This window comes from Alteromonas abrolhosensis (assembly GCF_001953635.1).
In the GTDB taxonomy this organism is placed as follows: Bacteria; Pseudomonadota; Gammaproteobacteria; order Enterobacterales; family Alteromonadaceae; genus Alteromonas; species Alteromonas abrolhosensis.
The window spans coordinates 1,153,427-1,211,097 of record NZ_MEJH01000003.1 but is presented as its reverse complement, the minus strand read 5'-3'; the positions used below and the strand labels follow the sequence as shown (position 1 = coordinate 1,211,097).

Here is a 57,671-nt window from a genome sequence, read left to right as displayed (position 1 = left end):
TAAATTCCACCCTCCTGGTGATTCACTGGGGTAAACTGCGGTTTGCCTATCAGCGATTGCTACTGCACCTTTGGGAACGCGCTTGCGCGGAGTGCCTAATCGCGCACATTTAAGTGCTTCTGGAATATCGCCCATATAGGCAAAGCCGGGCGAAAACCCTACGGCGTACACTTTATAAGTTACGCTGGTGTGTAGCTCGATAACCTCTTCAATAGATAGCGCAGTTTTTTTGCTTACTATACTAAGATCGCTGGCGTTGGGCGCGCCATACCAAACAGGTATCTCAATCACTTTCCCTTCGCCACTTGGCTTAGTTACGTTAAGGTGGGCGCTTGTACTTTCAGTAACTATACTTCGTAACGCGCGATACACACCGTGGCTGTCAATTAACGCCATATCAAAAATAATTAACAAACTATCGTAGGAAGGTATTGCCTCTCGTAGCCAATGCCACGAATTCGAGGCATCTTCTTCATTAGCTTTTGAACCTTTTGATATTTGACTTTCCCTTTGTCTAATATCTATAGCTGACAGTAATTGGTGACAAGCATCGTTTGCTTCGTCCAGATTTGCGCCGTCAAAATACACCATTATGGCATCTGCACCCGCTGTCACAATTCGCTTAATACGCCCAAAAGCTTGCATTTTCTGTCCTTGATAAAGTAATTATTCTTAGTAAATGTGTTTTTTATGAGGCAAATTTATAGAAATGCTCTGATCCTTTGAGCAATACTTACCGCGCCTAGCGTATCGCCATGTACGCAAAGAGAATCAGCTTCAACTTTCAGCGTATTTCCCGATGCTGTAGTGACCGTTCCAGACTCTATTAGCTGTTCAGCCTGCATTAGTGCCCCCTTTTCATCTAATACTGCACCTTCAATATTGCGTGACTGCAATAAACCGTCATCGTTGTAGCGTCTATCAGAAAAGGCTTCAAAGTAGAGCGGCAACCCAAATTCTTTTGCCTCTTCTTTAATAAGGTCGTTTTTCGCAGTGGCTTGCACCATCAGGGTTAATGGGTCTTGTGAAGATTGCGCATTGATGTCGGCAATACTATGCATAACGCTACGTCTTATACCCGCATCCTTCATCATATCGTTATATAGCGCACCATGTGGCTTAACGTAACTAACGCTAGCCCCATATAATGCGGCCATACCCGACAATGCGCTCACTTGGTATTGAATCATCGCGATGAGTTCATCTGCCACTATAGCCATACTTCTACGACCGAAGCCCTGTAGGTCTGGATACGCCGGATGTGCGCCAATTGCCACACCGTGAGTTTTTGCTAAAAAAACAGCTTGCTTCATTACTAGCGGGTCGCCGGCATGAAAACCACATGCAATGTTTGCCTGATCGATTTCCGCCATGATGGCTGATTCCACTGGCATTGACCACGCGCCAAAACTTTCACCTAAATCGCAATTTAACTTCATAATGGTTTAGCTCTTACGTTCATTCCAGTATCATGTTACCTGTTCTTTTTAAAAAGTCAGTGCTGATGATAAATATTGGAAAAATTAATACATTACGCGTGGTAGCCCAATACCCTTTTGGCTACGCTTTAGCGCCACTTGTCGAAAACGATGACAAGAACGACAGCGTAATAGAAATAGATGATGCTGATGAGCAGCAAACCGTTACCCTTGCGATTGACGAAGTAGAAACGCCGTTAACCGAAGGACAACAAATTGAAGTATTTGTGGCTACGGATCAGCGCGGCGACCTTTATGCCACCATGAAGAAACCTCTTATTCAAGTGGGCGAAACCAAGGTACTTAAAGCGGTGTCTGCCACCAATTTTGGCGCATTCTTCGATTGGGGCTTAGAGAACGATCTTTTAATGCCTAACGACTACCAAGCTCAACCTGTAAATCCGGGTATGTACTACGTAGTTCACACCTTTTTTGACGATAAAACCCAGCGCATTCTGGGGGCCACCAAGCTTCACTACTTCTTAAAGGAAAGCAGCGCCTATCTCAATGAAGGCGATATCGTTGATTGCTTAGTCTACGCCAAAACAGATTTAGGCTTTAAAGTGGTTATCAATGAAAAGAGCTTAGGACTAATTTTCCACAGTGATGCCTTTAAGCCGCTTAAAGTTGGGCAAGCCACTGAAGGGGTAATTAAAACCATTCGTGATGATGGCAAAGTTGACGTTGCCCTTCAGCGTGTGGACAAAGGTGGTCGCGATGCACTTCAACAGGCTATTTTGGATGATTTAGAAGCCCACGGTGGCATTTCTACGCTAACGGATAAGAGTGCGCCAGAAGCCATTTACTCTCATTTTAACGTAAGCAAAGCGGCCTATAAAAAAGCGTTAGGGGCATTGTATAAGCAGAAGAAAATCACGCTTGGCCCTGACGCTGTTCGCCTAAACAAATAAGCATACATGTCGCAGCTGCAATAACGCGCTTATCAAGCCTGTATTGTGGCTTTCTTTATTATTTTTATGACATTAGGACATACGATGAAAGCACGTGTTTCTTGGGATCAGGATTTAACGTTTACCGGTACCACAGACAGCGGTTATAAAACGGTAATGGATGGCAGCGGTAAGGCAGTGTCTCCAATGGAATCGGTACTGTTAGCAGTTGGCGCTTGTTCAAGTATTGACGTGGTAGACATTCTTAAAAAAGGCCGCTTTAACATTGAAGCCTGTAATTGTGAATTGGAAGCTGAACGCGCTGAAGAGCCACCACGCGTATTCACTAAAATACACGCCCATTATACAGTGTCTGGCGAAGGAATAAGCGAAAAAGCCCTTGCCCGTGCAGTTCAGCTTTCTGCCGAAAAATATTGTTCGGTCATGCTTATGCTAACGGGTAACGTTGACATTACCACAAGCTATACTTTGGTTTAATCAACTATAGTGGAATAAACCTCTTATTAGCAATTATCGCTAAGCATTAGTAAAAAAAGCCAACCGTTAAGGTTGGCTTTTTCGTAGAAACGCTTTGTTACACATATAAGCATTTGAAAAATATAAGATTTAACATTAGTTAACATCTTTGGCATGTTAGCTGCTGTAGACGGTCATTATTATATAACGACAATTACGTTAGGGTTATTGACCATGGATACATCAGCGCAAAGCAACACTACTTTCTCTTTGTTCCGCTCTCTCTTACCGGTTTCTCCGGTATCGCTCAAACTACTTGTTGGAAGTGGTATTGTTGCCTTATCGCTTTCAATGGCCGCATGCTCCGATGCCGATGCCATAAACGACAAAGCTGAAACCACAAAAGTAGAAGAAACCGTTTTTGCTATTCCCGTTGAAACTCAAACCATTATCACTGGCGACATTACGTCAACCTATGACACAACAGCTATTTTAGAAGCCCGTGAAGAGGCGTTTGTCGTAGCACGGGCCTCTGGAATCATCGAAGAAATCTTCGTAGAAGAAGGTGATTATGTTGAAAAAGGCCAGGTACTAGCGCAGCTTGATAAGCGCCGCTACGAGCTAAACTTATCAAAAGCACTGGCTGATTTAGCCGGCATTGAGAGTGAACTGGAAAAGGTTAACAAAGTATATTCTAAAAAGCTTATCAGCGATGACACTTACGACAAACTCACGTCGCAATTTGAATCAGCAAAAGCATCTGTACGCTTAGCTGAACTTGATTTGAAAGAAGCCACTATCACAGCCCCAATTGATGGATACATTGCAGAGCGAAACGCCAAAGTAGGTAACTTAACTGAATCGTTCCAACGGGAGAGAATGTTCCATATTGTTCAGCAGCGCAATCTGCAAGGTATTGTGTATTTACCCGAAAACGAGCTGCCTAACGTGGTCATTGGGCAAGGCGCTAAGTTGACAGTTGCGGCCTTAGGCGACAGAACGATTACAGCCAACGTTGAGCGTATCAGCCCGGTTATCGACGCGACCACCGGCACGTTCAAAGTAACGTTAAAAGTACCTAACGAAGATAACAAACTTAAAGCCGGCATGTTTACCGATGTGTCACTTGAGTACGCAACACATGCTAACGCCACGTTGTTGCCTCGTAGAGCACTAGTTACCATCGATAATAATCATAGTGTATTCGTTGTCGACAACGGCAAAGTTAAAAAAGTTGATATTTCCACAGGCTTTGAAAACAACGAAGTCGTTGAAGTTATCAATGGTTTAAAAGGTAATGAAGAAGTGGTTACTGCAGGCCACCAAAATCTGAAAGACAGCGCCCCTGTTGAAGTAGTTAACAGCTAATTCGGCCTAACAAGGAACTCACACAATGCGTATTGTAGATATTGCTGTAAAGCGCCCTGTTGCCGTTAGTATGTTCACTTTTGCGGTATTGCTATTTGGTATGGTGTCGTTAGGCAGACTGTCGGTTAACTTACTGCCTGACTTATCTTACCCTACTCTCACCATTCGCACCGACTACAACGGTGCAGCGCCAGGCGAAGTCGAACAACTGGTTTCAAAACCCATTGAAGAAGCCATCGGTGTGGTAAAAGGCGTACGTAAAGTTACGTCCACATCGCGCGCAGGCCAGTCTGACGTAGTGCTTTCATTTGCATGGGGTACTGACATGGATTTCGCGAGCTTAGAAGTGCGCGAAAAACTCGATGTTTTACAACTTCCCCTTGATATAGAAAAGCCAAGACTTCTTCGTTTTAACCCAAGTTTAGATCCAGTTATTAAACTTGGGCTTACGGCACAAAGCGACACGTCAAGTTTAAGCGTAGCGCAAATGAAGCGACTTCGTTTATATGCCGAACAGCAGGTAAAAAGAGCTTTAGAGTCGGTAGAGGGTGTAGCAGCTGTGCGCGTTGGCGGTGGTTTAGAGAACGAAATTCACATTCTTATCGACCAGCAAAAAGCCAGTCAGCTCTCTATTCCTATTACCCGTATTATTGACCGGGTAAGTGCTGAAAATATTAACGCGGCGGGCGGTCGAATTGATAACGCAGCCCAGGCGTTTTTGGTCAGAACCCTGAATCAGTTTGAAACGCTTAGCGATATAGAAAACCTGTTTATTGGCCGTTTTGAAGGCAAAAACATCCAGCTTAAAGATATTGCAACGGTAGAAAGTGCGTATAAAGACCGTGATGTGGTAACGCGCTTTAACGGCAATGAAGGCATTGAAATTGCCATTTATAAAGAAGGCGATGCTAATGCGGTTAACGTTGCGCAAAAGGTGGCTAGCCGGTTAAATGAGGTCAACAACAACCTGCCTTCTAACTACACGCTTAGCGAAATTTACGATCAAAGTGTGTTCATCAAGCAAGCTATAGATAACGTGAAGTCAGCGGCAGTGATGGGCGGTATTTTAGCCATGTTAGTGCTGTACCTTTTTCTTAAAGACTTCTGGGCTACCGTTATTATCTCGGTTTCTATTCCGGTATCAGTAATTGCCACCTTTAATCTAATGTATGCCAACGATATAAGCTTAAACATGATGAGCTTAGGTGGTATCGCGCTTGCTGTTGGATTATTGGTAGATAACAGCATTGTTGTGCTTGAAAATATCGATCGTCATAAAAAGTTAAAAATGGCTGGAAGTGATAACGCTACAACTAATGAAAAAACGACGGCAGAAGCCACAGACACTGAGGCATCTGCCGCCAGCGAAGGAACAAAAGAAGTCTCTGGCGCAATTGTGGCTTCAACACTGACCACTATGGCCGTGTTTGTGCCGCTAATATTTGTAGAAGGTATTGCAGGTCAGCTGTTTAAAGACCAAGCGTTGACCGTCTCGTTCGCTTTAGCTGCATCGCTTGTTGTCGCGCTTACACTAATTCCTGCGATGGCACACAAGAAGAAAAAGCAACAGCTCGATCACGAAGAGGTGTTCACTACACCAGCGCCTACCCCTCCTACGTCAACGTTTGGCAAAGTTATGTATTACCTTACCCTACCAATCCGTTGGGTATTCAGACTTATCTTTGTATTTTTACCTGCAGCTTTGGTCACCTTGGTGATAGGTGCATGGCATATCGTCAGCAAATTACTGAGCGTTGCCTTTAAACCACTTATTTGGGTATTTAATAAAGCGTTTGACCTTCTCGCTTCCGCCTATGAAAAACTGCTACGTATAAGCCTTCGAGCAAAAGCACTGGTACTAGCCATTGCCTTTGTACTTGCGGCGGGCGCGGTGTTGCTGATACCGAGATTGGGCATGGAACTTATCCCAACCCTATCTCAAGGCGAGTTCTCGGTAGAAGTGACCCTTCCAGCGGGATCGCCACTAGCGCGTACCGACGCTATTATCAGCGAACTTGCTGCGGTTGCAGTAAATAACAATGATGGCGGCGAAACCAAAGTGCTTCGCACGTATGCCATGTCTGGTACAGGAAGCCTTATCAGCGCAGCGCCAAATCAAGGTGGTGATCATTGGGGTCGTTTAAACATTGTCATGCAGCCTACGGCGACAGCTAGCGACATGGACGATGTGAAGCATGCGCTTCGTGATTACCTAGCCTTCAAACCTCAGGTTCAGGCAACGTTTTCAGAGCCAGAGCTATTTAGCTTTGCCTCGCCTATTCAAATTGAAATTGCGGGCTACGACCTTAATCAATTACAGCAGTATGGCGACGCCATTGCGACAAAACTTGCCAGTTACAGTAATTTTGCGGATGTAACTACTAGCATTCGTGACGGAAACCCAGAGCTCAAGATAGCCTTCCATCACGCTAAACTTGCTCGACTTGAGCTTGATGCATCAACCGTTTCTCAGCTTATTGCAGCAAAGGTGGGTGGCCGTGTCGCTACACAGTATAGTGTTGAAGACAGAAAGGTAGATGTGCTGGTAAGAACGCAAGAAAACCAGCGAGACGACATCGCTAGTGTGCGCGCCATTGTTGTTAACCCAGGCTCTGCACAACCTATTCCATTAAGTGCCGTTGCTGACGTGTATATGAGCGTAGGTCCAAGTGAAATTACCCGCGTTGGACAGCAGCGTGTAGCGCTGGTATCTGCGAATTTAGCTAAGGGTAAGCTTGATGAAGCAGTTGCCGTTGCTAATAAAGTCATTGCTGAAACCCAACTTCCTCTATCTTTAAATGCAGAAGTAACCGGACAGAGCGAAGACATGCAAAGCAGCTTCCGTTCGCTACAGTTTGCTTTGGCACTTGCGGTGTTCATGGTGTATTTGGTTATGGCGTCTCAGTTTGAGTCGTTACTGCACCCACTGCTTATTTTATTCGCTGTGCCGCTTGCTGGCGCGGGTTCTGTGTATGGATTGTGGCTTACCAATACGCCGCTAAACGTGGTGGTATTTATCGGTTTAATTATGCTGTGCGGTATTGTAGTGAATAACGCTATTGTATTAGTTGACCGTATAAATCAGTTACGCCGTCAAGGAGTAGAGAAAGATACAGCTATTCTAGATGCTGCTAAAACCCGCCTGCGCCCTATTGTTATGACCACCCTTACTACGGTACTGGGTTTATTGCCTATGGCGTTTGGTTTTGGCGAAGGTGCTGAAATTCGCACGCCAATGGCCATCACCGTTATTTACGGCCTTCTGTTTGCAAGCTTGCTCACCCTCATTTTACTGCCAGTGCTTTACAGCCTGTTCGACGTTAAGAAGAAAGCGCCTGTGAAAGATAATTCTCGTGAAAACGTAGGCTTTGGTGACAAGGAAGCAATGCCAAAAGGAGGTGTACTATGAGTACACCTTCTCACAACGCTAATAACAGTTCTGAAACCCACACTGACAAGCGCCAAACACGTGACCCGAATCAACGCGAGACAGACATAGTTTCACAGCCGCAGCTTTCAAAAATTGCAGGTATAGGCGCCTCGCTTGCACGCTTTGCGCTAAATAAGCCCGTTACCATCGGAATGCTGTTTTTGTCTATGTTGCTGTTCGGCATTGTATCTGGCCGCTTATTGCCTTTAGAGAAATTCCCAGGGATTGATATTCCAGAAATGGTAGTGCAGATCCCCTACCCTGATGCGACTCCAGTTGAAATTGAAACCATGATAACCCGTCCGGTTGAAGAGGCTGTTGCTACCATGTCGGGGATAAAGCGATTAAGGGCACGTTCGTACGACAATATGGCCGAGGTCATTGTGGAGTTCGACTGGGATGAAAACCTTAAAGCCAAAAGTATTGAAGCACGGGAGAAGATTGACGCTATTCGCCATGAACTCCCTGACGATATAGAGCGGATCATGGTGTACAAGTTTAACACCAACGATATGCCTATATTCCAGCTGCGTGTATCGAGCGACCGCGACTTATCGAATGCTTACGACTTGCTTGAGCGTAACCTTAAGCGACCGCTAGAGCGTGTTCCGGGTGTGTCGAAAGTTGAGCTATACGGCACCATGAAGCGTCAAATTACTATTCGCTTAGATCCTAAGAAAATGGCGGCCTACCAAATAGACGGTACACGCTTAGAGCAACAGCTTCAAAACGCAAACTTCTCGCTAACCGCGGGCTACATGTACAATAACGGTGAAAAAGTTCTGGTTAACCCAACTGGCGAATTTACCGATGTGAACGACTTTAAAAACATGTGGGTTACCCGCAGCGTTCGCTTGTCTGATATAGCCAGCGTGACTTACGAGCTTCCTCAACGCAACGAAGGACGTCATTTAGATCGCACCTTCGCGGTAGGCTTTAACGTATTTCGCGAATCGGGCAGCAATCTTGTAGAAGTTTCCGACGCGGTAATGAAGGTTATCGAAAAAGCCAAGGAAGACCCTGAATTTACTGGCATTAGTTTATTTGTAATGGACGACACCGCGAAAAGCGTGACTTCGTCGCTGAGCGATTTGCTAAACGCTGGTCTTTTAGGTGCGTTACTTTCAGTTATTGTGCTGTATTTGTTCTTGCGCCAGCTCACCACTACCTTAATCGTGGTGCTTTCAGTGCCATTCTCGATTTGCATTACCTTAGGTGTAATGTATTTATTGGGCTATACCCTTAATATCTTATCGTTGATGGGCCTTATGCTAGCCGTAGGTATGCTGGTAGACAACGCCGTGGTGATCACTGAAAGCGTATTTCAAGAACGCCAACAAGAAAGTGACATTAAGCGAGCCACCCAGATTGGTGTAAACAAAGTCAGCCTTGCGGTCATTGCTGGAACTGCAACCACGGCAATAGTGTTTTTACCTAATATTATTGGGGTAAAAATAGACGTGACTATTTTCTTAGAGCACGTTGCTGTGGCTATCTGTATATCCCTGTTTGCGTCGCTTTTCATTGCTAAAACACTTATTCCCTTACTGACAACTAAGGTAAAGATCCCTGTTGTAAAAACGCCTAAAACGCCGTCCTACATAAAAGGCTATGGTCGTGCGCTTAACTGGATGTTGAAACACCAGGGCGTAACTTGTGTTATTGCTCTGCTTATTCTCGCGTCGACCTTTGTGCCTATGCAGGTGGTTACGTCCGACGATGAGGGTAACGACAACCAAGAGCGTATTTGGCTTAATTACCATGTGACGCAAAACTTCACCTTGGATGAAGTGGAAAAAACTGTCGATAAAATGGAAGCATATCTTTATGAAAACCAGGAGCGCTTTCACATTAAACAGGTGTATACCTATTTTACTGCCGGCCATGCAGTAAGTGGTATCACGCTTAATGACGAATTACCCGTCAGTGTGGGTAAAATTAAGGAGGATATTCGCGAAAACATGCCTTCATTCGTGCGTGCTCGCCCCTCTTTCCAGTGGGATAGCGGCAACGGTGGTGGCGTAAGAGTAACGCTGTTGGGCGAGTCTTCAGAAACCTTGTTAAATATTTCAGAGCAGATCATCCCTATTCTTTCCACTATAGAAGGGCTGGAAGATGTAAAAGCCGACACGGGATCTACCCGTGATGAGGTTCAAATACGCATAGACAGAGAGAAAGCAAACCGCTTTGGCATACAAGTAAACGATGTGGCAAAACTTATCTCTACGGCACTACGCGGCAGTAATTTACGTACATTCCGCTATGGTGACGCCGGAGAAGTGGCGGTGCAGCTTAAGTTTGGCAGCGATATTCAAGCCTCGCTAAGCGAACTTAAGAACATCAATATTGGGTTTACGCAGGGTCAATCAGTAACGCTGAACATGATTGCAGATTTCTCTGTGGTGCCACAGCTTTCGCAAATTAACCGCAACTATCGTCAAACCGCGCTAGCTATTGGTGCAAATTTAGAGGGTGAAACCACCACCGAACAAGCTCGTGAACGCATAGAAAAAGCATTAGCTAATATCGAATTGCCGACAGGCTACAAGTGGACGCTAGACGGCAGCTTCTCTCGCCAGGATGAAGCCAATGCGGTTATGCAAATGAATATGCTACTAGCGCTTTGCATGATATACGTTGTGATGGCTGCGTTGTTTGAATCGCTAATCCTTCCAACATCTGTAATTACGTCACTACTGTTTTCGTTCACAGGTGTGTTTTGGGCATTCATGGTTACTGGTACATCTATGTCTATCATGGGGATGATTGGCATGCTGATTCTGATGGGTATTGTGGTTAACAACGGCATTGTGTTAGTAGACAGAATTAATCAGCTCATCAATGAAGGTTTGTCGCTGTATGACGCAGTGATTGAAGGATGTATGACACGTATCAGGCCTATTCTGATGACAGTAGCCACTACAGTTCTAGGGCTTATTCCACTTGCGATGGGGAGTACTCGAATTGGCGGCGACGGCCCTCCCTACTCGCCAATGGCCATTGCAATCATTGGTGGGCTGGTGTTCTCAACGCTAACCAGCTTGTTCTTAGTACCACTTGCTTATGTGTTGCTATTAAAGCTTAGGTTTAAAACGCAACGTTTGTTTAAAACCAGTAAAGCGCGTGTAGCCACGTACATTAAAATCGCTAATTAAGGCGCGTTTTAAAGCAAAAAGTAAGACAAAAAGCGGGTCTAGTTTTCACCATTTACGTCAACGTGAATGACGATGAGTGCAAGCTAGCCCGCTTTTTCTGGATTTATCGTTACCGCAGTCAACGCTTTAGCTACGCGACGTTAAGTATTCGTGTACGGCATCAGCGTGACGCTCTACTGAAAACTCAATTAGGCTACTGCCATTGCACGTTAATCCTTCTTCAGACGTTACCATACGCAACACTTCACGTTGGCTGGCACCAATTCGACCTACGTTACGTGAAAGACTAGAGCGAAGTACTCTAACGTCATCATTTATCACAGCTTTACAAAACCCTGCGAATTGGGTTTCGCCTACAAAGCGTATGTCTTTTTGCGGTGCTGCGGCAGTTGCGTTAACGCTAAATGCTACGGTTGCAGTTACAGCTAGAACTTTTACCGCGTTGGCTAGTTTCGATTTAACTGGTTTCATGTTTAATTCCTCAATGTGTAGATAAAGGCTTTAATCAAGTTTGTGGAAAACTCTTAGTTTTTGGTTGAACAAAGCTGAACAATCAACAATTCGCTCAACGCCCTTTATTTATGCATCAAGAATTAAAACTTTTCTGTTGAATGATTGTGTAACGGGGGTAAATACGCAGTAAATCTGTTTGTTACACCGTTGTTATCGGCTTAAACCATTGTTTTATAGAGACTAATCTAAATTATATATTACTAGTGTATCTAGCAACGACACTTGAAAAAAGAAAGAAGTATAAAACTTAAATACAAAAAGGCCCCTTTCGGGGCCTTAAAAATGTAATTTTAACAAAATATATAATGATGAAGCGCATTTAATAAGCAGAAACACTCGCCCTTTCCGTAAATAAATTACAGAAAGCGCAGCCGACTACTCATATTTGCGTTCGCGCTTAGTCTCGATAGCATCAATATAAGCATGCCATGACGCGTAGCCGATAATAGGCATCAACACGATGAAACCAATAAACCCGGTTACGTAACCAATCGCAACGGTGGTAAAGATGATCGCCCCCCAAATAAGCATGGGCACCTTATTAAGCCATACTGCGTTAACGCTGGTTAATACGGCGGTAGCAAGGTCAACTTTACGTTCCATCAAAATAGGCTGGGTAAACGCCGTAATGAAAAGCATAGCCAATGTAAAACCCGCACCAACAATTGTGCCTAGCGCTAAAAATGGTAATAAGCTTTCTAAATCGTTTTCTATGTAAGGCGGATAAAGTGCATGGATTAGCGATGCAACACGCAACCAAAATATCATCATCACCATAAGCAAAATGGCAAAGCCCCACTCGTTAAACGCATTTCGGCGCATTGCGCGTAAAGAGTGGCGTAACGTGGGCTTATGGCCTTTCTCCATTTCCCAGCTCACATCATAAAGGCCAGCAGCCAGAAAAGGCCCTACCAACATGAAACACACAATGGCGGGTAGAATGACCAAGTGCCAACCTGTCATTTCAACCAAATACATAATGAACCACGGAATAACCGCGAAAAGTACGCCATAAAATAAAGTAAGCCCCGGGGCGCGCATGGCGTCTCTTAATGCTAACGACAACCACTTTATAGGGTCGCCAACGTCTAACTCTTTACAGGGAATAACGCGAGCTATACCGCTTTGCGTGATTGCATTCTCTGGTGTTTCTTTGAAATGGTGCGACATATTCTTATCACCTCTGCTTGTTAGCCTGTTTGTTACTAACGCGTTTTTTATACACGCCTTACTACTACGATAGGCGCAGAATCAAAAGTTCACAAGCTATTAACATATTTTTTATACTTAAGTGACATTTAGAATGTATATCTCGCAATGCGCTCAATAAATAACCAGTTAGTAAAAAAAGTCCTGTTTAAAGTATAAATACTGCAAAAAGGCCATCGCATATGACTTTGTATTGCGATAATCTCAGGGTATGTAAATCAACCAGATAGACCATGAAAACTGTATCTCGCTCACATAAATTAGATAACGTTTGTTACGACATTAGAGGCCCAATTGCTGCGCAAGCACGCAAAATGGAAGACGAAGGACACCGTATATTAAAACTGAATATCGGTAACCCCGCCCCATTTGGATTTGAAGCCCCTGACGATATCGTAAAAGACGTTATTCATAACCTGCCTACGTCTCAAGGATATTCAGACTCGACAGGAATTTATGCCGCCCGTGTGGCCGTGATGCAGTATTACCAGCAGCGCAATATTAAAGACATTCGTGTAGACGATGTTTATATTGGCAACGGTGTATCTGAGTTAATCATGATGGCGATGCAAGCTTTACTTAATCATGGCGACGAAGTGCTTATTCCAAGCCCTGACTACCCGCTATGGACAGCAGCAGTTAGCCTCTCGTCAGGTTCACCCGTTCACTATCGCTGCGACGAGCAAGCAGGCTGGTTTCCAGACATTGACGACATAAAAAGTAAAATCACCAGTAAAACTCGCGCGATCGTACTTATTAACCCTAACAACCCTACTGGTGCAGTTTACGACAAAGCCCTGTTGCAAGAAGTAGTTGAAGTTGCCCGCGAGCACGGGCTAGTGGTATTTAGCGACGAGATTTACGACAAAATTCTTTACGATGAAGCAAAGCACACCAGTATTGCTTCACTGGCTGACGATGTGTTTTTTGTTACCTTTGGCGGTTTAAGTAAAAACTACCGTGTGGCGGGCTTTCGCTCTGGCTGGCTTGTAGTAAGCGGCAACAAGCGATTAGCGTCTGACTATATTGAAGGGCTTAATATCCTATCTTCCATGCGAATGTGTGCAAATGTACCTTGTCAAAGCGCTATTCAAACAGCGTTAGGCGGCTATCAAAGCATTGACGACTTGGTGAAAGAAAACGGGCGCCTTCGCATTCAGCGTGACGTAACTACAGATATGCTAAACGGCATTGACGGTATTTCGTGCGTTAAACCTAAAGGTGCCATGTATTGTTTTGCCAAAGTGGATGAGAAGAAATTCAACATTCAAAACGATGAACAAATGGTGCTGGACTTATTAAGTTCTGAAAAAATTCTGCTGGTACACGGTCGTGCGTTTAACCTAACCGAAGGCACCTACTTCCGATTAGTATTTTTACCGCACAGCGATGTATTGGTGCCAGCTCTACATCGTATTGGCAACTTCTTTAGAACGTATAAACAGGGGGCGTAACGTGTCTGATAAAAGTCACTTTTTTGCGCACCTGGCGCGCTTAAAGCTTATTAATCGTTGGCCGCTGATGCACAATGTGCGCACAGAAAATGTGCAGGAGCACAGTTTGCAGGTGGCCATGGTTGCCCATGCGCTTGCTTTAATAAAAAATAAGTTTTTTGGCGGCACACTAAATCCTGATCGTATTGCTACCATGGCAATATTTCACGATGTGTCCGAGGTGCTCACCGGAGACCTGCCTACTCCAGTAAAATACTTCAACCCTGCGATTAAAGAAGAATACAAAAAGATCGAAAAAATTGCAGAGAACAAGCTCATTGAAATGGCGCCTGAAGCGTTTCGTGAAGACTATGCGGCGCTTATTGATCATCACTACCATAGCGAAGAAGAAGCTTTTATTGTAAAAGCAGCAGACGTGCTTTGCGCTTACCTTAAAACGCTTGAAGAATTGGCTGCTGGCAACCAAGAGTTTAAGCTTGCTAAGAAAAGATTAGATAAAACCCTTAAAGAATATCATTCTGATGAGGTGGACTACTTCTTAACACGCTACGTACCAAGCTTTTCTTTAAGCCTTGATGAAATTACGCAAGACGATATGTAAGCAAGGCGGCTAACAGCCCATAAACTACTATACTGACGAATAGAAGTAGCAAACACAGCATGGCAGCGAGGTTTTTTTTGGCAACAAGCGAATGGGAATTAGCATTACACGAGCGTCGTTTACCCCGTAGTGAAACAAGAGACGGCGATCACCGCAATCCGTATCAACGTGATAAAGCGCGCGTTCTTCATAGCGCCGCCTTTCGTAGATTACAGGCAAAAACGCAAGTGCTCGGTGTGGGGCTGAGCGACTTCTATCGCACTCGACTAACCCACTCTCTAGAAGCCGCCCAAATTGGCACCGGTATTACTGCCCAACTTTGGGTGAAATTTCCAGATATTGCCTCGACGTTAGCGCTTGATCCTACGTTAATCGAAACCCTCTGCTTGGCTCACGATATTGGTCATCCCCCATTCGGCCATGGTGGTGAAATTGCGCTTAATTACATGATGCACCAATACGGCGGGTTTGAAGGAAACGGACAAACTTTTAGGATCATCACTCAGCTAGAGCCCTATACCGCCGAACACGGCATGAATTTATGCAGAAGAAGCGTGTTAGGCTTGGTTAAATATCCGAATTTTATCGATGCCCTTCATAGTAAAGGACCTACGCCAGAGCGCCCTGTTTCACTTCGTCAGGTAAAGGCCCACGACTGGCATCCACCAAAAGGTCTGTTTCGCTGCGACGAGCCCCTATTCGACTGGCTACTTGCGCCATTTAGCAATGAAGATAAAGATGCGTTTATGCAGTTTACTGCAAAACCGAATACCCACAGTAAAACACAATTTAAATCGTTCGACTGCTCAATTATGGAGCTGTCTGACGATATCGCCTATGGCATTCACGACTTAGAAGATGCCATTGTAATGGATATGGTCGACAAGCATCATTTTGTCGAGGATGTAACCACCCCGCTAAAAGCGCTAGATGTACCGTGGCTGTCAGACAATATAGAAGTGCTAACCAATAAGCTATTTAGCGCTGCACATCACGAAAGGAAAAATGCCATAGGCGCGCTGGTAAATAGCTTTATTACAGCTATTGAAATAAAAGGCGTTGAGGGTTTTGCTCATCCGTTACTGGCGTTCAACGCTGTGATGCCTGATCAATTTGCGCAAGCTCTAGAGCTCTTCAAACGCTTTGTGTTTAACAAAGTAATACGCCGCCCCGACGTGCAGCTTCTTGAATACAAAGGGCAGCTGGTTGTTATGGAGCTTTTTGAGGCATTTGCATCAGATCCCGACCGCTTACTTCCCGAGAACACGCAAGTTCGCTGGCGCAAGGCCTGTGAGAGCGGCAATGGTATGCGCGTTCTCGCCGACTATATATCTGGTATGACGGATGAATTTGCCTCTCGCCTATACAGCAATATCTTTTCACCAAAACAAGGCGGTATTCAAGATAGTTTGCATATGTAAACCAATCGGCTAAATAACAAATCGTGCAGTTACTTTTTCTAAGAATGGCGTTGAACTTAACTTATAAACGAGTAGACGTACTCACCAACCAAGGAATGTGTTCAATTTCAATATAGCTGTACACTCTGTTTCTTAGCGATGCCGCAGGTATTACGCCTTCATTTTCAAGTTGTTTGATCAAGCGCTTAGTACTTAACTCAAGGGATTGGGCGCGCATTTGATTATAGCCCACTGCTAAATTTCGCAATAGCAACGCAACATCAATGCGCTCATCCAATACACTTTCGGGATAGCGTTTGTGAAAGTTAAGGATTGCGCGATACGTTTTCGCCATGAAGACTGTTTCTCTAGTAACCATCCCATACATTTGAGCAGCTAAACTTCGCGTTAGCTGGTCTGTTTCTCTAAAGTGCCTCATATGGACCTGATTAAAATACTCATCATTTGCATCAACCAAAGTGTCCAATGCTTTAAGGGTGTATTTGACTTTCTTATTTCCATAAAGCGTACAGCTTAAAAAATTTCGAAGTTGCAACCTATCGCTCATAAAGTTTGCTTTGGCTTTCTCATACAGGTCGGATATATCTTCCAGCAAAAGTGGAGAACTACCGTTAGCGATGTTCGCAGATAAAAATTGAAGACCGAGTGAAGCTACAACCATATCAGGCAATTGCACGTTGGGGTCAGTTAATATGTTTTCAATTGCGCTAAGCGTAGAAGCTTCGCTTGGATTTAGGTTACCTGAAATAATGGAATGATATAGGGCTGCACTTTTATCTGAACTACGCTCGATAAAAGGAAATGCATCGATGTTGGATAATTCCTCAGCCCAACTGGTATTTGCCACATGCACACATAAGACAACCACGATTGCCGTAATTACTTTCATAGGCTGCTTTCCTTTGCTGTCGTCATCAACTTCCTGTCTGATTTAAACCCTACTGCCATTATTACAGCATGTCAAAATCGAAAGGTTTTGATAGCACCACATTTTCTTGAAATTTATTAACGAGTTTTAAGGTCTATTTTAACACGCACCTAAAACTTAATTGCTGTGGTCTCGTATTAACAGCATTGTTAAAACATCAAGTAAAGCTTAATGCGCGCTATAACATTCTCAAGTACCAAATATATACAGAGAAGCTTATTTAGATATGGCGTTTTTTAACGGCAGATAAAGGTATAGTAATGGCAAAACCATTTAAACCCTCAGTAAAATTAACTTACAACGATGTAACCAATGAAGACGTTTACAAGAGTCGTCGTTCATTGCTCAAATCTATGGGCTTTGTGGGTGCGTCTACGCTGTTAGCGAAGTCGGCAGGCGCTGCTGGTTGGTTTTGGGAAAATGAGGAAGAAAAGACAGCGTTTAAAGGAAAGGCGCTTGAGTTTAGTCAGCCCCCTAAGTTCCAAATAACGGAAACCCGAACGCCTGAAGATAAAGTAACCAGCTACAACAACTTTTATGAGTTTGGCACATCTAAAGATGCACCAGCCAAAAATGCGACTGAATTTCAAACTAATCCATGGATGTTAAAAGTTGACGGGATGGTTAAAAACCCCATTGAGCTTGATCACGATGCCTTAACAAAGCGTTTTCCCCTTGAAGAACGCATTTACCGCTTGCGCTGTGTGGAAGCATGGTCGATGGTGGTGCCTTGGATTGGGTTTGAGTTGGGGGCGTTGTTAAAACAAGCCGAGCCATTAATGTCAGCCAAATATGTAGCATTTGAAACCCTATATGACCCTGAGCAAATGCCCGGTCAACGAAGCCGCTTTACCGGTGGTGGTATTGATTACCCTTACGTAGAGGGTTTGCGTCTTGACGAAGCCATGCACCCGTTAACGCTCATGTCGGTTGGTCTTTACGGGAAGACCTTGCCACCTCAAAACGGCGCGCCTATCAGGCTTGTTGTACCGTGGAAATATGGTTTTAAAAGCATTAAGTCTATTGTGAGAATTCGCCTTACCGACAAGAAGCCGCCTACCACATGGAATCGACTGGCCGCCAACGAGTATGGCTTTTACGCCAATGTGAATCCAAACGTGTCACACCCAAGGTGGAGCCAGGCCAGCGAGCGTAGAATAACCACAGGTGGGCTACTCGCCAGAAATCGCATCGACACCCAAATGTTCAACGGTTACAGCGAAGTCGCGCCGCTATACAAAGATATGGACTTATCCCGTTATTACTAGTTGTAGCTTTATGAGGCCACAACCAAATAGCTAGTCATTCATATCAATATCACTTAACTAGAGTTTTTAAACATTATTATTAAGTTGTTCATTTAATGCCGTTAAGAAAAAAACCATTTCGACTCTCTGTTTGGCAACGCCGCAGCCTAAAAGGTCTTATTCACCTTTTCGCATTAGGCTATATCGCCTGGTTGTTTTTTGCAGGGGTAACCGATCAGCTTAGTCCAGACCCCGTAAACACGCTCATCAATGAGACTGGAACCTGGGCAATTCACTTTCTTTTATTAACACTTACTCTAAGCCCACTTGCTAAATGGCTACCAAGCCCAGAACCGATGCAATTCAGACGTATGATTGGCGTATACACCTTTGTGTACGCCTTTGCACACCTGCTCACTTACATTGTGTTTGAACTCCAGCTTGATATGGCACTAGTGGCTAGCGAGATAGTAAGCAGGCCATACATCATTGTTGGCATGGCAGCGTTACTTCTTCTTTTTGCTCTCACTGCTACGTCGTTTAAGCGTATCCAGCGCAAAATGGGAAGAAAGTGGCAGAAGCTTCATAACAGCATTTACCTGATCCTGCCCCTTGCACTACTTCATTTCAGCTGGTCGCAGAAGACGTTTTGGCAAGAGCCCGTTTGGTATTGGATGATTGGACTGATATTAATGAGCCCAAGAATGAAGCAGTGGTATGTGACGTATCAGAAGAAAAGCCAATAGAAGTCGAGAGACAAAAACGCAGTGGCGTGAGAAAACTAAAGTCGAAAACCTTTTAAACAAGCACGTAAAGCAGCGCAGCATAACGCGCTGTTTTGCTAAGCGTTACCGCGAGAATAAAAAACCAAAACGGGCTTCTAAGTACACCTGCTACTAAAGTAATAGGGTCGCCAATAATAGGTACCCAGCATAAAAACAAGCTCCACTTCCCCCACTTTGTAAAGGTGTAGCTTGCACGGTTAAACGCTGCTTCGCTCACTTTTAACTTATCGGTCGCAATTTCTTTTCCGAACTTGAAGCCCAATGCATAATTAACCACCGAGCCGAGTACATTTCCTAACGAAGCAACAACAAGCAACAACACCCAGCTCAACCCACTACTGTATAAAGCACTAAGCACAATTTCAGAACTAAAAGGCAATATAGTGGCAGCCAAAAATGCCGATAAGAACATCCCCAAGTAGCCTAAATGTATTAATGCGCTCAACGCTCCTCCAGCTTTATACAGTAGTTTTCTATGTAAAATTCGCGCGCATCTTACCTTAATCGGAGTATGAATACTTCCTTCAGAATTCGATAGCACAAAAAAACCATTATCTTTTATATAGTTACTGACAAAGCACCAATTTGTGTGAAAAAAGTACAACTAAATACTTGCCAAATCCCTCTTTTATGAATACTGTATACACATACACACTGTATAAGCAACCAGTATCAATTAATAACAATATTCCTGAAGTTCGATTTATGAACTTAAGGGCAAATGCATAAAGGGTTTTACTATGAACACATCTTCAGTTTCACGATTCAATGCTTTACGCGCTTCGGTTTCAAATGTTGTTCAACTACCTTTGCCGATAGAAGGGTTCCCTAGCGAAAAACAAGGTAATGGAAAAGGAAATAACGACAAAGGTTGGAATTATCTGCTTTCAAATACGGTGTCGTTTTCTAAATCTGTAGATCACGCTATCCGTATTCAGAAACCTGAAAAAGAAAAAATGCCTGAATGGATCAGTAAGCTGATTACAGGTGGCCAGTGTAAAACACTGTATGTGGAAAACATTGATTTAGACCTTCAACCAACCGATAGTGAAATGATCAGAAAGCTGTGTGAGCTTTACTCTGTCAGCCTGGTGAATGTACGTGTTAACAGCATTAATGACGAACAAAACGTAGCATTAGGTCCTTGGTAATACAAAGCCTGTTTATGCTTACATTTTACGTTTGCCTGAGTAGCGGTGCGTAAACAAAGCCTAAATATTTATTTTCATACAACTCTTTGGCGTGGAATCTCTGACATGTACCCTTTGGCATCAACCACCACGGACTCATTGAATATCGGCAACATTTACGTTTAAAAAAGTTGGGGCTCACGCAACTTATACTTATACTGTAGCGCTTTGTTTTACTCTTAAACTGCGAGTTGTCTTATGCGCTGTTACTGTTGCTCATCAAAATCCTTCGACGAATGCTGCGAGCCTTTTATTAAGGGTGATAAACACCCTAGTTCTGCAGAGCAACTTATGCGCTCCCGGTTTTCAGCCTACGCTACAGCGCATTATCAATATATTCTTGAAACCTACACCAAAGAAAAGCAGCAGGGTCTCTCTGTAGAGGATTTGGTGCAAAGCGCACAAGGTGCGACATGGTTCGCGCTTAAAGTACACCCCACTCTAGCGTCTAGCTCCGTAGATAACTCCGTAGATAGCTTGGTATGTAACTCGGTCAGTAGTACAGAAGATAGTTCGATAAACAGTACTGTACATGCTGACGCTAAAGTCGAAGCGCAAACCAACGCCGAGCCAATCTCTAAGACTAATTTAAAGTCCATCTCCAAGCCCATCTCTAAGCCCAATAAAGCCACTGTTGAATTCACTGCTTACTATTTTGAAAATAAAAGTATGTATCAGCTTCACGAAACGTCGAATTTTAGTGTTGAAGACGGTAAGTGGCGTTATCACGACGGCGTATTACACGACGACTGCGGCAAAATTAAATACGGGAGAAACCTACCTTGTGTTTGCGGTAGCAACAAAAAATTCAAACAGTGCTGCGCAACTAAGAGCCGCTAACCCAGTAGCAATAGCTAACGTTACTCCCTTCCCTGCGCATTTTAACTGGCCACCTTTACTTTAATTTAAAATTAAAGGTGAATTGAATACGTATGCATGATGTTTATTATTTGTAAGCAAAATGTAAGCATTGCTTTCATCTTTTATCTCGCTCCCACATAAAATAGGACACACTATGAAGATGAAGAAACATGCGGCAGGCGTTTTAATAGGCGCAGCACTGAGTACATTAAGTTATCAAAGCTATGCCGACGTTATACTACACGCATTTAACTGGACCTACGACGACGTAGCCGCAAAAGCCCAGGAAATTGCGGATCTTGGTTACACCAAAGTACTTGTTTCGCCTGCTTATAAATCGACAGGTGATCAGTGGTGGGCGCGATATCAACCACAGGACTATCGAGTTATTGATAACCCACTTGGTGACACTGCTGACTTTCAAGCGATGGTTAATGCATTAAATGCCAAAGGTGTAGAGACCTATGCGGATATTGTCTTTAATCATATGGCGAACGAAGCATGGAAACGTTCAGACTTAAACTACCCCGGAAGTGAAGTACTACAGCAATACTCATCAAATCAGGGATACTACAATGGCATCACATTATTTGGTGATGTAAGTAGCGGCCTTTTTGGCGGTGGTGACTTCCACGGTACGTATGATCAAGGTGGCCCTAAGTGCATCAGTAACTACAGCGACGTGGGCGATGTTCAGTACAATAGATTATGCGGCGCCGCGCCAGATCCTGGCTTGCCCGACCTAGACCCCAATAATTGGGTAGTAGCCCAGCAAAAAGCGTATCTTCAGGCGTTAAAAGACATGGGTGTAACCGGTTTTCGCGTCGATGCTGCAAAGCACATGACCAACTATCATATCAACGCAGTGTTCGACAGCAATATAAAAAACGGCGTGCATGTTTTCGGAGAAATAATTACCACGGGCGGTGCAGGCTCTAGTGAGTATGATAACTTCCTTGCACCTTATTTATCAGCAACAGGTCACTCGGCCTACGACTTCCCGCTTTTCGCGCAAATACGCAGTGCATTTAGCTTCGGTGGTTCGATGAATGCCTTAGTTGACCCAGGTGCGTACGGTCAGGCTTTATCAGGCGACAAGGCCATCATATTTAGTATTACCCACGACATCCCGCTAAACGACGGCTTCCGCTACCAGTTACTTGACCCTACTGACGAACATTTGGCAAATGCCTATGTACTAGGGCGTGACGGTGGTGTTCCATTGCTGTACTCAGATAACAATGAAAGTGGTGATAATCGTTGGGTAGATTTGTACAAGCGTGATGACATCAAGGGTATGGTTAAATTCCATAACGGAGTTCAGGGCAGTGGCATGCAAGTTGTAAGTCATAATGACTGCGTTATTTTCTTCAAGCGTGACCACCAAGGCGTCGTGGGTATTAATAAATGCGCAGACGGCCAAGATATTTGGGTAGATACATCTACGGACAATTTGTGGTGGTATAGAAATTACCGCGATACCTTAAGTAATGATGTGCAATATATTACAACTCAATGGCACAAGTTCTATGTACCAGGAAGAAGTGCACGAATGTGGCTTATGGAATAACTCAGCGCCAAAACGTTCCCAAGTAACACTGTTTACTTTAACAACAATTGTATTAGTATAAATTGCAGAGCGGTTTTGTATTACGTGAAATTCAAAGCCGCTTTTTTATTTTCTAATTGTCACAAAATTGCTGCGAGCTCTATTATCGTGGCTAATCATGAAAAATAAAAAACAAGGAATGTTATGACTACTATTTTACGTATCGCTGCGACGATTTCTGCTACTACGCTATTATTAGGCTGCGGTGGTAGCGATTCAAACGATGTACTCGACGACCTTAACGCCAACCGCGCAAAGTGGGAAAGCGCGAATATCGACAATTATCAGTTTGAATATCAAATTTCATGTTTTTGCACCGAAGAAACCATACTTCCTCGCTTAGTACTGGTAGAAGGTAGTCAGGTCACCTCTCAAACTATTATAGAAGGCAATATTGCCCTACCGCTAGATGATGCGTATACGGAAAGCATTGATAGCTTGTATCAACTTATTTCATTAGAAGAAAGCCGTGCGGAGTCGCTATCGGTTAAATATGACCCAGAACTCGGCTACCCAACCGAAATCAAGGTCGATATCAACGAGCAAACGGCTGACGACGAATATACCCTAACAATTAGCAACCTTATCGCCGCTGGTGATGTGGCCTGTACAGCAACGGTAGAAGATGGCCTCTTGCTTTCAGTAACCGATCAAACAACACAAATGCCAAGCGCATGTGGAGTTACTGCTACTGCAATAGAAGAAGCGTTTTCTGAAACTGTTATAGTTGATGAAACGGATTGTGCAGAAGACGATTTGATTGCAATGCTGGAAGAACGTCCTGGCTTTTACACCCTCACAGTACAAAAACAGGGTTATCAAGACTATCAGGTAGATAATTTAGGCATTGGTAAAGACTTATGTCATGTGTTGACCAGAGAATTCAACGTAGAATTAGTACCAGAATAACCAATATTCAATGACTCACGAAAAAAGCCTGAACCGTAGAATGACGTGACACCCAGTAGTTGTACTATTCCATTACTGGGGTCACTTCAGAATGCTCAGGCTTTTTCGTTAACTTACTTTCTTGCCAGGCCTGTAGGATCAGGGCACAAGCACCATCTTGCCTTTCACTTCCCGGTTCATTACCTTGGCCATGGCTTTCGTTGCTTGTTCTAAGGGTAATGCTTCATCTACGACCACCTTAACCTTACCTTGCACATACCAAGTTAAAAGCTCTTGCATGTTTTCCGCGAAGCCTTTTGGATCGTGCTGAGTAAACGAGCCCCAAAATACGCCCATGACTGAATAGCCTTTTACCAGCGCTAAATTAACCGGGAATTTCGGGATCTCACCGCCTGCAAAGCCGACCACAAGTAAACGCCCTTCCCATGCCATACTGCGGCTACAAGCGTGGAATGTGTCACCGCCAACGCATTCATAAACTACATCGACTCCTTTACCGCCTGTGACTTCTTTCAGCGTTTCTTTTAGATCTTTTTCTTTGTAGTTAATTAAAACATCAGCGCCATACTCTTTAGCAAGCGCCAGTTTTTCTTCTGTTGAGCAAACTGCAATAACTTTTGCGCCCATGATTTTGCCTATCTGCACTGCCGCTAAGCCAGTACCACCCGCTGCGCCGGTTACAACCAGTGTTTCGCCAGGCTGTAGTTTTGCGCGCTGCTTCAGCGCGTGATGTGCTGTTGCATGCGCAGTTACCAGAGCTGCTCCCTCATTAACATGAATAGGATCAGGTAACGGCATAACATGCGTGGCAGGGATGAGTGCTTTTTCTGCGTAACCACCTAAGTTCGACAGCGCGATAACTCGTTGCCCTTCTTTTAAGTGGGTTACCCCCTCACCTACTTCAGAGATGGTGCCTGCCACCTCATTACCAGGAATAAACGGGAAGTCTGGCTGCATTTGATACAGACCTTGCACCAGCAGCCCGTCTGGAAAGTTTACCCCTGCAGCTTCAACGTTTACGATTACGTGCCCTTTTTTAACTTGCGGGTCTGCAACATCTTTAAATTGAAGTTCATCAAGTGGCCCAAAAGATTCGCATACGATTGCTTTCATACTGTCTCCAGTTTCTTTGTTCGACGTGCACACTATTACGTAGCATGGCATGTCATTTAATAAGTTATAAGGTGCTTATTCGCTTTGATGTATAGTTTGATTGGCAATTTGCGCCAATGGGCGCACCATCGCACCTAACTGCATTGCCTTCTCGCTTGACGCATTGCCATCGTGAGCGCGTTTTACCACACCTTGTAAAATAGCGGCTAAACGGAAAAAACTAAATGCGAGGTAAAACGTCCAATTGCTAATGGCGTCAATACCTCTTCGCTCGCAATACGCGTTAATATATTCCTGTTCGCTTGGAATGCCTAACTGCTCTCTGTCTAAACCACCTAACCCAGCTGCGTGTGCAATATCAGAGGGAAGGCGTAGCTGCATGCATTGGTAAGCCAAGTCCGCATACGGATGTCCCAACGTTGATAATTCCCAATCAAGCACCGCGACTACTTTAGGATTTCTAGCATCAGACATATCAAACATCATATTATCTAATCGAAAATCTCCATGAACCAACGACACTTGTCCATCATCTTTTGGCAGGTTGGCCTCAAGATACTGAATAAGACTTTCAATTTCTTCAATATGCTCAAGTTCAGATGCACGATACTGTTTTGTCCACCTGCTTAGCTGACGCTCAAAGTAGCTGCCAGGCTTTCCATAATCGCGTAAGCCTGCACTTTCAATATCTACACTATGAAGCGCTGCAAGCACCCGGTTCATTTCATCATACATGGCACTGCGAGTAGCAGAAGATGCTATTTCAGGCAGTGCGCTATTCCAGAAAATGTCACCTTCGACATATGCCATAATGTAGAACATGCTACCGATTATGCTGGGGTCTTCACATAAATGGTACACTTTAGGCACAGGCACTTCTGAGCCTTGCAGCGCGTTGATAACGCGAAACTCTCTGTCTACCGCATGAGCCGATTTCAGTAATTTGCCCGGAGGTTGACGGCGTAATACATAAACGCCGTTATCCGTAGTAAGTTTAAACGTCGGGTTCGATTGCCCACCTGCAAATTTCTCAGCGCTTTTGACGTGCCCAATACTCGGGCACGCAGAAGATAAATATTCATTTAAAACTGCTAAGTCTAGAGCATGTGGGGCTTTCGCATTGTCTTTAGACACGTTCACTCCTTACCCGTGATTTTTCTCAGCAATAAGATTACGACCTAACTGCATCATGTGCACCTGATCAGGACCATCTGCTAGCTTGATGGTACGCGCATAAGCGTACATGGCAGACAGAACGAAATCTTGGCTTGTACCTGCAGCCCCGTGCATCTGTATGGCTTGGTCAATAACGTTACAGGCCATAGTGGGCGCAACTATTTTGATAGCAGCGATAAGGTCGCGCGATACTTTGTTACCGTAGCGATCCATCTTATCTGCCGCTTTTAGCGTAAGCAGGCGTGCCTGTTCTATATCACAGTGCATCTGCGCAATGCTTTCTCTAACCGACTGCTGTTTTGACAACGGCTTGCCAAATGCCACACGGTTCTCAACTCGTTCACACGCCATATCGAGCGCGCGCTGAGCACAGCCAATAAGACGCATACAGTGGTGAATACGGCCTGGGCCTAAGCGTCCTTGTGCAATTTCAAAACCACGCCCTTCACCAAGCAGTAAGTTTTCTGCCGGTACACGTACGTCTTCAAACAAGACTTCAGCATGACCAATAGGCTCGTCGTAATAGCCCATTGCAGCCATTGGGCGAACAATAGTCACACCTTTGGTGTCCATAGGAACTAAAATTTGAGACTGCTGCTGGTGACGAGGGGCATTAAAATCAGTTTTGCCCATTACCACCATAATTTTACAGTTTTCATTCATGGCACCGCTGGTGTACCACTTGCGGCCGTTAATAACGTATTCATCGCCATCGCGCTTAATGGAAGTTTCGATGTTAGTGGCGTCACTTGAAGCCACTGCAGGCTCTGTCATAGCAAAGGCTGAGCGTATTTCCCCGTTTAAAAGAGGCTCTAACCACTGCTTTTTCTGACTTTCGTTACCGTATTTCGCCAGTACTTCCATATTGCCGGTATCTGGCGCACTACAGTTGAAGATTTCAGAGCTAAACAAAACTCTGCCCATTTCTTCACAAAGTGGCGCATATTCTGCGTTAGTCAGGCCTGCCCCGTATGGCTTATATTCTTCAGGTAAAAACAAATTCCAAAGACCCGCTTCTTTTGCACGCTTTTTCAATGTATGCATCATTTCAGGCGTTTTCCAACGACCTTCGCCATTATTGGCTGAGCCATTTTCTACGGCGTGAATGTAATCCTTTTCAATTGGATACACTTCTTCGTTCATAAACGCTTTTAGTTTTTCTAAAAGTGCTTGGGTCTTTTCATTATATTCAAAGTTCATAACTGCCCCATTTAGCTGTAGGTAATGGCGTGTAACCTGTCAATCACATCCAGGTGAGGTACGCTGTTGAAGTTATTTAGATGAACGCCTCGCGCATTGGCAAAGCATTGAGAAAAACTGGCATTTCGGATCTGCAAATTCATATTCACAACGGTGGCCGCATCGTAGCCAAGAATGTGTTTGAGCATCATGGCAATTGCACCGCCAGAACTCACAACGAGAACACGCTTCGCGTCAATACTTTTAAGATGCGTGAGCATGCTGTGAACTCTGTCTTCGAACTGCCCCCATGTTTCATCAAGGAGTTCATGTGCCAGTTCGTCCTGCGACCAGGCAATCATGGCTTTTTTTAGCAATCGATAGTATTCCGACGGCGACGCACCTTCAGGCACTTTCGCTTCTGGGTAACGAGTTAAGTAAGCTTTAGCAACAGCCTGGAAATTGAATTCATTCAGCGCACTATTTACCGTGGCCTCAGGTAGAGAATAGCTTTGTGACGCAATGCCAGTAGCGATGCCGTCCTTGGTTTCGTGATGCCTAACCATGTCACCAGAAAAAACTGTGTCGAACTGAATATTTCGATGCTTGAAGTAATCACCGAGCCAGACAGCCTGCTGCCCACCTAGATCACTGAGTTTGTCATAGTTCGCTTTGCCAAACGACGCTTGACCATGGCGCACTAAATAGATGTCTGTCATACCACTGCTCGATGTTATTAATATGTTAACTTTCAATCAACATAGTAAGGAAAACAGCGATATAAGTTTAATTGATATTTTGAATGAGTATGCATCATGTGAAACTATGCACCAGCAAGCAATTGATCACTTTTTGCACGTTATAGACAAAGCTCAACATGATACCGTCAAATGCGTGCAATATATGTTCAATAGATTGTATAGTGAAAAAAGCACGTGACGTCTTAAGGAAGTAGACGCATTTAAAAGTAAAGGACTGCTCGCAAATGGACGCGACCTTGTCGTGATTAATTTTGTTTAAAGCTCACCGCTTTTAAAATTAAAAAGAACCAAAATGAAGTCACTTACACACGTTTTGCCCTGTACTAAAGCAGGTACTGTTGCAGGTACATCTTTAAATGCCATAACTCGTTGTCTTTACCGCACCCCGATAATCGCCTCGATAATTACGTCGGCCTGTGTTCTCGCTCCAAGCGCCCAAGCTAGTGAAGATAACCAATTAACACCGCACAGCAAAAAGACGCTAGAACGCATTGTTGTTCAAGCGCAAAAAACCAGCCAAAACTTGCAAGATGTGCCTGTTGCGGTTACTGCACTTTCAGGTCAAGATTTGGTTGAGACCGTAAGCCGAGATGTGTTTGACCTGCAAAACTACGTACCTGCATTTGGCGCGTTTCAAAACCAAAGTGTAACAAATTCAGGGTTTTCAATTCGTGGCATTGGCACGTCTTCACAAAACTTCGGCTTCGAATCTTCGGTAGGTTTATATGTAGATGGTGTTTACCGCTCAAGACAAAACGCGCTAATTAACGACTTAGTCGATGTTGAATCTATTGAAGTGTTACGTGGCCCACAGGGCACTTTATTTGGTAAGAATACCGCCGCTGGCGCAATGACATTAACGACTGTCGCACCTTCACACGATGATCGAAACGGCTTTGCCGAAGCCCTTGTTGGCAACGATAATTTGGTTCGTTTGAGCGCAGGCTCGTCGTTTTCGCTTATCGACGATATTCTTGCCATACGTGTTTCGGGTTTTAGCTCTCATAGCGACGGCTTCATTACCGATGAGCGCAGCGGGCAAACCCTGAATAACCGTAACCGTTCTGCGGTAAAAGCACAGTTACTTTACACTCCTACGGCTGATATTAGCGTACGGCTTATTGCTGATTATGGCGAGTTAGACGAACGTTGCTGCGGCGCGCTGACTTTCCAAAACAATATTCAGGCTAATGAAATAGCGGGTAAGTTCGGCACTGATGCTCTGCTACTACAACCGCCATTCAATGCAACTATTTATGGGCGCGATAACTTTTATGACTATAGAACGTCGCTGTCACAAACTCCCCTTTCAAAAATGGAAGATAAAGGGCTATCAGTCCAAGTTGATGTGGCTTTAAACGAAGCATGGGACATAGTGAGTATAAGCGCGTACCGCGCGTTTGATAGCTTAGATACGATAGATACTGACTTTTCTGATGCCGACCTTCTTACCGCCACTAACGACGCCAGACAGCAGTCATTTTCTCAAGAAGTTAGGTTACATTACACCAGCGAGAATGTGCGCGGATTAATAGGTGTTTACTATTACAGCCAGAACTTAGATCTCACTTTTGATACCACAACGCAAGATGATTTCAGTGCGTTCTTTAATGCCGCTGCATCCGAACTACTGCCTTTGGCTAACGCCATCAACGAGCTATCTGCAGTTACATCAGGTTTTATTGCGCCTGCTGCAGCACCAGCGCCGTCCGGCACTGCTTTCGCACACAGCGCTAATCAAGAGCAAGACAGTATTGCTTTATTCTCTCAGCTGGAATGGCTGTTAAACCGTGATTTCACGTTAACAACGGGCTTACGCTATACCCGCGAAGAAAAGTCGATTGTCGGAGCCTACGATGAGCAAGGGCCTGGTATTGACGGACTAACTCAAGACCCTGCGCAATGGCCTAATGTAGGGAGTGCGGTGGTTGGGTTGCAAAACATCGCTGCTGCGTTAGCGACGGGACAAGCCCCTACAGCACAATCCCTTAACGCTATCGCACCGTTTCAACAAGCGGGCTGGGGATATTTCTTCTTGGGATCAGCAGCAGTTATGCCGCGCCCTGATTTAAACGAAGAGCTTGATGATTCGCAGTTAACCGGCACAGTGAAACTGGCTTATCACCCAAATGACAACACGCTAACGTACGCTAGTTTTGCCACAGGATACAAAGCTGGCGGTACGAATACCGACAGAATTTTACCTTCGCTTAGCCCGCTTTTTGATGCTGAAAAATCACGAAGTGCCGAAATAGGTATTAAACACGATTTTGAAGAATACGGCGTTCGCGTAAATGCCGCGGCGCACTATACGCAAATTAGCGACTTTCAGGCGACGACCTTTACCGGATTGGGGTTCAACCTGCAAAATGCGGGCGATATCATAGTCAAAGGTGTAGAACTTGAAGCCACATGGCTAGTGACAGAAAGCACTGAATTACACGCTGTTGCATCGCGCACATTGGCGAACTTTGATGAGTTTAAACGCGGAACGTGTTGGGTTGCGTACACGTGGCACACCGGCATAGACGATCCCGGCCGTGTGGAGCCTAACGACCCGTTCTGTTCAAGAGACGGAGACCGCGTAGGCTTCGAGCCTCAGAACTCACTGTCTCTTATGCTGAATCACTATTTCGAAGTTGGGAATTATCCTGCCTCCGCCAGTATTGACTACCAATACACGGGGGACGTATTTCTTGATGATGCGAACGACCCGTACAAATATGCTGACGACTTTTCATTATTTAACGTTCGCGTAAGTTTCACTATCCCACAATGGGATAGCGAAATTATTGCGTGGTCGCGCAACGTTTTCGATGAAAAGTACGTTGCACGAAGCGGTTTTGACGTACCGGTACAAACCGGAAAGATCATGGCCTACCCTGGCGCACCTAGAAGCTTTGGCGTTACCTTCAGAAAGTCTTTCTAACGCTTTAAATGTGTAGGTTTGGTATGAAACACCGCATGGCATTGGGCAATAACAGACAGCGCTATATGCTCAGGCAGTTCGCCACCAATGTCAAAACCAGCGGGGCTTGCGAAATACTGAGTAAAGTTGGTATCGCTAAGCCCGGCTAAATCCATAATTTCCTGCTTGCGATGCAGTGGACCCAACATTGCGGTATAGGTTAACGACTGCTTGCTTAGCACCTGCAGCGCCTTTGCGTCAATTTCCCGGTGGTGAGACATAAGCACCGCCGCTTGAATATTGTGCTCGCCCATATGAAGACGTAAGCCTTCGGTTGATGGATCCTCAATGAGATAATTTACGTCGCGAAAGTGCTCAAGCCTTGCTTGTGCGGGCCGTGGATCCCAAAGGCTTACTAAATAGCCCTGCAAACTAGCAAGCTTGGTCATGAAGGTTGCATCGTATCCACCACCAACAACAAGTAAGTGGATGGGCGGCAGCATCAAAACCGACAACGTTTGCTTTCCATTTGCGGTGTCTAAAACAGCTTTTCTTGGTTTTGCTGAACTGTCTTCCCATACCGTGCAGTTACCTGAGGTACCATCAACAGCGCAGCGCCACTCACACGCCATTCCATTAGATAAGGTTTTACTGACCACATCCAACGATAAATATTGGTTGTTCTCATTGACTGGTACGAGTGCTAAATGCACCACACCGCCGCAACCTACACCTAGCTTAAACGCAATATCTTCTTCATCTTCGTCATCGTAAACCGCGGTACGACTTACTCCGTCTGTCATTACTCGCTGTGCTTTTTTTACGATGTCACTTTCCAAACAGCCACCACTTAATATACCTAACTGATGCCCAGCGTCGCTAAACAACATCATGGCGCCCGCTTTGCGGTAGCATGAACCTTCGGTTTTAAAAATAAAACCTAGCACCCATTTGTGCTTGTTTTTGAGCGGAAGCCACTGTGCTAGCAAATGGTTAACGTGATTACTCATAACTACCTCTTAACCCGTTCAACCTGCTTATTGCTGTGATGCTGCTTGGGAAATAAATGCAGCCAATGTGGCTGGCTCTTGAGCCCCTGCAACGCCCTGATTACCAATTACAAAGGTAGGTACACTCTGAATACCACGCTGCATCCAAACAGTTTCTTCCTCACGCACTGCCTGCGCGTATTTTTCACTTTTAAGGGTTTGTTCGGCTTCAGACTTATCAAGGCCAACAGTTTGTGCCAACTCTACTAAAACACCTATATCATTAATGTTTTTACCATCTGTGAAGTAGGCACTAAATAAGGCCAGCTTCATTTCTTCTTCAAGGCCGTTTTCTGCTGCAAAATGGATAAGTTGGTGCGCCTTAAACGTGTTCTGCATGCGAGAGTCGTCAGTAAAATTAAACGAAAAGCCCAATTGCTCGCCTGCTTCTACTAGCCGCGCTCTGTTCTGCGCGCTTTGCTGCTCACTTATGCCGTACTTTTCCATTATATGCTCACGAAGGTTTTGCCCTTCTTCTGGCATATTGGGGTTCAGCTCGAACGGGTGAAACTTAATATCAACTTCAATGTTATCTAGGGTTTTAATGGCTTCTTGTAGGCGCTGGTATCCAACAATACACCAAGGGCACACCACATCAGACACCATATTTACCGTTACTCTTTTTCCATCGCGCACATTTTGTGCACCTTGTAAATCTGCTGTCATGAAAGGGCTCACTTTATTGAATTCGAGAATGCGTAAGGGCTTAGATAAGGTTACAAAATGAAACTTCAAGCCCCATCCTGTATTTGTACGTAATGAATGCTTAGGATGATCTCAGCCTTTCTAATGCCGAATGCGCCCAAATTTCGTACCCTTTTGTTGAGGGATGAAACCCATCTTCCGCCATCAAGCCACTTTGCTTAATATCGTTCACCTTGCCATGAAAATTAAGTGCAGTTACACAAAGTACTTCTGAATTATCGCGCACCGCTACACGCTGCGCTAAGACGTAATTTAATAGCCATGCTCTACAGCCCAATAGAGTGCGCAACGGCTGTGGTAACGCGGGAAAGCAATGAATGGGTGGTAATGCGGTAAATAAAATTCTCTTACAGCCAAACTTTTCAGTGAGTAGCGCACCTATAGCATCCACATTTTTTTGCCACTGCTTAAGAGACACAAACTTGGTGACATCATTCACACCAATGGAGACTAGTGCAGAAGTAAATTTTTCGGCAGGAATATCATAAAGTAAATTAAGGACATCTTCGCTTTTGTAACCTGTTTTGGCATGTAGCGATACCCGCGTCGGCCCATATTGAGCCAGTCTTAAATAGAGTATTCCGCTAAGTGCACCCTCTTGCGAAGTAGCGCCTACACCGGCCGCTGCAGAATCGCCTACCACCAATAAGCTGGTAGAGGGCAGCGTTAAATCTTCTGCCGAGGTAAAGACCCTTTTTCCGTCTGGCTCGGGCAGCACAGCAGTTTTTCTACGTACCCACAATGCTTGTAGCAATACAACCGGGAACAAAAGTAAAAATACTGTGTTTAACGCTAAAACCTTGAAGTAGATCAAAAAACGCTCCTTCCGAAATAGATACACTTTGAACCATTCGCTGGTTCCTCAAACTTACGGTCGTATATCAAGCTAACACAAGCACTTGATTGCCACCCCATTGAGAAACGGCGCAGTAGCCATTTAATAAAGCGCAGATTTACGATGACTCCAATTGCCATAAAAAGAAACAATACCATGTCTACTATAACTAAATATGCGCAGCACGCACCACGCTACACATCCTATCCTACTGCACTTAAATTTGAACCACTCGAAGACGACATTCTACGTTCTGCGCTCACTGTCTCGAAAGCTTCAGCGGTGAGTTTGTATATTCACATCCCCTTTTGTAAAACCCTGTGTTATTACTGTGGTTGCAATAAGCTAGTGACTCGTCACAATGAAAAAGCAGACGAATATTTGCATTACCTAGAAAAGGAAGTGTTAACTAAGCGCTATCTTGCCGAGGGAAAACACATTGTTTCCTTGCATTTGGGCGGTGGCTCACCAAGTTTCTTAAATGAAACCCAACATGCATATTTAATGTACTTGCTAAAAAAACACTTCTCCTTTGATGCAAGTGCTGAACTTTCAATAGAGCTCGACCCTAGAAATGTTGATAAACGCTATCTGCAGCATTTGAGATCGCTAGGATACACACGCATTAGTTTTGGTTTGCAAGATACCGATTACAATGTACAAAAAACTATAAACCGCGTACAAAGCACATCTCACATAGCCGAACTTGTGTTTGAAGCCCGCTCACTGGGTTTTGAGTCTGTGAACTTAGATTTAATTTACGGGTTGCCAAATCAATCGCTGGAGACCTTTAAATCTACCATAGCAGCGACAAAAGCAATGATGCCGGATCGCATTTCTCTTTTTAGCTATGCACACCTGCCGGAACGCTTTGCTGCACAGCGGAAATTTGCTCCAGAAACACTTCCTAACAGCGAAGAAAAAGCAGCACTTTACAAGCTTGCCGTGAACAATTTCACGAGCGTGGGTTATGAGATGATTGGCCTTGACCATTTCGCCTTAAGCACCGACTCTCTTGCAATAGCCAAAAACCAAGGCGAGCTTCACCGCAATTTCCAAGGCTATACGTTGCGTGGTGATACAGACTTAGTAGGCATTGGCGTATCGGCTATTAGTACGGTTGGAAATGCCTTTGCACAGAACGCGAAAGATTTAAAAGACTATTACACTCGCATAGATCAGCAGCAGCCTTCAGCCGTGGTGGGGTTAACACTCAGTAGCGATGACCTTATCCGCCGCGATGTGATATCTAGCCTCATGTGCAATTTAGAAGTTAATAAGCCGTATATTGAGAAGAAGCACCACATCATTTTTGATGAGTATTTTTCGGGGGCATTGAACAATTTATCGGGATTAGAAGACGATGGTCTTGTTCGTCTTAGCCCTCACAGTATTAGCATACCTGAAAAGGCCCGCATTTATGTTCGCGCAATCTGTGCTCGCTTTGACGCCTACCTTAATGTAAGCGAAACGCTCAGCAATTATTCTAAGGCAATTTAAATCGCGCAATCACCTGCATACCCACTTTGAGTTTAAGGCGCGCTAGAGAAATGTTACTAATACTCGCGTAAAGGGTCTGATTACTATTTAACAGAGTCAGTTTCAACAGAACCTTTGCGCCGAATGCCGCGCCTTGCTTTTCGGGGGCGAACCCCGTGTTGCCTTGCGAAGCCTTTGACGGATTAGTCACGGGGTCGATAGAAGATATAATGCAAGGCAATGCATTTAAGATGCTGATTGTGCTGACATTGCTAAAGTCAGCGATATTAGTATCGATACTTACGTCACAGGCTTTCACTGCGAAACGGACGGATACTTGGTCACTGACTTCAGCATGTAAAGCGTTGTTGTCGGTATAGGCTCGTTTGTCTGAATACTCGTTCACGATTGATGAGTACGACAGTGATTCGTCGGTGACATACACTTCGTGACCTGCCACCATTATCCGCTCTATTCCATCTTCTGGCTTATATTCTTCACAATCTAACATCATTGAAGTGTCTTGGCCTTCTCCCGATAGGTCAGCGCAAGCTTGGTCGACGACAGTTTTGGGCGTCTGGTTATTATTGCTTTTACGGGTTGAGGTAACCTTTAATCCTTCAAGTACGCTAGACGGTGTCGCCAATCCTTCTTTTTCGAATACTTGCGCCAATACATCGCGCGTTGGGCCACACAGTTCTGTGCGGCCTTGATCAATGTAAACGAGCTCATCACTAAACAAAGCAAGATCGTCTAAGTCGTGGGAAATGACAAAGCAGGTTAACTGGCTCGACACACACAAATTATTCAAAAACTGATAAATTTTACGGCGAGTAAAGATATCAATCGCGCTTAACGATTCATCTAGTAATAACACGCCTGGCCCATTAACCAGCGCCCGCGCAATCGCGACCCGCTGCGCTTCACCACCCGAAAGCGCGTGAACTGGCTTGTCGATTAAATGCTCGCAATAGCAACCGCGCAAACACGCATTGATAGACATTGCATTAGGGCTTGCGTGACGCTGTGCTAAGGCCAAATTGCCGCGAACATCGGTATGAGGAAATAGCATAGGCTGCTGAAACACAATACCAACCTTTTGAGCGGTCCACGGCGTTTGCACTTTTGCGCTTTTTTCTACGCCAGCTAAGGCGCGAAATAAACTGCTTTTGCCCGCTCCTGATGGACCAGTAACCCCAATAAAACGGCTTTGCGGCTGCAACGAGATTTTTGCATCAATGCGATTCGGTAGAAGCGCTGATATTTGCATGTTAGCGCTCCTCATCACTACGGGTGACACCATTAAAACGATAGAGTGCCGCGAGCATAACAAATGAAAATACCAGTAGTGCTAGCGATAGGTTATGTGCGCTTTTATATTCCAACGCTTCTACCTGCTCATATAGTGCAATTGACAGCACTTGAGTTTCCCCAGGAATATTGCCACCTATCATTAGCACTACGCCAAACTCGCCTATGGTATGAGCAAAGCTTAAGCCTAATGCCACCACAATGGGCGCTTTGCTTAAAGGCAGCACGATTTTCATAAAAGCTTCGGCGGCCGAAAAACCCAGCGTTTTTGCTACATCTAAATAACGGTTATCCAGTTGCGAAAAGCCGCTGTATAAAGGCTGTAGAGCAAATGGAAGAGAGTAGATAACTGACCCCAATACCAAACCTTCAAAGCTAAATACTAAATTGCTACCCGTTAGGCTTTGCCACCCCTGACCTAGCGTACTTTGCGGCGAAAAAGCAATAAGCAGATAAAACCCCAGCACAGTAGGCGGTAGCACTAAAGGCAACGCGAGTATCGACATAACCAAAGGCTTAGCTTTGCTCTGCCAGTTCGCTAAAAACCACGCTAGCGGTAGTGCGATTAACAACAGCAAGCTACTGGTTATAAATGCCAGCTTTAACGTTAGTAATATAGCTTCAAGTGTCGAGGCTCCAAAGAATTCCGTGACCATGTTTATTCACCCACACCAAATACAATGGCGGGCTCATAACCCCATTCAATTAGGCTGTGCTGCACACTTTTCGACATTAGATATTGCACAAACAAACTGGCCGATGAAACGCCATTAGCGTCTTTTAAACTAAACGATCTGGTAGTTTCTTCTTTCCCAGGGGCTGGCTCTTGTACTGGCGTGGTTGCATTTACGGTAGTAAGGGGGTCGAACAGATTCGGTGACAGTGAAGCGGCCGCTTTGCTATTAACCACCAGTGACTGAATAATAGGTTGGTACAAGTTTTCAGGGACAGGAATGATAACGGTGGTAGCTTCAGTGCTTTTTGCACTGACAACGCTTGTAAAACGAGAAGACAAATTAGGGTTTAACTCTGAAGGCAAGTCCAACGCCAACGAATACGCAACAAACGCCCCTTTCACGCTACCGGTAGTATAAAACTGCAGGGTTTGTAATACGTTTTTACCCATTACCCTGTGTGGTAAAAACTCTTGCCAAAGCGATAAGTTATGCAAAGTTTGCTGTGCAGCAATGCCATAGGGCGCAAGTTTGGGGTTAGCAATGGCTATCTTGCTTTGTGGTTCTTTAAATAACTGAACAAGCTGCTTAGATAAACAACCGGCAAGCTGAGTACCTAGTTGCGCGTTCGCATCTTCCTTAAATGCCCCCGAGGACTGTCCAGAAACTTGCTCTGAAAATGCCACCGAAAATTGCTCGCAATTTTTTTCACCGAATGTCTTGCTAGATTTCTTACTTGATAAATCGCCTGCATAGACAAACGCCAACTTGCCTTTAGCGTAATCCACCACATTATTTTTGTGCACCAGATTATTATCAGCCAGCGCTTGCGGTCTAGCGCGATCAGCCGACAAAAACACATCAAAGCTGGCACCGTGTTGAATTTGCGCGTAGAAAGTACCGCTAGAAGATACCGTTACCGCAACCTCTATGCCTGTAAGATCGGTAAACTGCTCAGCAATGCTTTTTAAAGGTTTTGCGAAGTTCGCCGCAACGGCAACGTTAATTTTTTCGTCGTGCTTGAAAGTAACCGAATGATTTTGCTTAGTGGAACTACTACTGCGGCTCTCATTTACTGACGTATTTGCCGCCTCAAAACGGCTCGCCTGTGCAGTAGAGATACTAATAACAGTAACACATGCCAAAAGTAGCGTGACCGAATAAATAAGGCTTGAAAGTCGCGTTGCTAAAGAAAAGAGCATTACTTTTTGCGCATCCACTTAAGTGCCGCTTTATCGTCAGATGCTTTCGCCTCAACCCATTCAGATTTATCGCCCTTAAATTCTTTTTTCCAAAGCGGTACCGACTGTTTAAGCATGTCCATTAAGTAGCTGGCCGCGTCAAATGCGGCTTGACGGTGTGGAGCCGCAGCACCTACCCACACAATTTGTTCGTTGTTGTATATGCGCCCTACTCTGTGCAGTGCGCCAGCACTGTTAAGTGAAAAGCGTTCGCTCGCTTGTTCAACAAGAAGCATTAACGCTTTTTCAGTCATACCCGGGTAATGCTCTAATTCAATACCGTCAATATCACCAGCGTTATTAAAATCTCGCACTAGCCCGGTAAAAGTAACGATAGCGCCGGTATTTCCGCTAGCCTTCTCGTCTGCCGAATGTTTTAGCCTTGCGTACAGCTCGCCTTGGTCGAAATCTTCAACTTGAACTAGCGCGAACATAGCTAGCCCCCTGTCACAGGTGGAAAAAGTGCCAGCTCATCGCCGTCGCTAAGTACTGTTTGGGTATCGCACAGTTCTTGATTACAAGCAGTTAGCACACTGCCCTCCAGCGCTAACTCCCATTTATCACTGCGAGTTTTAAGCTGCGATATTGCGGTTTCAACGGTGCTATTGTCACTTAAATAAAGCGCAATATTGTCCTCTCCCGTAATCTCTCGGGTTTGTGCGAATGTTTTAACCGTAACCTGCATGCTTTTCCTTAAAATGCTTTATTAACGTTTCTTTGTACGCGCAGATTGTTCTCTCCTAGCCTTACAAAGTCGTTAAACCTAAAGTACGTTGCCCTTTAAGCGCGCGTATACTTTTTGCGCGTTGCGTTTTGAACTTACTGTTCTTTTTACTGTTCTTGTTACCCTTTTATGTCTGCACTATGTGTCAGACTGCCAGTGGCCTGTCTTGCCGCCCTTTTTCTCCAATACTCGTATTCCTTCCATATGCATGCCAGGGTCGATGGCTTTGCACATATCAAATAAGGTTAACAGCGCCACATTTACGCCCGTGAGCGCTTCCATTTCAACGCCCGTTTTGCCGCTTAACTTGCAATAGCAAGTGGCTTTGATACGGTTTTGGTCAGCTTGAATGTCAAAATTAATATCCACCTTTGACAGTGCCAATGGGTGACACAGTGGAATAAGGTCAGCACAGCGTTTCGCCCCTTGAATACCCGCTACACGAGCAACTGCAAATACATCACCCTTTGCAATTTTTGCTTCTGAGATTTGGCGAATTACGTCTTCGCTTACGTACAAGAACCCCTCTGCTGTAGCTTCTCGCTTAGTAACGTCTTTGTCGCTAACGTCTACCATGTTGGCTTCGCCACCAGCGTTTAAATGGCTAAAGGTACTCATGCTTCCACCAGATGCTTTACGAAATTACACGGTCTAAAGTCGGCATCAAGCTGGCTAGATATAATTTTTTCCCACGCCGTACGACACGCGCCTGTTGAACCTGGCAGGCAGAAAATAACCGTATTATTGGCGAAGCCAGCTACTGCGCGAGACTGAATAGTTGACGTACCGATTTCTTCATAGCTAATTTGGCGAAATAGCTCTCCAAAGCCATCAACTTCTTTGTCGAACAAAACACTGATCGCTTCTGGCGTTGAGTCACGGTGGGTAAAGCCTGTACCACCAGTAATTAATACTGCGTGAATGTTTCTATCAGCAATCCATTTCGACACTACAGCGCGCTGCTGATAAATATCGTCTTTCACCAAATCGCGGTCGTAAAGATTATGGCCAACCGAGGTAAGCGCCTCTTTTAGATAGTCTCCTGACTTGTCGTTTTCGAGGGTGCGCGTATCCGAAATAGTTAAAACGGCAATATTAAGGGGTTGGCTGACAACTGACATATGAAATCCTAATTTGATATGCGACATTTTGGCGGTTTTTGATAAAGTACCAGCCAAAATACTAATTGGTAATCACTTTATAAGGGTGCATGCCATGAATTCAACAACTAAGTTGGCATAAACTATGTCTAAAAGCCTAACTAATCAGCAGGCTATGCGCTATAACCGCCATATTGTACTTCCCAAAGTCGACCTAAACGGTCAGGAAGCGTTGTTAAACGCAAATATCTGTATCATTGGCATTGGCGGGCTTGGCACCGCGGCCGCAACTAGTCTGTGTGCCAGCGGCGTTGGCTCGCTAACACTCATCGACCATGACATTGTAGAGACCACCAACCTGCCAAGGCAAACCTTGTTTAGCGAACAAGACGTGGGCACAAGCAAAGTGGAAGCGGCTAAATCGCGGCTTAATGCGATAAATAGCGACTGCAACATTACCGTAATAGCAAAGCCGTTTTCAGCGCCCGGCACTGCTCCACTATCGCCAACATTAAAACAGGCCATAGAACGTGCAGATGTTGTATTAGATTGCACTGACAACGTCGACTCGCGAGATGTAATCAATGAATTGTGTTTCAAACTGAATACACCGCTGGTTTCAGGCGCAGCCATTCGCTTTGAAGGCCAACTGTTCGTGGCAATACCTGGCAAAAGCCGTTGCTATGCGTGCCTACGAACCTTATTTGAATCGCCCGATTTAAGCTGCGTCGAGGCAGGGATTTTCTCTCCTGTGGTAAACATTGTTGGCACTTACCAAGCTATGTTAGCTATGCAAGTATTGATGGATTTCGATAACATTCCTAGAAACACGTTGATGACGTTTGATGCTTTGTCGCACGAGTGGCGAAACTGGAAGTTGCCTACAGGCGTGGATTGCGAGCTATGTGCTTGCTAAGTTTGCGTGCATTCGCTTCATGAATTTCAAAATCTGCGGTTTAAAACAGCAGAATTAAACAAAGAACAGACAGAAAATAGGTTGATTTAAATGACAACCCGAGTAGTTAAAAAACACATGGTAGTGGCGCAAAATGCGTCTGGCCGTAACATGAATGTACCCATTTATCGTATGAAGGGCGCGCGCCCTGGCCCCACCGTGTACATCCAGAGCTCAATTCACGGTGCTGAAGTGCAAGGTAACGTGGTTATTTACCATCTCATTCAGCGCCTGAAGAACATGGATATTTGCGGCGAGATTATCTTAGTGCCCAACTGTAATCCCATTGGTACAAACATTAAAGCCGGTGAATACACATTAGGACGTTTCGACCCTGTGAACGGCACAAACTGGAACCGTGGCTATTTCTTTGACAAAGGTGCAGTTGAGCATTTCGCCAAAACCGTCACCCGCGAAGAGTCGATTGAAGGCATAAAACAACGTTTTCGTGCACACCTGTCTAATGCTATCGACAACAAGTTGGCTGAACCCTGGGGTTTAGGGCTTGCGCAGCAGCTAAATCTAAAGCTACAGCAAATGGCGGTGAACGCCGACTTCGTACTAGATCTACACAACGGCCCAGTATCTACCCGCCACGTTTATATTCCCGAATACGCCAAAGACAGCGCCAAACTATTTAACATTCCACACTGTATTTTTATTCCGAACGTATTTGCAGGCGCATTAGACGAAGCAACATTTTGCCCGTGGTGGACACTGCAAGAAAGTATAAAAACTAATTTAGAGCGTGAGATCAGCTTTAACGTTGAAGCCTTTACCCTTGAAATGGGTAGCCAAGAAGTTATCGACTTTAATGAAGGCAATATAGACGCCACCAGTATTCTTAGCTACCTAAACGCCAAAGGTGTATTGCACGAGTGCGATATTAAACCGAAAGAGATGCAGCGTTTAGGCGTGTATTTAAAAGACTATAAAACCCTGTTTACTAACTGGGGCGGCATGGTGGAGTACATGGCGAAACCAGGCCAAACAGTTAAGAAAGGTGAGCCGCTAGCCCAAATTTTAAATATTGACGACCTAGATACGGACAACGGCAGCAGAACGCTAGAAGCGCCCTGCGATCTTATCCCTATTTTACACTTCCCTTCAGCTTCAGTGTTGAGTGGCACGCAGTTGTATAAGGTGTTTACTAACTATCGGGAGTTGTAAAACACTGCCCGCCCGTCGGTTGAACAGAAAATGAGTCAGCGCGCAAGCCAATACCCTAATTCTGATAGAACCCATGATGGATTAGCGCAGTTGTAACAATCAACCGGACAACTTGAAAATGCATTGAAGCACTGTAATCACAGTCTTAATTTCGCCGTTCCCGAATCTAGCAGTTATAAGAATTATGAATTGCGTTGCGACAAAATTAGAAACACTTTAGGTACATCGGATTAGCCTAGCGCTAAATGCAAACTTTAACGTCCCCTGTCCTGCTGTGACGTTCTGTTTTCGTAGAGGAAAGCGCGTGGCTATGAAATGTATTTTTTATTTATTGACCTTTACAGCAGGTAAAGTTCTAAATTAACTAACCTAAACCCTTGCTCGTTTACCTTTTTTTAACATCAATTTAAGCTATGCTGTTATTGAGTAGAAAAAACAAGTCGGTAGTCATGAAGTTAAACTTAAGCGCGTTACTGATCGGAGCATTTTTTAGTACGGTTCTAAATGCTTCGCCTCAGCCCCAAGCAACACCAGATGTTACGGTGGTTAAGGTTCCCTACATTAGCCGTCAGACTACTCATGTCGAATACCTACACAGATTATTGGCACTGGCGCTAGAGAATACGAAAGCTGAATTTGGCGAGTATCGCATACAATATCACGACACAGAAATTCAGCCTGAACGGCAGTTGAGAGAATTAGAAAAAGGTGAGCTCGTAAGTGTTACCTTTTCCCACGCCAAAGCGAAATGGGACGATGCATCCATTCGAGTGCCTTTTCCTTTGGCAAAAGGTTTAGGCAGTTATCGATTCTTCTTTACGTTACCAAAACACTTACCTGCGCTGGAAAAAGTTAATTCGCTGCAGGATTTTTATCAATTCTCTTTCGGGCAAGGCCGAGGTTGGTCTACGGCAACCATACTTGAAGAATATCAATTCCGAGTGGTTTACAGCAGCCGCTATGTTGGGCTGTTCATCATGTTGGAGTCAGAGCGATTTGACCTTCTCATGCGCGGTTCTTTTGAAATTCTAGGTGAGGAGCAGCACCTTAAAACTGCGCACCCTGAGATCATCTATTCCCCTGACATCGCTATGCTGACTTTACTCCCCATGTACTTCTATGTGTCAGATACACAACCTGAGTTAGCGACACGTTTAGAACAGGGCCTGAAGGCAGCGTATGAAAGTGGCGAATTTGACAAGCTATTTGCTATGTATTTTAACGATGCTAGGGCGCTTGTGAATTCACCGTCGCTCCGTTCGTTTTGGATTGATAATAAAAATGTGGACAAGGAAGAGTACTACGAAATTAAGCCTTATCTGTTACCCGAGTTAGTCGAAAAAATTGAGCCTATTATACAGCCTGCGCACCATGAGCTTTAGGCTCTCGGCCGCAGGAAGCAATATTGACGCTGTGTATAAAAATTTAAGCCGTGCCGCTGCGTTTCTTTGCGGCACTAGCTTATCTGAGCTACCTTGTCATCAACAGCGGTAGCTAGCACATTTTAAATAGGCGAACCTGGCGGTAGCGGCTCTACTTCAAAGCTACTTGGCCATGTCTTAGTAGTCCAATAGCTATCAAATTGTTCTTTCAGTATTTCATACTGATTATCGTCGGCTTCATCGTCTAACCATTCGCTGAATTCAAGCAGGGCAAGTTCGGCCTCCATTCTTACTTCAGGCGCTAGCTTTTCATTAGTAACCGCCTGCATAACAGCGTTCAACGCCACTAACTGTAAGCGTTTTGCTAATGGGCTTTGTGACTTATTTTTATACCAGTGAACGTTAAGTATTTGCTTCACCAGCATAGAAACGCCTACTTTTTTACGTCTGTCATTAGTGCTTCTTGTTTGCCACTCTAAGCGGTTTAAGCGCTCTGGGTGCAATAGTAATTCAAACGCAAAGTTAGATGCTGAAGCGGCGGCAGAAACAGGGTCTAACATTAACCCCATTTTGCCCTTAAAGTGCTCGCGAGTAATATCGTCGCCATAGGCTGTAGGTGGAATAAGGGCGAGTACCGATTCAGGTATAGTCAGGTAATCAGCGGTAGTGGCAGTAATTAACTGTTGCATTGCGCGCTGCTGCACCGCAGGTGCTACAAACTGTTGGCCTTGTGCCTGGGTGTAGTCACCTTTGCGTTCGTATTCATACACTAAACCGCCGACTTGCTTTGCTACAGCTTCTAGCTGATAGCGGTGAAGCAAGTAAATAGGTACTAAAGCATTTTCAAGAGAGGATAAACTGCTATTTGGGCTTAAGGTGTCTAAACCTAAATTGGCTAACGCCAGTTCGCGTACTTGTGAAATTTCATCGAAGGCATCTAGCGGATTGCTACCGTTTTCCCACATATGGCCGTTTGCTGATGCATGACGACTACTGCGCGTATCTGGGTCTGACTTAAAACTTAAACCCTCATTACGGCCTTTTACGATAATCTTTGCCAAGGCTTCGGCTTCTTCTACGCCGCTGGCAAAGTCTTGATAGCCATACGCTACGGCGTGAATATCCCATGCGCCTATGCCTTTATCATACGCGCCTTCCAAGCTAATTTTGTCGTTTCTAATACTAATTTTGGGGTGAGGATAATCCATTACCGACGCACGGTTATTTTCACTTGCCGCAAAGTTGTGGGCTATACCCAATGTGTGCCCTACTTCGTGGGCTGAAAGCTGCCTAATGCGGTCTAAAGCCATTTCTTGCTGTGCAGTGGTGTCGGTGCTGCCGTCCTTAAATGGGCTGGTTAGGCCAAGGGCAATTAAATAATCTTGTCTTACACGCAATGAGCCGAGCGTAACGTGACCTTTGATAATTTCACCAGTGCGCGGGTCGACAACCGACGAACCATACGACCAACCGCGCGTTGCGCGATGTACCCAGTTGATTACGTTATAGCGCACGTCCATTGGGTCGGCACCTTCGGGCAATACTTTCACCTGAAACGCGTCTTTGTAGCCTGCGGCTTCATAGGCTTGATTCCACCAGCTCGCCCCTTCTTTAAGCGCGGTCATTACGGGCTCTGGAATACCTGGGTCTAGGTAATAAACAATAGGCTCCTCTGCTTCGCTCATTGCAGCGTGCGGGGTTTTCTTGTTTAAACGATGGCGGGTAATAAAACGCTGTTCGGTTGGCTCGCTGATAGGCGTTGAATAATCAAAGTAACTGAATTTCCAATAGCCTGAGTAAGGGTGGTACTCTCTTGGCGTGTAATTGTCGTCAGGCAATGCCACAAACGAATGATGCAAGTGCACCGACAAGCTTTCTGGATCGGGCGTAACTTGCTGTACATATTCGCCTGGCTTCTTACCTGCAAAGGTGACTAAAGCCTCTAATTCAGTGTTCTTTTCAAAGCCTTTGGTTTTAGGTAAATACACGCCGCTTCGCATTTTATCTACGCCAAAGCTTCCTTGGTTAGTAGCTGCTAAGCGATTGCCAATGCCATGGATATCGCTTAACAAGAACGGAGTGTAATCAATAAGACTAGCGCTATCGCTTTTGGCTACCAGCGTAAAACCTGCGATAACCGAATCAGCGAAGGCTTCATCAATGCTTTGTTTTTCAGCATCGCCACCATGGACTGCTCGGTATTTGGTGTTGTGCTGCTTTAATAAAACCTTGTTTCCAAATTTTTCAAAGCTTACCAAGCGCGTATCGCCTAGCTGGCCGCGATCAAGGCCTATATCGTTAGACCCTACGCCGTAAGGCAAGCTGCTTTGAAACAGGTATTCGGCGTGGTCTGTTGGCACCGCCAAGTAAACTTTGTCACTTTCATCGTCATAGTAAACAGGAATTAAACCATCTTTTTTGGTCATATCGCTGGTGAATTCACCAATGCTTGGCAGCGCTGCCAATGCGGAAGACGTAGACACGACAAATAATACCGTAATCGCAATGGCCGATTTTCCCGATGCTTTTACTTGTCGCGCCGCTTTATGAAAAATGTTCAATTGCAGCATGCAGTTAGTCCTTATTATTGTGAATTTCTAGCCTACCCTATGTGGTGGCTTTTGCCCATGGCAGTTCATCGTTTAAATGCGCTCTTTTTGCTTGTTATTTAGCTGTGAACAGGCTTGGTTTTTCCTACCGAAGGTAATGCACTAAAAACGCAACTATATAGAATAAACCAGCTAGCATTGACTCTGCTTAATTGCCGTTTATAAGTTCAAAAACATAAGCGACAACAAATTGTTTGATCTTGGTCAACACCAATCGTTGTTTGGCTTGTAGAGGTATTTAACGGCTTATAAAATCCGCCGCCTTGTTTAAAGCGTCTAGTAGCGGTTTTTATCTATGACTTCAAAATTATCACCTAATCGCAGTTCTTCTAACCTACGTGAAGACCCAGATTCAACATTGCCAAACCAAATGTTAATCGCGCCAGAGCTACTTGCACCTGCCGGTAGCTTACGCAACATGCGCTACGCTTTTGCCTATGGCGCCGATGCTGTTTATGCTGGGCAGCCACGCTACTCACTTCGCGTAAGAAACAACGAATTCAGCCTTGAGAACTTAGCTATGGGCATAAAAGAAGCACACGCTCTAGGTAAAAAGTTCTACGTAGTAAGCAACATTGCTCCCCACAACAGTAAGCTAGGTACCTACTTAAAAGATATTTCACCAGTAATTGCTATGAAGCCCGATGCGTTAATTATGTCAGACCCAGGGCTTATTATGATGGTACGCGACGCCTTCCCTGAAATGCCTATTCACCTAAGTGTACAGGCTAATGCAGTGAACTATGCCACGGTGAAGTTTTGGCAGAAGCAAGGCATAGAGCGCGTTATTTTGTCGCGAGAGCTCTCTTTGGAAGAAATTGAAACTATTCGCGAGCATGTTCCAGACATGGAATTGGAAGTGTTTGTGCATGGCGCGCTTTGTATGGAGTATTCGGGGCGCTGCTTATTGTCTGGATATATGAATAAACGCGATCCTAATCAGGGCACTTGTACCAATGCTTGTCGATGGTCTTACGATGTTAAGGCAGGCGAGGAAAACGAAACTGGCGACATCGTTCTAACCAATGAGATTAATAAGGCAGTTACAGCACCTCAAGTGGTAATTCCTACCCTTGGTGAAGGCACGCCAAGCTCCCAAGTGTTTATGTTAGAAGAAAAAGAAAAGCCTGGAGAACTGATGCCAGCTTTTGAAGACGAACATGGCACCTATATTATGAATTCTAAAGATTTGCGTGCCGTGCAACATGTTGGCAGGTTAACCCAAATGGGCGTGCATAGTTTAAAAATAGAAGGCCGCACTAAATCACATTACTACTGTGCCCGAACCGCTCAAGTCTATAGAAAAGCAATTGACGACGCGGTTGCAGGAAAGCCATTCGATAATTCGTTAATGGGAAGTTTGGAAAGCTTAGCCCATCGAGGTTATACCGAAGGTTTCTTGCGTCGCCATGCGCACCACGCGTATCAGAACTATGAGTATGGCCACTCAGTCAGCGATAAACAGCAATTTGTTGGTGAAGTGATTGATCGTTGTGAAGAGTCTGGCTATGCAATTATAAACGTTAAAAATAAATTCTGTGTAGGTGACTCGCTTGAGTTGATGACGCCAAGCGGCAACATTACCTTTACTCTAAATGAGATGCTGGATAAGAGAAACCATTCTATTACGGATGCTAAGGGTTCAGGACACCAAGTAAGAATACCGATACCTGGCGATGTGTCTCTAAATTTTGCCCTACTGCTGCGAAACCTAGATGAAGGCGTTGATACCCGCAACCCGTTTCGAAAAGCACCTAGTGCAGTAACACTCGAAAACGCGAGCGAGGCATAATGCATGGCACTGCTTATTCTTAATAGCTGCATTAACTGCGACATGTGCGAACCCGAATGCCCTAATGCCGCTATAAGCATGGGTAATAAAGTGTATGAAATAGACCCGTTACGCTGTACAGAATGCGTGGGGCATTACGATGCACCTACTTGCATAGCGGTATGCCCTATCGATGTGGTTAAGCCCGACCCGCACAATAAAGAATCACTAGACGAGCTGGCCGAAAAGTTTGTTCGTTTAAATAGTTAGCTATGAAGTAAGTCAGCGAGTTAATTGTACTTCTCGAAGAATTCCCTTGAATCATGACCAAGAGTGATCACTAATTGCGGTACAGTTTGAATTGGCACTTACTAATAAGGGTTTTATTTTGAAGTTTGCCTCTCGCGCTACGGCGATCTCTCCGTTTCTTGCTATGGCCTATGGCGAAAAAGCCACGACACTAGAACAGCAAGGTAAAGATGTTATAAGACTTAATTTAGGCGAGCCTGATTTCGGCGCACCCGCGGCAGTACTCGCGGCAATGAAAGAAAGCTTGAGTGCCCCAGATTTTCCCTATACCTCAGCGCTGGGCATGCCTGAACTACGTGAAGCCATTGCACGCTTTTATAAAGTTAAACATGGCGTAGCGGTAAGCGCTTCTAGAGTGGTAGTGACCGCTGGGGCTTCTGGCGCTTTACTTTTGGCGAGTGCTGCCTTGGTTGAACCAGGCGACAACGTGATATTGGGCGACCCGTCTTACCCCTGTAATCGACGTTTTTTAAACGCATTTGGCGCAAAGGTAACGCTGGTGCCAACACGCAGTGAGGATAACTTTCAGCTAACCGCAACAAGTGTTGCCGATAATTGGAAGCACAACACGAAAGGTGTACTTATTGCCACACCTGCCAATCCTACTGGTACGGTTATAGATGCAGAAGAGTTGACTAAAATTGGCGAGTACTGCAAATCCAAAGGTGGCTTTTTAATTGTTGACGAAATTTACTTGGATCTATCGCTTTCGGCTGATCTTGATATACGCAATGATACATTCGCTTCCCAATCGACCTTGGGCACTGATACCACACTTCAAACCGTACTTGCCAATGCACAGCTTGAAGAAACAGTGGTCGTAATAAACAGTTTTTCCAAATATTTTGGTATGACCGGCTGGCGTCTTGGCTGGTGTGTGATACCTGAAGCGATGACGCCCATCGTTGAAAAGCTCGCGCAGAATTTGTTTATTTGCCCCTCTACCCTCTCGCAAAAGGCTGCTCTTGCGTGCTTTACACCAGAAGCATTGGCGCAATGCGAGCGAAACCGCCATACGCTGGAAAAGCGTGCTTCCCTTGTTTTTAGTGCACTTGAAAATATGGGGCTTGGTTTAGATGCAAAGCCTGACGGTGCGTTTTACGCCTACATCAATATTAAGCACACAGGGCTAAGTGCAATTGAATTTTGTGATGCCCTACTTTCACAACATCATGTAGCGCTTACGCCGGGTAATGATTTTGGTGAGCACAATGCCAACCATTACGTAAGACTGTCTTTCGCCACTAGCATTGAGCGCTTGGAGGAAGGGCTTTCACGGCTGGCTGAGTTTGTAGAATCATTAAGCTAACGGTTTTTTATGCTCACCATTTAATTTCGTGAATAGACAAATATTACCGAAAAAAATGATAGATATGGGTGCTTGTGCGTATATTGAGTAACGCATATTGATGACACGTGTCGAAACGAAATAAAACAGGACAAAACAATGAGTAACGAACGGGAATTTGATGTAGTTATTTTCGGTGCTACAGGTTTTACGGGCAAATTAGTAGCTGAATATTTTCAGGCGCAGTATGGCAGCGACAGCAGTGTAAAATGGGCAGTTGCTGGTCGTAACGAAGCAAAGCTTAACGATGTAAAACAGGAGTTAGGCATTAGTGATAGTGTAGCTAGCATTGTAGCCGATGGTGACGATGCCGAAGCACTCGATGCCATGACAAAGCGCACGGCGGTAGTACTTACCACTGTTGGTCCATACCAAATTTACGGCGAAAAATTACTTTCTGCGTGCGTCGATAACGGCACTGGCTATACGGATTTATGTGGTGAGCCAGCGTGGATGCACCAAATGATCAACAAATATGAAGCGAAAGCCAAAGAAACCGGCGCTAACATTGTGTTCTCGTGTGGCTTTGACTCTGTTCCTTTTGACCTTGGTGTGCACTACCTTCAAGAACATGCCAAGAAGCAAACTGGCGATGTCATTGAATATGTAAAAGGTCGCGTTCGTAAAATGCAGGGCACGTTCTCTGGCGGTACGGCTGCCAGTTTAAAAGCGACCATGGCGGCTGCGCACAAAGATAAGTCTGTCATGGCTGCGCTTATAAACCCGCACTCATTAACCGATGGTGCGTCAAATCAGCCACAGCCCGATGGCAACAAACCTTACTTCGATGAGCAGCTAGGTTCATGGGTGGCACCATTTATTATGGCGGCCATCAATACTAAAAACGTTCATCGAACGAACTATCTGGGCGGATACAACTACGGCAAGAACTTTCAGTATGACGAAATGTTGATGACCGGCCCAGGCGAGAAAGGTGAAGCCATGGCGAATCACGTTGCCAAAGATAAGTCGCTTGCAAGTGATGATGGCCCTAAACCAGGTGAAGGCCCGAGCAAAGAAGAGCGCGAAAATGGCTTTTACGATGTGATGTTTGTGGGCACAGCTAAAAATGGAGACATGCTTGCCGTATCGGTAAAAGGCGACAAGGATCCAGGCTACGGCTCTACCAGTAAAATGATTTCAGAATCTGCCCTTTGCTTATGCAAAGACGTTAGTTTATCTGGTGGTTTCTTCACACCTGCGGCAGCACTCGGTAACAAGCTTATCAGCCGTTTAGAAGATAAAGCAGGCTTAACGTTTACTATCGAGAAGTAGCCATTCAAAAAACGAAGGCTGAACCCAAATTGCGCTCAGCCTTTTCTCTCTGCGCTAGGTGTTATTGTTGTTTTTTAAGCGAGTACCGCTTTTAATGCTTTAACGCACGCGTCAGTTTCTTCAGGTGTACCTACACTAATACGTGACCAGGAGTCGTACCCAGGCCATGTGCGCCCTACAACCTTTATACCTTGAGCTTTCATCTTTTCTGAAAATTTATCGTGCGGCATGCCCGTATCTATGTAAATAAAATTCCCTTGTGGATTTGGCGCAAACCGCTGCTTTAACTCTTTGGCTACTTTCACTAACTTTTCGCGCTCAGTTTTAATGCGTGAGCGCATCGTGTCTAAGTTCTCATGGTCATCCATACTCGCCATACCCGCTACTAATGCTAAGTAGTTCACACCACCCATGCGCAGCATACCGCCCATTGTTTTAGCTTGCTCAGCAGGCATGATGGCGTAACCTAGACGCTGGCCCGCCATGGCGTGAATCTTAGAGAAAGTGCGGCAAATCACCACATTGTACCCTTCAGCTACTAACTTTGATTGCACATTAGCGGGGTAAGCATCAGACATTTCAATGTAGGCTTCGTCAATGAAGACTTGCGCTTTCTTCGATACGCGTTTAGCAAAAGCGGTAAGCTTCTCTGCATCTACCATGCTACCTGTCGGGTTATTTGGATTGCATACATACACGGCGGTAGTATCTTCGGTTACCGCTGCTTCAATGGCATCCAGATCAAAGGTCATATCATTGGCTAGCGGCACGTAGGTCACATCTGCCCCCATGAACTCAGCGCCCCGTGGTACGCCTTCGTAGGTTGCCATAGACGTAACCAGCTTGTTGCCGTTTTTGGTGATCCAGTCAGCATAGCCAAACAGAATAGGTGAAGAGCCGTTTGTGATAACGATTTGATCAGCAGATACGCCTTCTTGCTTAGCAATTTTTTGCGCTAACACTTCCACCGTAGCGTCGGTATAACGCGCTAGGTTTAACAGCTCGCTTTGCATTGCCTTTGCGGCTTTTTGCGAGGGCCCAAAAGCATTTTCATTCGACGATAGGCGAATAAGACCATCGTTTACATTAGGGGTAGCGGATGGAAAGTGTTCAGTTTGCATACCTGCGGCACGAAGGTCGCCCATAATACTGTCAACGCTGGTACTTAGCGCTACTGCTCCTGCACCTAATCCCACTGACTTTAACCAATTACGCCGTGAAGAATTCACGGTGCTCTGTTGCTCATTTTTATTCATATTTCGCTCTGCCTTCCGTCTACTTTCACTTTAGACTAAAGGCTTAATTTTGAACGCGCAATAGCATAAAGACCCTAACCCATTGACATTAATGCACTTTTTACGTGCATATGGCGCACTAAAATTGACAACATACGAAGTTTTAACGCGTTAAGCCGTTACATTGCGGTGCAGCGTTATTTTGTGGTTTTTGGCGTTTGCGATGAATGACATTTTTTCTGATGTTAAAGGCGTAGCACTCTCTTGCTATTGGTTCTTCGCACTTGAAGCCTGCCTTTTAAACGACTGTGTAATCCATCTATATAAATACAAAGTAAAAATTACGACGAAACATTCATCGATTACCCAGTGTGCAAAACAGGAGTTAAATATGGCTAAGGACCACGGTAACCAAATTAAAAACGACGATACTTACGAAGCCCTTCGCGACGAAGGCTATAGCAAAGAGAAGTCGGCGCGCATTGCCAATGCGCAAGCAAATAGCAAACAAACGCCTTCTAAAGATGGTGGAAAAGGCCAAAAGTACGAGGATCGCACTAAAGAGGAACTGTATCAAAAGGCCAAGGAAGTGGGTATTGAAGGTCGCTCTAAAATGAGCAAAGACGAATTAATTGATGCTCTTCGTAATCACTAGAAATATCACTTTGGCCGTTACGACGTACCGTTAACGGTATGCAACAACGGCCAGCATTAAATTTGAGCGCTTACGTATTATCAATGCCCCGCTACTGCGCCTTCCACTGTTCATATTCAAGCTGCGCTTTGCGCATTTTAATCATTAACTCGGTCAGTTCAGGGTCTTTCTTAATGACCTTTTCCATATAGGCAAAAGACTCATTTCTTTCATCAACCGTTAAGTCCTCGATATCTTTCATGGTTGGCTTAGGCATTTGCTGTCTAAGCGCCTGTTGAGTTTCCTTATACATTCGGTCAAGCGCATACTGAGGATAGCAGACAGTCTTCTTGATTCGGCTATTTATAAATGATTCCTTTCTGCATTTTACTTTGAATTTTTTGTTGTCCGCTAGATCGTTAAAGCGTCTAAAAAAATCCAATTCCGTTCGCTGGATTTTGCGTAGGAAAAAACCACTATTCTTATTGACTTTTCCTTTTACCTCAATGACTTCTACATCCTTGGGGTCAACAAACTCTTCTTTGTCGCTAGTTTGTGACGTGGCGCTAGCCATGCCGCCAATAAATACACCAGCCACCAATATTAATGAAAACCGTGAGGGAGAAGCGAAATTGACGCGTTTTATAAGATTCACAGGATGCCTCCTTGCTTTCCTATTAGATAAAAATAAAGGTACTGGAGGTTTTAACCTCCCGTATTAAGTTTCTATTTCGAGTATTAATTTGTGACTTAGGTAAGTCAAGGCAACTAATTTTAGAAATGTAAGCATTTGTGAACCTGTTGCGGCTTATACAGCTTTGATGGGTAAGGAAAGCCATAGAGGGGTAACGATGCAGGGCTGCGAAAACACCAAGGGCGGCGGGAACCGAATCATGGCTCACTCTCGGCAGTACCTCGCCTTAAAATGAAATAAATTCATATAAAAATGAAATTAAGTCATTTTTATTCATATTTAAACACGCGTATAACGTACTCATAGCTTTTACAGCATTCTCAATACTCGGTTTAATTTTAGGAATAGAAGCGCATTCTCATGAACAACAACGTGAACACAGATTTCTCTTTTACCATAAACAGCGTTCAGTTTAATGAAGATTATCGCCCTTCAGACAACACACGCATCACCACTAATTTCGCTAATTTAGCCCGCGGAGAACGCCGCAAAGAAAATTTGCGCGATGCACTGAGCATGATCAATAACCGCTTTAATGCATTGGCGAGCTGGGATAATGAAAATGGCAATCGCTATGCAGTTGAACTTGAAATCGTTTCGGTAGATATCGATGTAGAGGGTAACGGCAACACATTCCCAACTATCGAAATCTTACAAACCAATATAATTGACAAAAAAACGGGTAAACGTACCCAAGGTATAGTGGGAAACAACTTCTCGTCTTATGTCCGCGATTATGACTTTAGCGTTCGTCTATCTAATCACAATCGTGGCCAGTCGTCGTTCAGCGTCCCTACCGATTTTGGTGATCTGCACGGAAAACTGTTTAAGTGTTTCGTTAATTCAGAAGCCTATAAAGCACATTTTTCAAAACTGCCGGTCATTTGTTTAAGCGTTTCTGATAATAAAACCTACCGCAGAACAGAAAACCAGCATCCTGTATTAGGTGTGGAATATCAGCCTAATGAATCGTCATTAACTGAACAGTATTTTAAAAAGATGGGCTTAAATGTGCGCTATTTCATGCCACCAAATAGTGCAGCTCCTTTTGCGTTTTATTTCTTTGGTGACTTGCTAAATGACTACACCAATTTAGAGCTTATCAGCACTATTGCTACGATGGAGACCTTCCAAAAAATTTATCGCCCTGAGATTTATAACGCTAACGCTCAGGCAGGTTTAAGCTTCAAACCAAACTTGAAAAATAGCGATCACTCAGTGACTCGCATTGTTTATGACCGTGAAGAGCGGACTCATCTAGCCGTTGAACAGGGCAAGTTCGTAGAAGAAAACTTTATAAAGCCTTATCAACACAAGTTAGCGCAATTCACAGCAAGCTACGCTTGATAAGTTCATTTAGATAATTGCGATATTCAAACCGCACACGTTGCGACAGCGAAACTATGATAAGGGCAGCACGTTCTGCCCATCACGCATCCATACGAATTATTGATTAGAAGAAAGCGAATCACATGACAAAATTACTCCCCACCTCTATTGCAGGCAGTCTTCCAAAACCATCGTGGCTTGCACAGCCTGAAACCCTGTGGTCGCCGTGGAAGCTAGAAGGTGAAGCATTAGAGGAAGGCAAAAAAGACGCGCTTCGCGTTACCCTTCAGGAACAGACCGTATCAGGCATCGATATTGTGTGTGACGGTGAGCAAACCCGTCAGCATTTTGTAACTACCTTTATTGAGCACCTTGACGGTGTTGATTTTGAAAACCGTAAAACCGTACGTATTCGCAATCGCTACGACGCTAGCGTACCTGTCGTAACCCAAGCGGTTACACGGCCAAAATCAGTGTTCGTTGAAGACGCAAAGTTCTTAAGGAGCCAAACCGATCAGCCCATAAAATGGGCGTTACCTGGCCCTATGACAATGGTTGATACGCTGTACGACGACCATTATAAAAGTCGCGAAAAACTTGCATGGGAGTTTGCCAAAATACTAAACCAAGAGGCGAAGGAGCTTGAGGCTGCTGGTGTTGACATTATCCAGTTTGATGAACCTTCGTTTAACGTATTTTTCGATGAAGTCAATGAATGGGGTATTGCCGCATTAGAAAGAGCCATTGAAGGGCTTAAATGCGAAACTGCAGTGCACATTTGCTACGGATATGGCATCAAAGCCAACACCGAATGGAAGAAGACATTGGGCTCTGAGTGGCGACAATATGAAGAAAGCTTTCCTAAGCTAGCAAAATCTAATATCGATATGGTCTCGCTGGAGTGCCATAACTCTCATGTACCCATTGAGCTAATCTCGCTTCTTAAAGGCAAAAAAGTGATGGTGGGCGCTATTGATGTTGCAACTGACACAATAGAGACACCAGAAGAAGTAGCAGCTACATTACGTGAAGCATTAAAGTACGTGGATGCCGACAAACTCTACCCTTGTACAAACTGTGGTATGGCCCCCCTTTCTCGACAGGTTGCTCGTGGCAAGCTTGAAGCGCTCAGCGCAGGTGCTGAAATAGTAAGACAGGAATTACTGCGTAAACTCAGCGCTTAATAGAACGCCCTTTCTAATTCGATCACTAATGGCCTACTTAAATGTAGGCTTTTTTATAAATCAAAAAAACATAAAATTAACGCATTCCCTTATATGCAATTTCCCCCTCAACCCCTTATATTTAAACCCAAACTAAAGCTGTAAAGATTAACGTGCAAACAAACCATTAAAATTAAAGTAACAACTCCCTTTTTGAATTAAAACCAGCGACGAAACACCGTTAATACAAGTTAAAAATACAGAACTCTTAACTTAACGCATTAAACTTAGCCACTTAGCACAAAAATAACACAAAATACAATTAAAACAATGTATTAACAACAATCACAATTACCCAAAAGTTCTGTTTTAAAAAAAAACACCTTACATCACAATTTGACCAAATGGTGAAATAAAAGGCAATTCAAGATTATTATTAATACTAAAAAGCATTAATATAAACAAAATCTACTATTTACACTTTATTTAATTAAACGTTAATAAATTCAAGGTGGATTTTTAATTCATCCCAAAAAATTGATTTATTTAACACTAGATAATTAGAATGCGCGCCCACCACCACATAAGTAAAAACCACGCATGTAATTTGGCCAGCCCTTGCCTATTTACGGGGCGTTATCCAACAACAAGCACGTAAATCTAATTACTAGGAACAATCCATGAAAAAAATTGCAACTGCAGTTCAGTTAGCATTAGCGGGAAGCGTCGCGTTGACCTCAAGCAACGTTCTTGCACAAGACTCAACAAATGAAGGCGTTGATGTTGAGAAAATTCAAGTTACCGGCTCTCGTATTTCACGCCAAGGCGCTATTGCCCCATCACCCGTAACTGCCATTTCTGGCGAATCGCTGCTTAAGTCAGGCGCGATGAATATTGGTGAAGTTCTTAATGAGTTGCCTTCGCTTGCAAACACTTTTTCATTAAGCAATTCAGGCCAATATATTGGTACCGCTGGGCTAAATATTCTTGACCTTCGCGGTATGGGCACAGACCGTACACTTGTATTGGTAGATGGCAAGCGTCACGTTTCTTCCTCCGCTGGCTCTGCTGCGGTTGATACAAATACGATCCCTACTTCATGGATTGAGCGCGTTGAGATCGTTACCGGCGGTGCTTCTGCTGTTTACGGTGCTGACGCAGTAACCGGTGTTGTTAACTTCATTCTTAAAAAGAAAATTGAAGGTTTTGACATGAGCGCAACGCAAGGCTTTGCGCAAGAAAATGGTTATAAGAATAATAAGTACCAAGCATCTTACGGCTATAACTTTGACAATGACCGCGGCAATATCGCTTTTGCAGCCGAATACAGTTCTCAAGAAGCGCTTGAAGCCCTAGATAACCCTTGGACTGCCACATCTTATCGTAATATGAGCTTTGAAAGCATCATGGGTTATGAGCGAAGCGAAGAACAATTAAATTCTACGGCTTTTCCTGATAACTTTTACACTGCCAATGCGGATTACTATACGCTGAATAATGCGGGCGTATTCGGCGGCAGTACTAAAACCTTTAATGCAAATGGTTCAATCCGAGACATTTACACGGGCAATCAAGTAGATGGAGCTTTCTGCGCAAACTGTGATTCTTTTAACCTTCGTCAGTTTACGCAACTTCAGCCTGAATTCGATCGCACTAACCTAAATGCAAAGGGTAACTACGAACTTAATGACGATACGACCGTGTATGCACAGGCTAAATATGCGCGTACCCGAGCAATTACGGTTGGTCAGCCTGCTTTCTTCTATGGTGATGCAGAGACGACTATTTACCGCAACAACGCGTTTTTAGACGAGAGCGTTGCGACTTACATGGATGAAAATAATCTAGACAGTATTCAGCTTAACCGCATGATGACTGACTTAGGTAGACGCACCGAAGCAGATGAACGTGAAACATACCGCTACGTGCTGGGCGTTGAAGGCTACCTGGGCGATGAATGGAGCTACGAAGCATTTGTAAACTACGGTAAAACAGAGCTTGAACGTGAGAACCGTAA

At 44.5% G+C, this 57,671-nt stretch carries 50 protein-coding genes (2 of these 50 running past the window's edge); 27 read left to right on the top strand and 23 right to left on the bottom strand.

Annotated elements, in window-relative coordinates; translation table 11 throughout:
• Both BGK61_RS07355 and BGK61_RS07350 read right to left on the bottom strand, forming a co-directional pair.
• Positions 1–645: the 5' portion of a 5-oxoprolinase subunit B family protein gene (locus BGK61_RS07355; RefSeq protein WP_076011811.1), read on the bottom strand. The gene continues 135 nt to the left of window position 1, outside the view; 645 of the gene's 780 nt are visible here — the first part of the coding sequence; it begins with the start codon at positions 643–645; its stop codon lies off the left edge, out of view.
• Between the two features lie 56 nt (positions 646–701).
• Positions 702–1,439 carry a 5-oxoprolinase subunit PxpA gene (locus tag BGK61_RS07350; protein WP_076011810.1) on the bottom strand — a complete coding sequence of 246 codons (738 nt, stop codon included), beginning with the start codon at positions 1,437–1,439 and terminating at the stop codon, positions 702–704.
• Positions 1,440–1,504: 65 nt separating this feature from the next.
• On the opposite strand from BGK61_RS07350, the gene BGK61_RS07345 reads away from it, so the two are divergent.
• From BGK61_RS07345 to BGK61_RS07325, 5 genes are all read left to right on the top strand, one after another.
• Positions 1,505–2,389 carry a CvfB family protein gene (locus tag BGK61_RS07345; RefSeq protein WP_076011809.1) on the top strand — a complete coding sequence of 295 codons (885 nt, stop codon included), beginning with the start codon at positions 1,505–1,507 and terminating at the stop codon, positions 2,387–2,389.
• 84 nt (positions 2,390–2,473) lie between these two features.
• On the top strand, positions 2,474–2,866 hold the full coding sequence (locus tag BGK61_RS07340; protein WP_014998622.1) for an OsmC family protein: 393 nt from the start codon (positions 2,474–2,476) through the stop codon (positions 2,864–2,866).
• 213 nt (positions 2,867–3,079) lie between these two features.
• Positions 3,080–4,213: an efflux RND transporter periplasmic adaptor subunit gene (locus BGK61_RS07335; RefSeq protein ID WP_076011818.1), complete on the top strand. Its 1,134-nt coding sequence runs from the start codon at positions 3,080–3,082 to the stop codon at positions 4,211–4,213.
• Between the two features lie 25 nt (positions 4,214–4,238).
• The gene (locus BGK61_RS07330; RefSeq protein ID WP_076011808.1) at positions 4,239–7,622 is read left to right on the top strand and encodes an efflux RND transporter permease subunit; all 3,384 of its coding nucleotides are present in this window, start codon (positions 4,239–4,241) and stop codon (positions 7,620–7,622) included.
• On the top strand, positions 7,619–10,798 hold the full coding sequence (locus tag BGK61_RS07325) for an efflux RND transporter permease subunit (RefSeq protein WP_083648686.1): 3,180 nt from the start codon (positions 7,619–7,621) through the stop codon (positions 10,796–10,798). The genes BGK61_RS07330 and BGK61_RS07325 overlap by 4 nt, the downstream gene beginning before the upstream one ends.
• 126 nt (positions 10,799–10,924) lie before the next feature.
• On the opposite strand, the gene BGK61_RS07320 is transcribed toward BGK61_RS07325, so the two are convergent.
• Both BGK61_RS07320 and BGK61_RS07315 read right to left on the bottom strand, forming a co-directional pair.
• The gene (locus tag BGK61_RS07320; RefSeq protein WP_014976749.1) at positions 10,925–11,269 is read right to left on the bottom strand and encodes a DUF3718 domain-containing protein; all 345 of its coding nucleotides are present in this window, start codon (positions 11,267–11,269) and stop codon (positions 10,925–10,927) included.
• Between the two features lie 417 nt (positions 11,270–11,686).
• Positions 11,687–12,481 (bottom strand): DUF2189 domain-containing protein, encoded by a 795-nt coding sequence (locus tag BGK61_RS07315; RefSeq protein ID WP_014949751.1) that lies wholly within the window; start codon positions 12,479–12,481, stop codon positions 11,687–11,689.
• Between the two features lie 272 nt (positions 12,482–12,753).
• On the opposite strand from BGK61_RS07315, the gene BGK61_RS07310 reads away from it, so the two are divergent.
• From BGK61_RS07310 to BGK61_RS07300, 3 genes are all read left to right on the top strand, one after another.
• Positions 12,754–13,974, top strand: coding sequence for a pyridoxal phosphate-dependent aminotransferase (locus BGK61_RS07310; protein ID WP_014998627.1), 1,221 nt, complete (start codon positions 12,754–12,756; stop codon positions 13,972–13,974).
• Between the two features lies 1 nt (position 13,975).
• Positions 13,976–14,575 carry a 5'-deoxynucleotidase gene (gene yfbR / locus BGK61_RS07305; RefSeq protein ID WP_076011807.1) on the top strand — a complete coding sequence of 200 codons (600 nt, stop codon included), beginning with the start codon at positions 13,976–13,978 and terminating at the stop codon, positions 14,573–14,575.
• A gap of 77 nt (positions 14,576–14,652) precedes the next feature.
• Positions 14,653–15,996 (top strand): anti-phage deoxyguanosine triphosphatase, encoded by a 1,344-nt coding sequence (locus tag BGK61_RS07300; protein WP_083648687.1) that lies wholly within the window; start codon positions 14,653–14,655, stop codon positions 15,994–15,996.
• Between the two features lie 61 nt (positions 15,997–16,057).
• On the opposite strand, the gene BGK61_RS07295 is transcribed toward BGK61_RS07300, so the two are convergent.
• Positions 16,058–16,885, bottom strand: coding sequence for a hypothetical protein (locus BGK61_RS07295; protein ID WP_076011805.1), 828 nt, complete (start codon positions 16,883–16,885; stop codon positions 16,058–16,060).
• Positions 16,886–17,184: 299 nt separating this feature from the next.
• On the opposite strand from BGK61_RS07295, the gene msrP reads away from it, so the two are divergent.
• Positions 17,185–18,192 carry a protein-methionine-sulfoxide reductase catalytic subunit MsrP gene (msrP, locus tag BGK61_RS07290; protein ID WP_014998631.1) on the top strand — a complete coding sequence of 336 codons (1,008 nt, stop codon included), beginning with the start codon at positions 17,185–17,187 and terminating at the stop codon, positions 18,190–18,192.
• Between the two features lie 95 nt (positions 18,193–18,287).
• A complete protein-coding gene (locus BGK61_RS07285) occupies positions 18,288–18,917 on the top strand; it encodes a protein-methionine-sulfoxide reductase heme-binding subunit MsrQ (protein ID WP_014998632.1) in 630 nt (209 codons plus the stop codon).
• 52 nt (positions 18,918–18,969) lie between these two features.
• On the opposite strand, the gene BGK61_RS07280 is transcribed toward BGK61_RS07285, so the two are convergent.
• Positions 18,970–19,368: a YqaA family protein gene (locus tag BGK61_RS07280; protein ID WP_014998633.1), complete on the bottom strand. Its 399-nt coding sequence runs from the start codon at positions 19,366–19,368 to the stop codon at positions 18,970–18,972.
• Between the two features lie 328 nt (positions 19,369–19,696).
• Between BGK61_RS07280 and BGK61_RS07275 the strand changes: the two genes are divergently transcribed.
• From BGK61_RS07275 to BGK61_RS07260, 4 genes are all read left to right on the top strand, one after another.
• Positions 19,697–20,107: a hypothetical protein gene (locus BGK61_RS07275; protein WP_014998634.1), complete on the top strand. Its 411-nt coding sequence runs from the start codon at positions 19,697–19,699 to the stop codon at positions 20,105–20,107.
• Positions 20,108–20,344: 237 nt separating this feature from the next.
• Entirely contained in the window at positions 20,345–20,986 is a 642-nt protein-coding gene (locus BGK61_RS07270) for a YchJ family protein (RefSeq protein WP_014998635.1), read from the top strand.
• 175 nt (positions 20,987–21,161) lie between these two features.
• Positions 21,162–22,577, top strand: a complete 1,416-nt coding sequence (locus BGK61_RS07265; RefSeq protein WP_014998636.1) for an alpha-amylase family protein — start codon at positions 21,162–21,164, stop codon at positions 22,575–22,577.
• Between the two features lie 183 nt (positions 22,578–22,760).
• The gene (locus BGK61_RS07260; RefSeq protein WP_014998637.1) at positions 22,761–23,525 is read left to right on the top strand and encodes a DUF6174 domain-containing protein; all 765 of its coding nucleotides are present in this window, start codon (positions 22,761–22,763) and stop codon (positions 23,523–23,525) included.
• A 138-nt stretch (positions 23,526–23,663) separates the two neighbouring features.
• Here the strand turns inward: BGK61_RS07260 and BGK61_RS07255 are convergent, their stop codons facing one another.
• The 4 genes from BGK61_RS07255 to BGK61_RS07240 all read right to left on the bottom strand — a co-directional run bounded on the left by BGK61_RS07255 (position 23,664) and on the right by BGK61_RS07240 (position 27,712).
• The gene (locus BGK61_RS07255) at positions 23,664–24,638 is read right to left on the bottom strand and encodes an NADPH:quinone oxidoreductase family protein (RefSeq protein ID WP_014998638.1); all 975 of its coding nucleotides are present in this window, start codon (positions 24,636–24,638) and stop codon (positions 23,664–23,666) included.
• Positions 24,639–24,713: 75 nt separating this feature from the next.
• Entirely contained in the window at positions 24,714–25,772 is a 1,059-nt protein-coding gene (locus BGK61_RS07250) for a phosphotransferase family protein (protein WP_014998639.1), read from the bottom strand.
• Positions 25,773–25,781: 9 nt separating this feature from the next.
• Positions 25,782–27,014, bottom strand: a complete 1,233-nt coding sequence (locus tag BGK61_RS07245) for an acyl-CoA dehydrogenase family protein (RefSeq protein WP_014998640.1) — start codon at positions 27,012–27,014, stop codon at positions 25,782–25,784.
• Between the two features lie 11 nt (positions 27,015–27,025).
• Positions 27,026–27,712 carry a histidine phosphatase family protein gene (locus BGK61_RS07240; protein ID WP_014998641.1) on the bottom strand — a complete coding sequence of 229 codons (687 nt, stop codon included), beginning with the start codon at positions 27,710–27,712 and terminating at the stop codon, positions 27,026–27,028.
• 334 nt (positions 27,713–28,046) lie between these two features.
• On the opposite strand from BGK61_RS07240, the gene BGK61_RS07230 reads away from it, so the two are divergent.
• Positions 28,047–30,683 carry a TonB-dependent receptor gene (locus tag BGK61_RS07230; RefSeq protein ID WP_014998643.1) on the top strand — a complete coding sequence of 879 codons (2,637 nt, stop codon included), beginning with the start codon at positions 28,047–28,049 and terminating at the stop codon, positions 30,681–30,683.
• On the opposite strand, the gene BGK61_RS07225 is transcribed toward BGK61_RS07230, so the two are convergent.
• The 3 genes from BGK61_RS07225 to BGK61_RS07215 form a co-directional block, all read right to left on the bottom strand.
• Complete coding sequence (locus BGK61_RS07225) at positions 30,680–31,672, bottom strand: XdhC family protein (RefSeq protein ID WP_014998644.1); 993 nt, start codon at positions 31,670–31,672, stop codon at positions 30,680–30,682. The genes BGK61_RS07230 and BGK61_RS07225 overlap by 4 nt on opposite strands.
• Before the next feature lie 27 nt (positions 31,673–31,699).
• Entirely contained in the window at positions 31,700–32,377 is a 678-nt protein-coding gene (locus BGK61_RS07220) for a DsbA family oxidoreductase (RefSeq protein ID WP_014998645.1), read from the bottom strand.
• Positions 32,378–32,477: 100 nt separating this feature from the next.
• The gene (locus BGK61_RS07215; protein WP_076012717.1) at positions 32,478–33,230 is read right to left on the bottom strand and encodes an SGNH/GDSL hydrolase family protein; all 753 of its coding nucleotides are present in this window, start codon (positions 33,228–33,230) and stop codon (positions 32,478–32,480) included.
• 144 nt (positions 33,231–33,374) lie between these two features.
• Here BGK61_RS07215 and hemN point away from each other — a divergent pair, with 144 nt between their 5' ends.
• Positions 33,375–34,751, top strand: coding sequence for an oxygen-independent coproporphyrinogen III oxidase (gene hemN / locus BGK61_RS07210; RefSeq protein WP_083648720.1), 1,377 nt, complete (start codon positions 33,375–33,377; stop codon positions 34,749–34,751).
• Here the strand turns inward: hemN and BGK61_RS07205 are convergent.
• From BGK61_RS07205 to moaB, 7 genes are all read right to left on the bottom strand, one after another.
• Positions 34,738–36,000 (bottom strand): ATP-binding cassette domain-containing protein, encoded by a 1,263-nt coding sequence (locus BGK61_RS07205; protein ID WP_076026039.1) that lies wholly within the window; start codon positions 35,998–36,000, stop codon positions 34,738–34,740. The two genes, hemN and BGK61_RS07205, sit on opposite strands and share 14 nt — an antisense overlap.
• Before the next feature lies 1 nt (position 36,001).
• Complete coding sequence (modB, locus tag BGK61_RS07200; protein ID WP_076012215.1) at positions 36,002–36,697, bottom strand: molybdate ABC transporter permease subunit; 696 nt, start codon at positions 36,695–36,697, stop codon at positions 36,002–36,004.
• A 2-nt stretch (positions 36,698–36,699) separates the two neighbouring features.
• A complete protein-coding gene (modA, locus tag BGK61_RS07195; RefSeq protein WP_076012214.1) occupies positions 36,700–37,935 on the bottom strand; it encodes a molybdate ABC transporter substrate-binding protein in 1,236 nt (411 codons plus the stop codon).
• On the bottom strand, positions 37,917–38,390 hold the full coding sequence (locus tag BGK61_RS07190) for a molybdenum cofactor biosynthesis protein MoaE (RefSeq protein WP_076012213.1): 474 nt from the start codon (positions 38,388–38,390) through the stop codon (positions 37,917–37,919). The genes modA and BGK61_RS07190 overlap by 19 nt, the downstream gene beginning before the upstream one ends.
• A gap of 2 nt (positions 38,391–38,392) precedes the next feature.
• On the bottom strand, positions 38,393–38,641 hold the full coding sequence (locus tag BGK61_RS07185; RefSeq protein ID WP_076012212.1) for a MoaD/ThiS family protein: 249 nt from the start codon (positions 38,639–38,641) through the stop codon (positions 38,393–38,395).
• Positions 38,642–38,818: 177 nt separating this feature from the next.
• On the bottom strand, positions 38,819–39,298 hold the full coding sequence (gene moaC, locus BGK61_RS07180) for a cyclic pyranopterin monophosphate synthase MoaC (protein WP_076012211.1): 480 nt from the start codon (positions 39,296–39,298) through the stop codon (positions 38,819–38,821).
• Positions 39,295–39,801, bottom strand: a complete 507-nt coding sequence (moaB, locus tag BGK61_RS07175; RefSeq protein WP_108721587.1) for a molybdenum cofactor biosynthesis protein B — start codon at positions 39,799–39,801, stop codon at positions 39,295–39,297. The genes moaC and moaB overlap by 4 nt, the downstream gene beginning before the upstream one ends.
• Positions 39,802–39,925: 124 nt before the next feature.
• Here moaB and BGK61_RS07170 point away from each other — a divergent pair, with 124 nt between their 5' ends.
• From BGK61_RS07170 to BGK61_RS07160, 3 genes are all read left to right on the top strand, one after another.
• The gene (locus tag BGK61_RS07170; RefSeq protein ID WP_076012210.1) at positions 39,926–40,696 is read left to right on the top strand and encodes a HesA/MoeB/ThiF family protein; all 771 of its coding nucleotides are present in this window, start codon (positions 39,926–39,928) and stop codon (positions 40,694–40,696) included.
• A 90-nt stretch (positions 40,697–40,786) separates the two neighbouring features.
• Entirely contained in the window at positions 40,787–41,905 is a 1,119-nt protein-coding gene (locus BGK61_RS07165) for a M14 family metallopeptidase (RefSeq protein ID WP_076012209.1), read from the top strand.
• Positions 41,906–42,354: 449 nt separating this feature from the next.
• The gene (locus BGK61_RS07160) at positions 42,355–43,287 is read left to right on the top strand and encodes a hypothetical protein (RefSeq protein ID WP_076012208.1); all 933 of its coding nucleotides are present in this window, start codon (positions 42,355–42,357) and stop codon (positions 43,285–43,287) included.
• A gap of 122 nt (positions 43,288–43,409) precedes the next feature.
• Here the strand turns inward: BGK61_RS07160 and BGK61_RS07155 are convergent, their stop codons facing one another.
• Positions 43,410–45,857, bottom strand: coding sequence for a zinc-dependent metalloprotease (locus tag BGK61_RS07155; protein ID WP_076012207.1), 2,448 nt, complete (start codon positions 45,855–45,857; stop codon positions 43,410–43,412).
• 409 nt (positions 45,858–46,266) lie between these two features.
• On the opposite strand from BGK61_RS07155, the gene trhP reads away from it, so the two are divergent.
• From trhP to BGK61_RS07135, 4 genes are all read left to right on the top strand, one after another.
• On the top strand, positions 46,267–47,688 hold the full coding sequence (trhP, locus tag BGK61_RS07150) for a prephenate-dependent tRNA uridine(34) hydroxylase TrhP (RefSeq protein WP_076012218.1): 1,422 nt from the start codon (positions 46,267–46,269) through the stop codon (positions 47,686–47,688).
• Positions 47,689–47,691: 3 nt separating this feature from the next.
• On the top strand, positions 47,692–47,937 hold the full coding sequence (locus BGK61_RS07145) for a YfhL family 4Fe-4S dicluster ferredoxin (protein ID WP_076012206.1): 246 nt from the start codon (positions 47,692–47,694) through the stop codon (positions 47,935–47,937).
• A gap of 118 nt (positions 47,938–48,055) precedes the next feature.
• Positions 48,056–49,285: an aminotransferase class I/II-fold pyridoxal phosphate-dependent enzyme gene (locus BGK61_RS07140; protein ID WP_076012217.1), complete on the top strand. Its 1,230-nt coding sequence runs from the start codon at positions 48,056–48,058 to the stop codon at positions 49,283–49,285.
• Between the two features lie 138 nt (positions 49,286–49,423).
• The gene (locus tag BGK61_RS07135) at positions 49,424–50,599 is read left to right on the top strand and encodes a saccharopine dehydrogenase family protein (RefSeq protein WP_076012205.1); all 1,176 of its coding nucleotides are present in this window, start codon (positions 49,424–49,426) and stop codon (positions 50,597–50,599) included.
• A gap of 74 nt (positions 50,600–50,673) precedes the next feature.
• On the opposite strand, the gene BGK61_RS07130 is transcribed toward BGK61_RS07135, so the two are convergent.
• A complete protein-coding gene (locus BGK61_RS07130) occupies positions 50,674–51,855 on the bottom strand; it encodes a pyridoxal phosphate-dependent aminotransferase (protein WP_076012204.1) in 1,182 nt (393 codons plus the stop codon).
• A gap of 370 nt (positions 51,856–52,225) precedes the next feature.
• Between BGK61_RS07130 and BGK61_RS07125 the strand changes: the two genes are divergently transcribed.
• Complete coding sequence (locus BGK61_RS07125) at positions 52,226–52,489, top strand: DUF7218 family protein (protein ID WP_014998664.1); 264 nt, start codon at positions 52,226–52,228, stop codon at positions 52,487–52,489.
• A 91-nt stretch (positions 52,490–52,580) separates the two neighbouring features.
• Here BGK61_RS07125 and BGK61_RS07120 read toward each other — a convergent pair whose 3' ends face one another.
• Entirely contained in the window at positions 52,581–53,123 is a 543-nt protein-coding gene (locus BGK61_RS07120) for a hypothetical protein (protein WP_076012203.1), read from the bottom strand.
• A 411-nt stretch (positions 53,124–53,534) separates the two neighbouring features.
• Between BGK61_RS07120 and BGK61_RS07115 the strand changes: the two genes are divergently transcribed.
• The 3 genes from BGK61_RS07115 to BGK61_RS07105 form a co-directional block, all read left to right on the top strand.
• Positions 53,535–54,509, top strand: a complete 975-nt coding sequence (locus tag BGK61_RS07115) for a DUF1852 domain-containing protein (RefSeq protein ID WP_014998666.1) — start codon at positions 53,535–53,537, stop codon at positions 54,507–54,509.
• A 125-nt stretch (positions 54,510–54,634) separates the two neighbouring features.
• Positions 54,635–55,675: a methionine synthase gene (locus BGK61_RS07110; protein WP_014998667.1), complete on the top strand. Its 1,041-nt coding sequence runs from the start codon at positions 54,635–54,637 to the stop codon at positions 55,673–55,675.
• Positions 55,676–56,334: 659 nt separating this feature from the next.
• Positions 56,335–57,671, top strand: partial view of a TonB-dependent receptor plug domain-containing protein gene (locus tag BGK61_RS07105; RefSeq protein WP_076012202.1) — the start only. It continues 1,504 nt past the right edge of the window; the window shows 1,337 of its 2,841 coding nt (coding positions 1–1,337); the start codon lies at positions 56,335–56,337; the stop codon falls past the right edge of the window.

Excerpts from the sequence above, each read along its gene's own strand:
- BGK61_RS07160 (WP_076012208.1), top strand. The coding sequence starts at position 42,355 with ATGAAGTTAAACTTAAGCGCGTTACTGATCGGAGCATTTTTTAGTACG.
- hemN (WP_083648720.1), top strand. The coding sequence starts at position 33,375 with ATGACTCCAATTGCCATAAAAAGAAACAATACCATGTCTACTATAACT.
- BGK61_RS07265 (WP_014998636.1), top strand. The coding sequence starts at position 21,162 with ATGAAGATGAAGAAACATGCGGCAGGCGTTTTAATAGGCGCAGCACTG.
- BGK61_RS07335 (WP_076011818.1), top strand. The coding sequence starts at position 3,080 with ATGGATACATCAGCGCAAAGCAACACTACTTTCTCTTTGTTCCGCTCT.
- BGK61_RS07280 (WP_014998633.1), bottom strand. The coding sequence starts at position 19,368 with ATGTTCTTATCGGCATTTTTGGCTGCCACTATATTGCCTTTTAGTTCT.
- BGK61_RS07320 (WP_014976749.1), bottom strand. The coding sequence starts at position 11,269 with ATGAAACCAGTTAAATCGAAACTAGCCAACGCGGTAAAAGTTCTAGCT.
- BGK61_RS07330 (WP_076011808.1), top strand. The coding sequence starts at position 4,239 with ATGCGTATTGTAGATATTGCTGTAAAGCGCCCTGTTGCCGTTAGTATG.
- BGK61_RS07130 (WP_076012204.1), bottom strand. The coding sequence starts at position 51,855 with ATGAATAAAAATGAGCAACAGAGCACCGTGAATTCTTCACGGCGTAAT.
- BGK61_RS07230 (WP_014998643.1), top strand. The coding sequence starts at position 28,047 with ATGAAGTCACTTACACACGTTTTGCCCTGTACTAAAGCAGGTACTGTT.
- BGK61_RS07190 (WP_076012213.1), bottom strand. The coding sequence starts at position 38,390 with ATGTTCGCGCTAGTTCAAGTTGAAGATTTCGACCAAGGCGAGCTGTAC.
- BGK61_RS07310 (WP_014998627.1), top strand. The coding sequence starts at position 12,754 with ATGAAAACTGTATCTCGCTCACATAAATTAGATAACGTTTGTTACGAC.
- BGK61_RS07350 (WP_076011810.1), bottom strand. The coding sequence starts at position 1,439 with ATGAAGTTAAATTGCGATTTAGGTGAAAGTTTTGGCGCGTGGTCAATG.
- BGK61_RS07260 (WP_014998637.1), top strand. The coding sequence starts at position 22,761 with ATGACTACTATTTTACGTATCGCTGCGACGATTTCTGCTACTACGCTA.
- BGK61_RS07165 (WP_076012209.1), top strand. The coding sequence starts at position 40,787 with ATGACAACCCGAGTAGTTAAAAAACACATGGTAGTGGCGCAAAATGCG.
- BGK61_RS07345 (WP_076011809.1), top strand. The coding sequence starts at position 1,505 with ATGATAAATATTGGAAAAATTAATACATTACGCGTGGTAGCCCAATAC.
- BGK61_RS07245 (WP_014998640.1), bottom strand. The coding sequence starts at position 27,014 with ATGAACTTTGAATATAATGAAAAGACCCAAGCACTTTTAGAAAAACTA.
- BGK61_RS07110 (WP_014998667.1), top strand. The coding sequence starts at position 54,635 with ATGACAAAATTACTCCCCACCTCTATTGCAGGCAGTCTTCCAAAACCA.
- BGK61_RS07135 (WP_076012205.1), top strand. The coding sequence starts at position 49,424 with ATGAGTAACGAACGGGAATTTGATGTAGTTATTTTCGGTGCTACAGGT.
- BGK61_RS07185 (WP_076012212.1), bottom strand. The coding sequence starts at position 38,641 with ATGCAGGTTACGGTTAAAACATTCGCACAAACCCGAGAGATTACGGGA.
- BGK61_RS07170 (WP_076012210.1), top strand. The coding sequence starts at position 39,926 with ATGTCTAAAAGCCTAACTAATCAGCAGGCTATGCGCTATAACCGCCAT.
- BGK61_RS07220 (WP_014998645.1), bottom strand. The coding sequence starts at position 32,377 with ATGACAGCAGATTTACAAGGTGCACAAAATGTGCGCGATGGAAAAAGA.
- BGK61_RS07145 (WP_076012206.1), top strand. The coding sequence starts at position 47,692 with ATGGCACTGCTTATTCTTAATAGCTGCATTAACTGCGACATGTGCGAA.
- msrP (WP_014998631.1), top strand. The coding sequence starts at position 17,185 with ATGGCAAAACCATTTAAACCCTCAGTAAAATTAACTTACAACGATGTA.
- BGK61_RS07255 (WP_014998638.1), bottom strand. The coding sequence starts at position 24,638 with ATGAAAGCAATCGTATGCGAATCTTTTGGGCCACTTGATGAACTTCAA.
- moaB (WP_108721587.1), bottom strand. The coding sequence starts at position 39,801 with ATGTCAGTTGTCAGCCAACCCCTTAATATTGCCGTTTTAACTATTTCG.
- BGK61_RS07295 (WP_076011805.1), bottom strand. The coding sequence starts at position 16,885 with ATGAAAGTAATTACGGCAATCGTGGTTGTCTTATGTGTGCATGTGGCA.
- BGK61_RS07325 (WP_083648686.1), top strand. The coding sequence starts at position 7,619 with ATGAGTACACCTTCTCACAACGCTAATAACAGTTCTGAAACCCACACT.
- BGK61_RS07315 (WP_014949751.1), bottom strand. The coding sequence starts at position 12,481 with ATGTCGCACCATTTCAAAGAAACACCAGAGAATGCAATCACGCAAAGC.
- BGK61_RS07285 (WP_014998632.1), top strand. The coding sequence starts at position 18,288 with ATGCCGTTAAGAAAAAAACCATTTCGACTCTCTGTTTGGCAACGCCGC.
- BGK61_RS07240 (WP_014998641.1), bottom strand. The coding sequence starts at position 27,712 with ATGACAGACATCTATTTAGTGCGCCATGGTCAAGCGTCGTTTGGCAAA.
- BGK61_RS07205 (WP_076026039.1), bottom strand. The coding sequence starts at position 36,000 with ATGCAAATATCAGCGCTTCTACCGAATCGCATTGATGCAAAAATCTCG.
- BGK61_RS07275 (WP_014998634.1), top strand. The coding sequence starts at position 19,697 with ATGAACACATCTTCAGTTTCACGATTCAATGCTTTACGCGCTTCGGTT.
- BGK61_RS07225 (WP_014998644.1), bottom strand. The coding sequence starts at position 31,672 with ATGAGTAATCACGTTAACCATTTGCTAGCACAGTGGCTTCCGCTCAAA.
- trhP (WP_076012218.1), top strand. The coding sequence starts at position 46,267 with ATGTTAATCGCGCCAGAGCTACTTGCACCTGCCGGTAGCTTACGCAAC.
- BGK61_RS07340 (WP_014998622.1), top strand. The coding sequence starts at position 2,474 with ATGAAAGCACGTGTTTCTTGGGATCAGGATTTAACGTTTACCGGTACC.
- BGK61_RS07270 (WP_014998635.1), top strand. The coding sequence starts at position 20,345 with ATGCGCTGTTACTGTTGCTCATCAAAATCCTTCGACGAATGCTGCGAG.
- BGK61_RS07125 (WP_014998664.1), top strand. The coding sequence starts at position 52,226 with ATGGCTAAGGACCACGGTAACCAAATTAAAAACGACGATACTTACGAA.
- modB (WP_076012215.1), bottom strand. The coding sequence starts at position 36,697 with ATGGTCACGGAATTCTTTGGAGCCTCGACACTTGAAGCTATATTACTA.
- moaC (WP_076012211.1), bottom strand. The coding sequence starts at position 39,298 with ATGAGTACCTTTAGCCATTTAAACGCTGGTGGCGAAGCCAACATGGTA.
- BGK61_RS07155 (WP_076012207.1), bottom strand. The coding sequence starts at position 45,857 with ATGCTGCAATTGAACATTTTTCATAAAGCGGCGCGACAAGTAAAAGCA.